Source organism: Luteolibacter sp., assembly GCF_039920825.1.
Lineage (GTDB): Bacteria > Verrucomicrobiota > Verrucomicrobiia > Verrucomicrobiales > Akkermansiaceae > Luteolibacter.
The window spans coordinates 57,672-111,746 of record NZ_JBDSCX010000090.1 but is presented as its reverse complement, the minus strand read 5'-3'; the positions used below and the strand labels follow the sequence as shown (position 1 = coordinate 111,746).

48 protein-coding genes and 1 pseudogene (1 of these 49 cut by a window edge) are annotated in these 54,075 nt (G+C 56.8%); 17 read left to right on the top strand and 32 right to left on the bottom strand.

Translation table 11 applies throughout. The annotated features are described in order from the left end of the window. Positions 1–569 precede the first annotated feature (569 nt). The 3 genes from ABIQ96_RS26765 to ABIQ96_RS26755 all read left to right on the top strand — a co-directional run bounded on the left by ABIQ96_RS26765 (position 570) and on the right by ABIQ96_RS26755 (position 3,619). Positions 570–2,204 carry an AarF/UbiB family protein gene (locus ABIQ96_RS26765; RefSeq protein WP_348217732.1) on the top strand — a complete coding sequence of 545 codons (1,635 nt, stop codon included), beginning with the start codon at positions 570–572 and terminating at the stop codon, positions 2,202–2,204. A gap of 155 nt (positions 2,205–2,359) precedes the next feature. Further along, entirely contained in the window at positions 2,360–2,620 is a 261-nt protein-coding gene (locus ABIQ96_RS26760; protein WP_348217731.1) for a hypothetical protein, read from the top strand. 147 nt (positions 2,621–2,767) lie between these two features. Next, positions 2,768–3,619, top strand: a complete 852-nt coding sequence (locus ABIQ96_RS26755) for a transglutaminase family protein (RefSeq protein ID WP_348217730.1) — start codon at positions 2,768–2,770, stop codon at positions 3,617–3,619. A gap of 40 nt (positions 3,620–3,659) precedes the next feature. On the opposite strand, the gene ABIQ96_RS26750 is transcribed toward ABIQ96_RS26755, so the two are convergent. Together ABIQ96_RS26750 and ABIQ96_RS26745 are read right to left on the bottom strand one after the other, a co-directional pair. Beyond that, positions 3,660–4,430, bottom strand: coding sequence for an alpha/beta hydrolase (locus tag ABIQ96_RS26750; protein WP_348217729.1), 771 nt, complete (start codon positions 4,428–4,430; stop codon positions 3,660–3,662). A 27-nt stretch (positions 4,431–4,457) separates the two neighbouring features. Further along, on the bottom strand, positions 4,458–5,732 hold the full coding sequence (locus ABIQ96_RS26745; RefSeq protein WP_348217728.1) for a phospholipase D-like domain-containing protein: 1,275 nt from the start codon (positions 5,730–5,732) through the stop codon (positions 4,458–4,460). Positions 5,733–5,861: 129 nt separating this feature from the next. Here ABIQ96_RS26745 and ABIQ96_RS26740 point away from each other — a divergent pair, with 129 nt between their 5' ends. Then, positions 5,862–6,524: a hypothetical protein gene (locus ABIQ96_RS26740; RefSeq protein ID WP_348217727.1), complete on the top strand. Its 663-nt coding sequence runs from the start codon at positions 5,862–5,864 to the stop codon at positions 6,522–6,524. Positions 6,525–6,560: 36 nt separating this feature from the next. On the opposite strand, the gene ABIQ96_RS26735 is transcribed toward ABIQ96_RS26740, so the two are convergent. Next, the gene (locus ABIQ96_RS26735) at positions 6,561–7,268 is read right to left on the bottom strand and encodes a glycosyltransferase (protein ID WP_348217726.1); all 708 of its coding nucleotides are present in this window, start codon (positions 7,266–7,268) and stop codon (positions 6,561–6,563) included. A 210-nt stretch (positions 7,269–7,478) separates the two neighbouring features. On the opposite strand from ABIQ96_RS26735, the gene ABIQ96_RS26730 reads away from it, so the two are divergent. Together ABIQ96_RS26730 and ABIQ96_RS26725 are read left to right on the top strand one after the other, a co-directional pair. After that, on the top strand, positions 7,479–7,778 hold the full coding sequence (locus ABIQ96_RS26730) for a hypothetical protein (protein ID WP_348217725.1): 300 nt from the start codon (positions 7,479–7,481) through the stop codon (positions 7,776–7,778). A 48-nt stretch (positions 7,779–7,826) separates the two neighbouring features. Continuing rightward, on the top strand, positions 7,827–8,300 hold the full coding sequence (locus ABIQ96_RS26725; protein ID WP_348217735.1) for a VOC family protein: 474 nt from the start codon (positions 7,827–7,829) through the stop codon (positions 8,298–8,300). Positions 8,301–8,376: 76 nt separating this feature from the next. On the opposite strand, the gene ABIQ96_RS26720 is transcribed toward ABIQ96_RS26725, so the two are convergent. The 4 genes from ABIQ96_RS26720 to ABIQ96_RS26705 all read right to left on the bottom strand — a co-directional run bounded on the left by ABIQ96_RS26720 (position 8,377) and on the right by ABIQ96_RS26705 (position 13,314). Beyond that, positions 8,377–8,568 carry a hypothetical protein gene (locus ABIQ96_RS26720; RefSeq protein WP_348217724.1) on the bottom strand — a complete coding sequence of 64 codons (192 nt, stop codon included), beginning with the start codon at positions 8,566–8,568 and terminating at the stop codon, positions 8,377–8,379. A 91-nt stretch (positions 8,569–8,659) separates the two neighbouring features. Continuing rightward, positions 8,660–10,567 (bottom strand): PAS domain S-box protein, encoded by a 1,908-nt coding sequence (locus tag ABIQ96_RS26715; protein WP_348217723.1) that lies wholly within the window; start codon positions 10,565–10,567, stop codon positions 8,660–8,662. A gap of 91 nt (positions 10,568–10,658) precedes the next feature. After that, a complete protein-coding gene (locus ABIQ96_RS26710) occupies positions 10,659–12,281 on the bottom strand; it encodes an alkaline phosphatase D family protein (protein WP_348217722.1) in 1,623 nt (540 codons plus the stop codon). A gap of 463 nt (positions 12,282–12,744) precedes the next feature. After that, positions 12,745–13,314, bottom strand: coding sequence for a hypothetical protein (locus ABIQ96_RS26705; protein ID WP_348217721.1), 570 nt, complete (start codon positions 13,312–13,314; stop codon positions 12,745–12,747). A 346-nt stretch (positions 13,315–13,660) separates the two neighbouring features. Between ABIQ96_RS26705 and ABIQ96_RS26700 the strand changes: the two genes are divergently transcribed. The 3 genes from ABIQ96_RS26700 to ABIQ96_RS26690 all read left to right on the top strand — a co-directional run bounded on the left by ABIQ96_RS26700 (position 13,661) and on the right by ABIQ96_RS26690 (position 15,231). Continuing rightward, positions 13,661–14,467 carry a hypothetical protein gene (locus tag ABIQ96_RS26700; protein WP_348217720.1) on the top strand — a complete coding sequence of 269 codons (807 nt, stop codon included), beginning with the start codon at positions 13,661–13,663 and terminating at the stop codon, positions 14,465–14,467. Between the two features lie 332 nt (positions 14,468–14,799). Next, positions 14,800–15,000, top strand: coding sequence for a hypothetical protein (locus tag ABIQ96_RS26695; RefSeq protein ID WP_348217719.1), 201 nt, complete (start codon positions 14,800–14,802; stop codon positions 14,998–15,000). Positions 15,001–15,018: 18 nt separating this feature from the next. Beyond that, on the top strand, positions 15,019–15,231 hold the full coding sequence (locus ABIQ96_RS26690; protein WP_348217718.1) for a hypothetical protein: 213 nt from the start codon (positions 15,019–15,021) through the stop codon (positions 15,229–15,231). 177 nt (positions 15,232–15,408) lie between these two features. Here the strand turns inward: ABIQ96_RS26690 and ABIQ96_RS26685 are convergent, their stop codons facing one another. Further along, positions 15,409–15,687: a hypothetical protein gene (locus ABIQ96_RS26685; RefSeq protein ID WP_348217717.1), complete on the bottom strand. Its 279-nt coding sequence runs from the start codon at positions 15,685–15,687 to the stop codon at positions 15,409–15,411. Positions 15,688–15,792: 105 nt separating this feature from the next. Next, positions 15,793–16,179, bottom strand: coding sequence for a hypothetical protein (locus ABIQ96_RS26680; RefSeq protein ID WP_348217716.1), 387 nt, complete (start codon positions 16,177–16,179; stop codon positions 15,793–15,795). A gap of 345 nt (positions 16,180–16,524) precedes the next feature. On the opposite strand from ABIQ96_RS26680, the gene ABIQ96_RS26675 reads away from it, so the two are divergent. Then, a complete protein-coding gene (locus tag ABIQ96_RS26675) occupies positions 16,525–16,917 on the top strand; it encodes a response regulator (protein ID WP_348217715.1) in 393 nt (130 codons plus the stop codon). A gap of 618 nt (positions 16,918–17,535) precedes the next feature. Here the strand turns inward: ABIQ96_RS26675 and ABIQ96_RS26670 are convergent. The 5 genes from ABIQ96_RS26670 to ABIQ96_RS26650 all read right to left on the bottom strand — a co-directional run bounded on the left by ABIQ96_RS26670 (position 17,536) and on the right by ABIQ96_RS26650 (position 22,030). Further along, positions 17,536–19,425 (bottom strand): NPCBM/NEW2 domain-containing protein, encoded by a 1,890-nt coding sequence (locus ABIQ96_RS26670; protein WP_348217714.1) that lies wholly within the window; start codon positions 19,423–19,425, stop codon positions 17,536–17,538. A gap of 131 nt (positions 19,426–19,556) precedes the next feature. Then, on the bottom strand, positions 19,557–20,351 hold the full coding sequence (locus ABIQ96_RS26665; RefSeq protein ID WP_348217713.1) for an NYN domain-containing protein: 795 nt from the start codon (positions 20,349–20,351) through the stop codon (positions 19,557–19,559). A gap of 99 nt (positions 20,352–20,450) precedes the next feature. Next, positions 20,451–21,335: a hypothetical protein gene (locus ABIQ96_RS26660; RefSeq protein WP_348217712.1), complete on the bottom strand. Its 885-nt coding sequence runs from the start codon at positions 21,333–21,335 to the stop codon at positions 20,451–20,453. A gap of 235 nt (positions 21,336–21,570) precedes the next feature. Then, positions 21,571–21,759, bottom strand: coding sequence for a type I restriction enzyme endonuclease domain-containing protein (locus tag ABIQ96_RS26655; RefSeq protein WP_348217734.1), 189 nt, complete (start codon positions 21,757–21,759; stop codon positions 21,571–21,573). A gap of 190 nt (positions 21,760–21,949) precedes the next feature. Next, entirely contained in the window at positions 21,950–22,030 is an 81-nt protein-coding gene (locus ABIQ96_RS26650; RefSeq protein ID WP_348217733.1) for a hypothetical protein, read from the bottom strand. A gap of 60 nt (positions 22,031–22,090) precedes the next feature. On the opposite strand from ABIQ96_RS26650, the gene ABIQ96_RS26645 reads away from it, so the two are divergent. Then, positions 22,091–22,744, top strand: a complete 654-nt coding sequence (locus ABIQ96_RS26645; RefSeq protein ID WP_348217711.1) for a hypothetical protein — start codon at positions 22,091–22,093, stop codon at positions 22,742–22,744. Between the two features lie 54 nt (positions 22,745–22,798). Here the strand turns inward: ABIQ96_RS26645 and ABIQ96_RS26640 are convergent, their stop codons facing one another. From ABIQ96_RS26640 to ABIQ96_RS26620, 5 genes and pseudogenes are all read right to left on the bottom strand, one after another. Further along, positions 22,799–24,562 (bottom strand): ATP-binding protein, encoded by a 1,764-nt coding sequence (locus tag ABIQ96_RS26640; RefSeq protein ID WP_348217710.1) that lies wholly within the window; start codon positions 24,560–24,562, stop codon positions 22,799–22,801. Between the two features lie 35 nt (positions 24,563–24,597). Next, positions 24,598–25,284 carry an HNH endonuclease gene (locus ABIQ96_RS26635; RefSeq protein WP_348217709.1) on the bottom strand — a complete coding sequence of 229 codons (687 nt, stop codon included), beginning with the start codon at positions 25,282–25,284 and terminating at the stop codon, positions 24,598–24,600. Continuing rightward, positions 25,281–26,759, bottom strand: a complete 1,479-nt coding sequence (locus ABIQ96_RS26630) for an AAA family ATPase (RefSeq protein WP_348217708.1) — start codon at positions 26,757–26,759, stop codon at positions 25,281–25,283. Before ABIQ96_RS26630 ends, ABIQ96_RS26635 begins: the two co-directional genes overlap by 4 nt. A gap of 74 nt (positions 26,760–26,833) precedes the next feature. Further along, positions 26,834–27,199, bottom strand: a pseudogene (locus tag ABIQ96_RS26625) (N-6 DNA methylase); the annotation flags it as partial. 460 nt (positions 27,200–27,659) lie between these two features. Further along, the gene (locus ABIQ96_RS26620) at positions 27,660–27,794 is read right to left on the bottom strand and encodes a hypothetical protein (protein WP_348217707.1); all 135 of its coding nucleotides are present in this window, start codon (positions 27,792–27,794) and stop codon (positions 27,660–27,662) included. Between the two features lie 470 nt (positions 27,795–28,264). On the opposite strand from ABIQ96_RS26620, the gene ABIQ96_RS26615 reads away from it, so the two are divergent. The 3 genes from ABIQ96_RS26615 (at position 28,265) to ABIQ96_RS26605 (ending at position 30,466) form a co-directional block, all read left to right on the top strand. Next, entirely contained in the window at positions 28,265–28,897 is a 633-nt protein-coding gene (locus ABIQ96_RS26615) for a hypothetical protein (RefSeq protein WP_348217706.1), read from the top strand. Between the two features lie 329 nt (positions 28,898–29,226). Next, positions 29,227–29,385, top strand: coding sequence for a hypothetical protein (locus ABIQ96_RS26610; RefSeq protein WP_348217705.1), 159 nt, complete (start codon positions 29,227–29,229; stop codon positions 29,383–29,385). A 481-nt stretch (positions 29,386–29,866) separates the two neighbouring features. After that, the gene (locus ABIQ96_RS26605; RefSeq protein WP_348217704.1) at positions 29,867–30,466 is read left to right on the top strand and encodes a hypothetical protein; all 600 of its coding nucleotides are present in this window, start codon (positions 29,867–29,869) and stop codon (positions 30,464–30,466) included. A gap of 1,412 nt (positions 30,467–31,878) precedes the next feature. Here the strand turns inward: ABIQ96_RS26605 and ABIQ96_RS26600 are convergent. Together ABIQ96_RS26600 and ABIQ96_RS26595 are read right to left on the bottom strand one after the other, a co-directional pair. After that, positions 31,879–32,409: a hypothetical protein gene (locus tag ABIQ96_RS26600; protein WP_348217703.1), complete on the bottom strand. Its 531-nt coding sequence runs from the start codon at positions 32,407–32,409 to the stop codon at positions 31,879–31,881. A gap of 35 nt (positions 32,410–32,444) precedes the next feature. Further along, positions 32,445–33,197, bottom strand: coding sequence for a PRC-barrel domain-containing protein (locus ABIQ96_RS26595; protein WP_348217702.1), 753 nt, complete (start codon positions 33,195–33,197; stop codon positions 32,445–32,447). 648 nt (positions 33,198–33,845) lie between these two features. On the opposite strand from ABIQ96_RS26595, the gene ABIQ96_RS26590 reads away from it, so the two are divergent. Beyond that, positions 33,846–34,256, top strand: a complete 411-nt coding sequence (locus ABIQ96_RS26590) for a low affinity iron permease family protein (protein WP_348217701.1) — start codon at positions 33,846–33,848, stop codon at positions 34,254–34,256. Between the two features lie 141 nt (positions 34,257–34,397). Here the strand turns inward: ABIQ96_RS26590 and ABIQ96_RS26585 are convergent, their stop codons facing one another. The 4 genes from ABIQ96_RS26585 to ABIQ96_RS26570 all read right to left on the bottom strand — a co-directional run bounded on the left by ABIQ96_RS26585 (position 34,398) and on the right by ABIQ96_RS26570 (position 37,533). Then, complete coding sequence (locus ABIQ96_RS26585; protein ID WP_348217700.1) at positions 34,398–35,471, bottom strand: pyridoxamine 5'-phosphate oxidase family protein; 1,074 nt, start codon at positions 35,469–35,471, stop codon at positions 34,398–34,400. A 12-nt stretch (positions 35,472–35,483) separates the two neighbouring features. Then, positions 35,484–36,416, bottom strand: a complete 933-nt coding sequence (locus ABIQ96_RS26580) for an FAD-dependent oxidoreductase (RefSeq protein ID WP_348217699.1) — start codon at positions 36,414–36,416, stop codon at positions 35,484–35,486. A 34-nt stretch (positions 36,417–36,450) separates the two neighbouring features. Next, complete coding sequence (locus tag ABIQ96_RS26575) at positions 36,451–36,963, bottom strand: DUF892 family protein (protein WP_348217698.1); 513 nt, start codon at positions 36,961–36,963, stop codon at positions 36,451–36,453. A 66-nt stretch (positions 36,964–37,029) separates the two neighbouring features. Then, positions 37,030–37,533 (bottom strand): ferritin-like domain-containing protein, encoded by a 504-nt coding sequence (locus ABIQ96_RS26570; protein ID WP_348217697.1) that lies wholly within the window; start codon positions 37,531–37,533, stop codon positions 37,030–37,032. Between the two features lie 475 nt (positions 37,534–38,008). On the opposite strand from ABIQ96_RS26570, the gene ABIQ96_RS26565 reads away from it, so the two are divergent. Further along, entirely contained in the window at positions 38,009–38,761 is a 753-nt protein-coding gene (locus ABIQ96_RS26565) for an SDR family NAD(P)-dependent oxidoreductase (RefSeq protein ID WP_348217696.1), read from the top strand. A 41-nt stretch (positions 38,762–38,802) separates the two neighbouring features. Here ABIQ96_RS26565 and ABIQ96_RS26560 read toward each other — a convergent pair whose 3' ends face one another. After that, a complete protein-coding gene (locus ABIQ96_RS26560; RefSeq protein ID WP_348217695.1) occupies positions 38,803–39,462 on the bottom strand; it encodes a histidine kinase dimerization/phospho-acceptor domain-containing protein in 660 nt (219 codons plus the stop codon). A 693-nt stretch (positions 39,463–40,155) separates the two neighbouring features. Here ABIQ96_RS26560 and ABIQ96_RS26555 point away from each other — a divergent pair. Next, positions 40,156–40,326 (top strand): hypothetical protein, encoded by a 171-nt coding sequence (locus ABIQ96_RS26555; protein WP_348217694.1) that lies wholly within the window; start codon positions 40,156–40,158, stop codon positions 40,324–40,326. An 81-nt stretch (positions 40,327–40,407) separates the two neighbouring features. Here ABIQ96_RS26555 and ABIQ96_RS26550 read toward each other — a convergent pair whose 3' ends face one another. The 6 genes from ABIQ96_RS26550 to ABIQ96_RS26525 form a co-directional block, all read right to left on the bottom strand. After that, positions 40,408–40,827: a hypothetical protein gene (locus ABIQ96_RS26550; protein ID WP_348217693.1), complete on the bottom strand. Its 420-nt coding sequence runs from the start codon at positions 40,825–40,827 to the stop codon at positions 40,408–40,410. Between the two features lie 71 nt (positions 40,828–40,898). Beyond that, positions 40,899–41,402, bottom strand: a complete 504-nt coding sequence (locus ABIQ96_RS26545; protein WP_348217692.1) for a hypothetical protein — start codon at positions 41,400–41,402, stop codon at positions 40,899–40,901. Positions 41,403–42,437: 1,035 nt separating this feature from the next. Then, positions 42,438–45,518, bottom strand: coding sequence for a TIM-barrel domain-containing protein (locus ABIQ96_RS26540; protein WP_348217691.1), 3,081 nt, complete (start codon positions 45,516–45,518; stop codon positions 42,438–42,440). A gap of 209 nt (positions 45,519–45,727) precedes the next feature. After that, positions 45,728–50,380 (bottom strand): hypothetical protein, encoded by a 4,653-nt coding sequence (locus ABIQ96_RS26535; RefSeq protein ID WP_348217690.1) that lies wholly within the window; start codon positions 50,378–50,380, stop codon positions 45,728–45,730. A 169-nt stretch (positions 50,381–50,549) separates the two neighbouring features. Beyond that, a complete protein-coding gene (locus ABIQ96_RS26530) occupies positions 50,550–50,864 on the bottom strand; it encodes a hypothetical protein (RefSeq protein WP_348217689.1) in 315 nt (104 codons plus the stop codon). Between the two features lie 55 nt (positions 50,865–50,919). After that, positions 50,920–54,075 carry the 3' portion of a PQQ-dependent sugar dehydrogenase gene (locus ABIQ96_RS26525; protein ID WP_348217688.1) on the bottom strand. It continues 2,286 nt past the right edge of the window, so the window shows 3,156 of its 5,442 coding nt (coding positions 2,287–5,442); the start codon falls outside the window, past its right edge; its stop codon occupies positions 50,920–50,922.

Sequence of the window (54,075 nt, the reverse complement as noted above, 5' to 3'; positions counted from 1 at the left end):
GAGGATTTCCCATTCGGCGTCGGTCAGGCTGCTAGGATAACTTGGCATGGCAAGCTTCTCCAATACATGACCGGATTAGTACAGATTAAAAGTTGGGAATCAGATGTTTTTAAGACAGCCTCTAAGGCATCTTTCCCCGCTGGAATTTGAAATCCACCCTTTGGGCGAACAGCTCAAATCTTATCATTGATTCATGATCTGTGTCCATCCGTGTCATCTGGGGTTAAAATGGATTTTCTCTTCAGATTGAACCACAGATTTCACAGAGAACACGGATGGATTAAGAGGCTGTCTGATAATGGCAATCCGGGTGCGGTGAATAATACTCCTGCCACTTTTTTCCGAGTGAACAGCGGATAGGGGGCATGAACGTCTCGTCCATGCGTAGGGACGAGACGTCCCCACCCCCTATTTTAAGACAGCTCTCAGGTGCATTTTGCAATCGCCGCCTTCACCACACCATGCATTTAGCCCACGACGATGGCGGTGCTGTTAGATTAAATGCAAGGCAGCTTCCGGGTTGTGGCGCTTCGGATGAGGTGGCATGACAGGTGCTCGACTTGTCGTCTGTGAAAATCGCACCTACGCAATTGAAACGCTACAAGGATGTCGCGCTTTTGTTCTACAAATACGGCCGATCGGACTTGTTCAAGGATTCGGGATTCGAAGTTCCGGAAGATGGAAGCGTCGAACAGGGCCAGGCCACCGACTTGGCGAAAGACCTGGAAAGGCTTGGCCCCACGTTTGTCAAAATCGGCCAACTGCTGTCCACCCGCTCCGACCTGCTTCCTCCCGCTTATTTGGACGCTCTTTCCCGCCTGCAGGACAAGGTGGATCCGGTTCCCTATGAGGAGATTCAGAAGGCCGTTGAGGAAGAACTCGGCGTTCGCATTTCCAAAGCCTTCGAGAGTTTCGAAATAAAGCCGCTGGGAGCGGCTTCGCTCGGACAGGTTCACCTCGCCACCCTTCGCGGCGGCAGGATGGTCGCGGTCAAGGTGCAACGCCCCGGCATCCGGCAGCAGATTGTCGAGGACCTTGAGAGCCTCGCGGAAGTCGCCGAGTTTGTGGACTCCCACACCGATTTCGGACGCCGTTATGAAACCGCGCTCATTCTCGAACACTTTCGCACCACCCTCATGCGCGAGTTGGACTACCAGAAGGAAGCGCTCCATCTCGGTGAACTGCGCAAGAACCTGAAGGAATTCCACCGCCTCCGGATTCCCGAGGTCATCGATGACTACTCGACCTCACGGGTCCTAACCATGGAATACCTTGCCGGCACCAAGATCACTTCTCTTTCCGGAGCGGTTCTGGTGGATCTGGATGGAGACGTATTGGCCGAGGAACTCTTCCGCGCCTACCTCAAGCAGATTCTTGTCGATGGATTCTTCCACGCGGATCCCCATCCCGGCAATCTGCTCCTGACCCAGGCAAGGGACATCGCCATCCTCGATCTCGGAATGATCGGCCGCATCCATCAGCGGATGCGCGACCAGCTTGTCCACCTGCTCGCCGGCATCGCGGAGGGCGATGGCGTTCAGACGGCGGAAGCCGCCATGAAAATCGGCGAAGCACGCGATGGGGCAATCGACCGGAACCTCTTCATCAATTCCGTCGAAGACATCGTCGGCTCGGTTAAAACCCGCAGTATCGAAAATATGCAGGTGGGTGCCGTGGTCCTTCTGGTCATGCAAGCCTGCGCGGACGCCGGTATCCGAATCCCTCCGGAGATCAGCCTGCTAGGAAAGACATTGATGAACCTCGATCGCGTCGGCATTACCTTGGCTCCCCGATTTGATCCCAACGCGTCCATCAGGCGTCACCTGAGCGAGTTCGCCACCAAACGGGTCAGGGAATCACTCACTTCGGCCAATCTGTTGGGTGTGCTCACGGAAACAAAGGACTTCCTCGGCCAGCTTCCATCCCGCATGAACCGCATTCTGGAAATGGTGGCGGATAACAAGCTGAGCGTGAAAGTGGATTCCATCGATGAGCACAAGCTCATCCAAGGGCTGCAGAAGGTGGCCAATCGCATCACCACCGGTCTGATCCTCGCGGCTTTCATCATCGGTTCTTCGATGCTTGCCCGTGTGGAAACCTCCTACAGGCTCTTCGGTTATCCGGGGCTGGCCATGGTGTTCTTCCTCTTCGCCGCCATCGGAGCCACTTTGCTGATGATCCAGATCTACTGGAAAGATGAGTGAATGCGTCTTCTCCCGACACATGGTCTTTTGCTGAAACCAAAGGAGATCCATCCGCAATATGGAAATTCGGAAGGATCGCGCAGTGCTATCTGATAAAAACAGGTGGATTTTCTGTTCTTCCGAGAATACCGGTTTCGGTCACTCCAAATACGTCCATGAAATCAAAGAAAAATCTCACTCGTTTCACCTACGAAAGCGCGGCCTTCGAAGGCTGGCGTTTGTGCCTCACACGCACCGGCACCACCTTCACCAAGTATTTCTCCGACAAGAAATTCGGAACACCTAAGAAATCCCTCGCGGCAGCCGAACAAGCATTGGCCGAACTCAAGGCGATCGTGGATTCGGCGAAAAAGGTCGATGGCAAGCTGACCGCAACAACCATCAAAAAAGGGCAAAAGCTTTTAACCTCCGAATAAACCCGCCCTGTCATTGGACGTTTCATTTCCACTCCAAGTGCGGAGTGGAAATCCGCTTGCTCGGGTGAATCACGTCCAGCGTCCCACCATTTGTGGATTGGGCTGAAATGGAACGCGACGTATCGGATTTTGGTGTTATCATGGCGAATGATCTTCCGCGTTAGCTCCAATCTGATTTATACCCTCAACAATCCATCCACTTTTTTCTTCGCAATCAAATGCATTGAAACGGGCGGACAGAAGATAAGGGCCGAGACCTTCTACACCAACCCAGCCTTGGAATCCGAAGACTTCTCCGCCTCCGTCGGGATGAACCGCTTCACGCGCATCGTCACCTCCGCGCCGGGAAATCTTCAGGTTCGTTATCAAGCGGACGTTGAGACCTCGATCAGCGTGGTGGATGTCGCTTCGTTAAAGGCTGACGGCCCCTCCAGCCTCACTCCCGAGGCGGTTCCTTTTCTTTTTCCAAGCCGCTACTGCCAGTCGGATCGACTTCGGCAGCAAGCCATGGATCTCTTCGGCCACTTGAGCGGCTCCTACGCCATCACCGCTGCGATCTGCGACTGGATTTTCGAACGGGTCGCATACAAATCCGGATCGACCAACGAACAATCATCCGCGGTGGACACGCTGGAGCAAAGGCAGGGAGTATGTCGCGATTTCGCTCACCTGGGCATCGCTCTTTGCCGTTCCATGAACATTCCAGCCCGATACATTTCCTGTTATTCCCACCTGCTGAATCCCACGGATTTCCACGCGGTTTTCGAAGTATTCATCGGAGGGTTGTGGTATGTTTTTGATGCCACCCGACTCGCTCCTCTGAATGGTTTGGTGAGAATCGCCACCGGCCGCGATGCGGCGGACGTTTCCGTTTGCACCATCTTCGGTGATCCTGTTCTGGACAGCAGCGAGGCAATCTCCAACTCACTGGACAACCAATTTACTCCGATGACTACCGAGACCCTTGCAGCGGCAAATCAAGCCATTGCCTTGCTGTAAGTAGGAAGCTGGAACGCGCAAACACCGACAGCGAATCCGATCAATCCATCTCCAGAAACTGCAAAATCTCTGCTGCCAATACATCCGGCGAGTTGAAATTCACCGCGTGCGCCGCCTTGGGGAGTATGACGAGCCTGGCAATCGGAATCAGCCGCACTACCCTCTCCACCCAGGGCTGCGGGACAATGGGATCGCGCGCGCCGCGGATCACCAGCACCGGGCAGGCGAGCATAGGCAGCTTCCGTTCCACCGGATCCGCCAACGCATGACGCAACGTTTTCAGAACCCGTCCGAAGCCAGCGCGCAGGTAATCCGTCAGAGCGATCCAATACAGCGGCAGCGGTTCGCGCACGCCATCTGCTAACAAACGCATCACTTGGGTGGAAACCTGCGGTGCTTCGGGGTCGATGGTAGGAGCCACCAACACCGCACGATGCAGCAGCTCCGGATAGCGCACCGCGAAATCCACGATCACCTGAGCCCCTAACGAGTTTCCTATCAACACCGGAGCTTTGATGCCGTGCATCTTCATCCACAACGCCAGGGCCTCCGCCAATTCGGAAATGTCAGGAACGCGACGCGGCTTTTCGCTCTTCCCGCAGCCCGGCAGGTCCGGAACCCATACCGTCCCGACAGCCGCCAGCAACTCCGCCGTCGGCATCATGTAGCGGCCGGACAGTCCGAGCCCCGGAACCAGCACGAAGGTGGGAGTATCCTCGCCCTTGTCCTCCCGCAGCACCACGGCATGCATGGCAAGCCCTTCCACCTCGGTGATGACGGATCGGGCACGCGGTGTTGATGGAGAATTCATCGGAAGAAAACTAACCACGCCCGCTTCTCACACCTGCGACCTCAGCAACGCCGCGGCCGCATCTCCCGCTTTCTCGGCCAGCGGCCGGTGCTTCCATTCCTCCCAAGTGACCTCGCGGGCGTTTTCCTTGTCCTTCAGAAACTCGCCGCACTCCCGCAGCGCGAACTCGCGGTCGAAGACATTCAGGTTCGCCTCATCGTTGAGACGGAACGAACGGTTGTCGAAATTCGCGGATCCCACCGACACCCACAGATCGTCGATAATCATCACCTTGCAGTGATACATCGTCGGTTGGTATTCGAAAACCCGCACGCCGTTCCGCAGCAGCCTGCCCCATCGGTGCCGCGACGAGCGGCGCACCAGTGCCGAATCCAAATGCTGCCCCGGCACCAATACTTCCACGGTCACACCCCGCCGGACCGCGGCGATGAGCGTGTCCGTCACCAGATCGTCCGGCACGAAATAGGCATTGCCCACCCGCAGGCTTTTCTCAGCCGCGGTGATCGAAAGCAGGTACATCAGCCGGGCGCTTTCGCTGCCTTCCATCGGCGAGCTCTTGAACATCTGACAGCGGTGCGGCCCCTGTTCTTCGATGGCGGGGAAATACGCGTCGCCATGCAGCACCGTGGCATGTGTCTTCATCCAGTTGTCCATGAACGCCGCCTGGAACTGCGCCACCACGGGTCCTTCCACCTGATAGTGCGTGTCGCGCCAGTGGTCTTCGGCATCCGCGTTGCCCAACCAGCTATCGCCGATTCCCACGCCGCCCGTGAATCCCATCCGCCCGTCGATCACCAGCAGCTTTCGATGCGTCCGTTGATTCACCCGGCTGAGGTTGTGGAGGTGATAGACCTCCACTTCCACTCCGGCGTCCTTCATCCGTTGCAAGGACTCCCCCTCCACACAGTCGCAGCCCATGCCGTCGATGAGCACATGCACCTTCACCCCTTCGCGGGCCTTTGCCGACAGTGCGTTGGAAAATTGTTCCGCCACCACACCGGACCAGTAGATGTAGGTTTCGAAGGTGATCGTCGTTTTCGCGCTGGCAATCCCGGCCAACATCGCCGGGAAAATTTCCACCCCGTTGTTCAGCGCGATGATGCGGTTTCCATCAAGGATCGGCGGTCCTAGCAACTGGCTCATCGACCTCTCGAACTGCGGATCCGCGATGTTATACTTTCGCGGGATCCGTTTCCGGATCTTTTTCTCCCCCGAGACGAAGTTCTTGATGACCAAGGTGACGAACGAAGCGGCGACGGCAGTGATGCCGAGGGTGATCAGATCCGGACGGGTGTTTTTCATGGAGGGTGACCATTACCTTCCACCGCGAACGAGCGGCGTCCATCGAAGTTTCAAAGACTTGCATGGTTCCCGGTGAAATTTCATCCGGAAACCGGTTGAAGTCGCGCGGTCCCTGAACCATTGAACGGTATGGAAAAATCCGAATCAGGCGGCGAACTCGCTCTCCCGGCCTCGCACCCATTTCTGCGGGCCTTGGAAGATCTCGCCACCACAATTCCGAGTTCCACCGAACCGGTGAGCGACCATCCCGGCGTCCGCGCCCGTGAAATCGTTAGAGTCGCCTCGTTCAAGGCCGGCGCCTTGTCCGCCACGCTCGCCATTCCGCCAGGCCCGGTCGGCATGCTCACCGTCATCCCGGATCTGCTGAAAGTCTGGCAACTCCAGCAGCAGATGGTGGCCGACGTCGCCGCCTGCTTCGGCAAGACCTCCCAACTGAACCGCCAGATGATGGTTTACTGCCTCTTTCGTCACGGCGCGGCCATGCTTCTTCGTGATGTCGTCGCCCGCGTCGGCGAACGGATCATCGTCAAGCAAGCCAGCCTGCGCGTCATTCAACAGACGTTGAGGAGGATCGGCATCAAGGTCACCCAGAAGGCCGTTGGCAAAACGCTGTCACGTTGGCTTCCCGTCGTCGGTCCCCTTCTCATCGGCGGCTACTCGCTGGTGGATACCCGCAATGTCGGAAAGACCGCCATCGACACATTCAGCCGCCACATCGAAATCGAGCCGGGGGCTGACGTGATCGATGTCGTCGCCACCGTTGTTCCTCCACTCCCGAAGCCGGAAACCTAGCAACTTTAGAGTAAGGCCGCTTCACTCTATCACCTATCACCGCGTTTTCTCTCTCGACGGACGATACCACAAGTCCAGGCCTTCGCGGTCACGAAATCCGCCAGGTCCGCGCAGCGCCAGACGCGTGAGCAAGCGCGCGATGCTCCAGAATGAATGCGCGCGGAGATTGCGTCCCGAAGTCACCACCGTTTCGGCGATCACGACAAACCGACCGTGCCGCTTGAGCGCCGACGCGAACAGCGCGTCCTCCGCCGCGAAATGAATCTCACTGAAACCACCCGTCGCCTCGAAAGCACTGCGAGTGCAAAAAAGGCACGAACCGCCCGGCTGACGAAACACCCGGGCACCTAACACGAAAAATGGATAAACCATTCTCCACCATACGGGAAGCCACCCCTCGAAACGCGGCACGCATCCTCCGCCTACCGCTCCCTCACTCAGGGAGCGCAAGGCGGACCTGATCACGCCGGCGGTCACAAGCGTATCCGCGTCGATAAAAAACAATTCATCTCCTCTTGCCCCGCTCGCCCCGGCATTGCGCGTGGCCGCGATATGCCGATGCTCCACGCGGAGAACACAAGCGCCGTGCTCTCGGGCGATCGATGACGTCTCATCCGTTGAGGAATCGTCCACCACGATGATCTCATGCGCCGTGTCCACCGCCTCCATCGCGTTGCGAATCGCAATGATACAGCGACCGACCCAAGCCTCTTCATTGTGTGCTGGAATGACGAACGTAATCATTTGCAGTTCAATAGTGGATGAAAGCCTCGTGAGATCCTGAAAACAACAGTAGCCCCATTTTCGACGGCCGAAAGCAGGCGCTTGAAACTTCCGCAGAGGTAAACCGTGCCCTATGGCAGCTACATAGTTCCCCTACGCGTCATTCCATATTTCCCCCAATTGTCGCCGACCCACCGCTCCTGTATCCTGCGCCGGTTATTCAACTGCGCCATGAACTCCACCCGCTATTTCAAAACCGAGCTCGCCCTATGGATGTTCGCACCGGGAATGCCGGGGAAGATCCGAACCGCCATTTCTCCGGGTTGGACCGAATCGACTTTCGAATCACTTGAGGAATTTCTAGCGGATCCCGCCCCCGTCGAGGAAATCACGGCGGACGAAGAGAGAACCCACGCGTGGAAAGGCGATAACCCGATCCATCTTCGCACTCCCTTGGCGGTTGGGTTGTTTTCATCGTTGATTTCAGCGGTGGCAGCGGTCGAGTCGCAAACGAAACTCTTTGAAACATGAATCTGCTTCCCGGCAACAAACAGTTAGTTCGGCAAAAAGAAAAATATGATCCAAAAAGTCACACCCTTCCTATCCTTCGACGGCCAAGCCGAAGAAGCGGCCCGGTTCTATGTCTCGCTCCTGCCAGACTCGCGGATCGACCGGGTGATGCGGTCACCGATTGACACGCAGGGCGGCAGTGTTGGCACGGTTCTTATGGTTGAGTTCACGCTCGCAGGCACATCCTTCATCGCGCTCAACACGCCTGGATTTGCTTTCACCGAGGCGGTCTCGTTCATGATCGCCTGCGAGGATCAGGTTGAGACGGATCGGCTATGGGCGGCACTGACGGCCGAAGGCGGTTCTGAGATCGCGTGCGGCTGGCTCAAGGATCGCTGGGGCCTCTTCTGGCAGGTGACTCCGGCCCGGCTGTTGGAGCTGATTAAGGACCCTGATGAGGACCGCGCCCGGCGTGCGATGGAGGCAATGTGTACGATGGTCAAGATCGACATCGCCGCATTGGAAAGCGCGGTCAGTCAATAAAACAAGCCGGATGAGGCGGCGGAAACAGCTCCGCGCCCCACCTTGATTGTTAGATCGGTGACTTTCCGCAACCGCTCTACAGGTCGTCTCCTTTTTCCTTGGCCCCTGCTTTGACGCCGGTTCCGTCTGCCTCTTCTTCGAGAGGATTCGTGCGGCCTTCGTCGTGATAGAGATCCTCGTAAACCGGAGTTTCGTCGGGTCCGTCGTTTTTCGCAGAGCGCGGCTTTTCCGCGGCTGCCAAATTGTCGGTTTTGGTTTGATCGTTCATGGCTTTCCTCCTTGTGAATGGAACCTCTAAAAATACCCCGATTCCCCCCACTCCGCAACCACGGGAAATTCCGCCCCATCCGGCGGGGGCCTCACCCTGTTGGCGTCACCAGTTGATTGATCACCGTCCTCAAGTCTTCGGGTGACACCGGCTTGACGAGGTGGAAATCGAAACCCGCGGCCGCGGAGCGACGCCGGTCATCCGGCCCTCCCCAGCCGCTCAGGGCGATGATCACCACATCACGGTCCAACAGGCGGATCTGCCGCGCGGCCTCATACCCGTCCATCACCGGCATTCCCAGATCGAGGCACACCACCTGGGGGTGAAATTCCCGTGCAAGGTTCACCGCCTGCGCTCCATCATAGGCGACGACGGTTTCCATGCCTTCCATTCGGAAAAACAGCGCCAGGATATCCGCCGTGCTCCTGCCATCGTCCGCTACCAGCACCCGCGACAAGCGAAGGAACGTCTGGGTTCTCGGCTCCGCGGAAGATGACACTGAGTCGGCGGCCGGCTCGAAGTGCGCGAACGGCAGTAACAGATGGAACTGGCTGCCACTCCCTTCGCCACCACTGGTCATGGAAACCGTGCCGCCATGCATTTCCGTCAACGTCCTCACCAACGTCAGACCGATCCCAAGGCCGCCGTGTTGCCCCCTGCTCCCCTGCTCGAAAAGTTCGAAGATCCGCGTCTGGGATTCCAACTCCACTCCTTTGCCATCGTCCGACACCGTGATCCGCACTGCGTCATCGGATTCGATGGCCGCTTCCAGCTCGATGTTGCCTCCCGGCGGAGTGAACTTCACCGCATTCGAAAGCAGATTGGAAATCACCTGGGCGATTCGCTGGGGATCCGCGTCCATTTCCACTCTCCCTGACGGAAGCCGGGTGGTAAACCGGTGTCCTGCGGCCTCGATCGCGGGCGCGACCGTCTCCACCGCGCTCTCGATGATATCCGCCAGCGACACCCGTGACTTCTTGAGCGAAATTTTTCCCGTGGAAACGCGCGACACGTCCAGCAGGTCGTCTATCAGATGGCTCATCTGCTTCACCTGCCGGTTCAGCATCGGCACCACCTTTTCGATGACCGCCGGATCCCGGGCCGATTGCGTCAGAAGTTCCACCCCGACCAGAACAGGGGCCAGCGGATTGCGCAGCTCGTGCGCCAGAGTCGCCAGGAACACGCTTCGCAGCCGCTCCGACTCCTGCATCTCCTTGATCTTCCTTCGTTCCGTTAGATCGCGGGTAATCTTCGCAAAGCCCCTCAGTTCCCGGTCAGCGCTGTAAAGAGCGGTGAGCACCACATTGCCCCAGAACAGCGAACCGTCCTTCCGCACCCGCCATCCCTCGGCTTCCGCAAAGCCATCCTTGATGGCCTTTCTCATCAGCGCCGGCGGCTGGGTTGATCTGATATCGGGCGGATAGAAAACGGAGAAATGTTGCCCCACGATTTCCGCCTCCTCGTAGCCTTTGAGCCGTCTCGCTCCCGCATTCCAGCTCATCACGTGCCCTTCGGGGTCGAGCATGAAGATCGCATACTCCTCCACTTTTTCGATCAACAGCCGGAACCTTTCCTCACTCTGCCGCAGCGCCTCCACCGCGAGCATCTTTTCCGTCAGATCACGGGTGATCTTGAGGAATCCCTGCACCTTGCCGTCTCCATCCTTGATGGCGGTGATGGTCACATCCGCCCAGAACCGGGTGCCGTCCTTGCGGTATCTCCAGCCCTCCGTAGTGAAATGTCCTTCCTCCGAGGCGATCTCAAGTTCCTTGTCGGGAAAACCCGTCGCCCGGTCCTCGTCCGAGTAAAACCGCGAGAAATGCGATCCCACGATTTCTTCCGACGTGTATCCTTTGATCTGCTCCGCACCGCGATTCCAGTTCAGGATAATTCCCTCCGGTGACATCGCGAACAGCGCGTAATCCACCACCGACCCCACCAGATCGCCGAAAAGTCCGACGTTCAGGTCTGGTTGGTGGGATTCGGGGGATTCGTGCATCAGCGTATGAAAAACCTATCATCCTTTCGCGTCAACCGGAGTCTGTCCCTCGCCCGGATTTTCGGGAGGACAGCTCCGGCACAACGTCCATTCAAGGAGCCGCCGCTTGCGCCTTCTTCAAATGGTGAGTCCCGGCCGGGTTGATGAAACCGCCTCCCCACCTCTCCGTCGTTTTCGGCTTCAGGATATCATGCAGAAAATAGAAGTCAGCCTGCACCTGCGCGGGTGTTACCGATAACACAATATAGCCGTGCTGGTCCAGATCCGCGAATTTCATATGAGGGTTCGGGTTCACTCCGTCCGAATCCGGAGTATTGATTTTCGACTCCAGGTTCGAGCTGAAGAAATCGCCAACCTCCTCGTCGAAGTTGCCTGCCGACAGGCTTGGAGTGACGAATTCCACCGCCACCGCGCCGGCGCCGGTCTTCGGGTTGTAGGCGGGATTGCCAAACGCCGGATCCGCCACTTCGAAGGCGAAGCTGGAATGGACATCTCCTGTTAGCAGCACGGTGTTGGAGATGTTCTTGTTCGCCATGAACTTCACCAGTTCCCTGCGCTCCTTCGGGTAGCCGTCCCAGCTATCGAGAAACAGGCTCTCCGCTCCGTCGGGATCCACGGGTGCCGCGAAGCCGATGTTGAATTCCGAGAACACCACCTGATTGCCCACCACATTCCACGTCGCCTGCGAGTTTTGCAGCGTTGTCTTCAGATAATTTTTCTGCGGGTAACCCATGATCGTCCGGTCCGGATCACGCAGCCGCGGATCGTTGACGTCGTCAAGCTGCTTGTCGCGGCCCTCCACCCGGGTATCCAGCATGGTCAGATCCATCAGCGGTCCATAGTGCAGGGTGCGATAGATGCTGTCGCCGTTCCCGCGGATCGGCATCCATTCGAAATAGGCCCTCTTCGCCGCCGCCTTTCGCGCCTGCCAGGAACCTTCGGTATCCTTCTGATGATTTTCCGCTCCGCCTTTCCACGCGTTATCGGCAAACTCGTGGTCATCCCAGATCGCGATGAAAGGGTGCACCTTGTGGGCCCGCTGCAGATTCGGGTCGAGGTGATAGGTGCTGTAACGAAGTCGATAGTCATTCAGCGTGACCGTTTCATGAGAAGGAAATACGACTCGCTTCTCGCGGATTTCCGGCGAGCTATAGGTATCGTTGTCCGCATATTCATAGATGTAGTCGCCCAGATGGATCACCGCATCGAGATCGTAGCGCCTGGAGATCGCCCGGTATCCCGAAAAGTATCCCCACTCGTAATCCGCGCAGGACACCACGGCGAACTTCAGTTTGTTTACCGCGACGCTCGGAGCGGTCTTGGTTCTGCCGACCGGAGAGTTCACCCCTAGCGCTTTGAATCCATAGTAGAAGGTGCTGCCGGCGTTTAGGCCGTGGACATCCACTTTCACGGTGAAATCATGGCCTTCTTCCGCGAGAGTCTCCCCTGACATGACGACGCTGTTGAGTGCTTTGTCCGTCGCCACCGTCCACTGCACGCGAATATCCGCGGTGTTGGATGGATTATCCCGGGTGACCCGCGTCCACAGGATCACTCCGTCTGGCAAGGGATCACCCGAGGCCACGCCGTGATAAAATGGTTTCAACTCGGGGTTGTATAAATCTTCGATCTTTTCAGGTTTCGCTCCGAAGAGTGAAGCCGGGGAGAGAGTCATCAGCGATATCAGCAAACAGGGTAGCAACGTGGTTTTCATGGTATTATTTGAGTGTTGAATGGCAGGCCTAACTTGTTGGGGCCAATGGATACGCATCGAACCGCCAAGACCCGAAGATCCTGACGGCTCGACGCGCGGTTGTGTCGGGGGAGAATCACGGCCAATCTCCCAGCATTTCCCGGGCCGTCTTTATTTCAGGACGAATCTCGATGTTTGCAGGAGGTGCGTTAGTTCGTCCCTTCATGGCGCAATGCAAATCGCCGTATTCATGATGCATTTTTCAACTAACAGAAACATCCCTTTGCCTTTACGCCGGTTGGGATTTACCGATCCAAAAAAAAATCGAACACACCTGCTAGCAACTGAGCCGCTTGGATCGGATTTCGGGCTCCTTAAAGATAGAAAATCGGACGGCACGCCATGAGACGCGCCGCCCGATATTAACAAAGTCGTCGTGACGGAGGACGACCGATCCTTAAGCGGACCTTTTCCCCGGGACTTCTCAATGATCCTCGTCGACGTCTACTTCGCCATCGTCCTTGTCGATTTCGATCTTGGTTTTGTGATCGCCTTCCTTTTTCTCGATCTTCACCTCGTCGTCAGTCTCCGTGTATTTGATCGTGGGAATCTGGACCGAGTCGATGATCTTGTAGTGGCCGTCGACGGCGACGACGTTGCTGCCGGCCACGTAATAACGCACGTCGCCGGTAGGTGCTGGCAGGACCTGCACCAGTTCTGGAGGAGCAGCCACCAGATAGGTGCGTTCCTTCTCGGCCACCACCACGCCAGGAGCGATCCGGCTGCTTCTCCAAGCAGGTGGAACGCGCTTCACCTGCACCTTTGACACCCAGCCTGGAGGCAGTCCGTAGGGCTGTGCCTTATAGGCGTCGAAGTAAGTCACCACCTTCGTTTGGACCTCCGGATTGAAGGTGTGGGTGGTGGTCTCAGTACGGGTCACACTGCCATCGGCGTTGTGGGACGTCTGGGTTTCCGTAGTCGTGGTTTCTTCCGCACTGAGTGGCAGCAAGCCGGCCAAAGTGATCAGGGTCCATGCTTTGATTGATTTTTTCATGACATTGGTTTGGGTTGATTGTGAATTCCCGGCCCGCGCCGATTGTTCGAAGCAGGGTGGGAGTCAACCGTATCGCAGGAGCTATACCAACCGCCTCAAATCCCATGGTTTCAAGGTTTTCCGGGATTCGCACCTATCGAAAATAAGTTGGCTGAATGCAATTTGCCGCGCCGATCACCAACGACATTCACAAATTGCAACCAGCCCTCTACCTGCGCGTCTCTCTTAAAATGGTGAAATCCCGCCCTCCCGCCGCTTGGTACACCTCCTGCGAAACTCCTCCTCACTTCGACGTTCAATGTTGGGCGTTCGATGTTCCACTCCGCAACCTTAACTCCTACCACTCATGAAACCCACATCGCTCTCAATCAGACTGGCTCCCGCCAGCACCGCCACCGGACTCCTCCTCGCGATCCTCGCCAGTCCGCTGGCATTCGCCCAGACGGTGGATCGCTCCACCGGCACTGTTCTCGATTCATCCGCCTCCCCTTCCGTCCCGCCGAATCCGAATCCTCCTCCCAGGAAATTGGTCGCCGTTCTCCATACCATCGTTCCGGATTCCAAACCCAGCGGCGATCTCTCCTTCTCCATTTCCGGCGACGCCATCAATGTCAACGGCCGGGTCGAAGGACTCGAACCGGGAAAATCCTATCAGCTCGTGATGCCCCTTCCCGAGGACAATCCCGTTTCCGGCAATCCCGCGGCGGCCGCGGAACCGCCCTCGGAAGCAGGCCCGCCGGACTCCGGCCAACCCCACGCAGGAGCCCCATCCGCACTGCCTCCCGCAGCCGGTACTCCCGATGCGGGAAAACCCGACGGTGAATTGCGGCCCGGCGCTCCCGGCCACGGTGAAGGCACCAGCGTCACCGGCAACCGTCCCTTGAAGAAGCCCGCCGCCGACACCCCGACACCTGGCAGCGACCGGATCCTGCAATCCTTCACCGCCGATACTAACGGGTCCTCCAATGTAAGCGCCACCCTCCGCATCCCTGCCTCCGACGCCGGATTGGATTCCATTCTCGGCCGCACCTTGCTCCTGATGCGCCCCGCCCAAGGAGATCAAACCGAGCCATCACTCATCGCCACCGGAACCGTCACCGCTCCCGACATGAAGAGAACCATCCCCGTCGAAACTCCACCGCCTAACCGTTGATCGGCATCGCGGGCGATGGGTCGGCGTTTTCCATTCTCGATCACGACGGACACGCGTTGCGTCCGATGCACATGTGCGTTGTTCTTTGGCTACTCGCGTCGATGAACATCGCTGTCTGGTGCGGCCCGTGCATTTTTCTTCGATTCATGTTCGGCCTCTTCGCAAATTGCACGGAATTCAATGGACCGTGAACTCCGGCCTGCTTTGCTAAACCACCCTAAGTCACTCATTTTGTGCGCCATACCTTCCATCAAAAGCTCCTGACACGGTCTGGCATTCGAAAAGCTATAGACTGGGGTGACTACCCAGTTAACCCAAATCACCACCAAACCATGAAAACCACCCTTCAACTCCTCGCCATCGCCTCTGTGGCGTCCGTGCTGACCAACTGCACCACCTACGTGGATCCAAACGTGAGCGTCCCCGCCCCTGCGCCGACGACATCCACCACCACGACCACCCGGACGACTGCGGACCCTTATTCGCCTTACTCCAGTTCCGTCACCACCCAGAAAAAGACCACCACTTACTAACCAACCCACAAAAAAATCATGAAAACCTACCTGATTACCGCAGTCCTCGCTTCAATGCTCATCTGTTGCGAACAAAAACACATCACGGTGAATCCACCCGAGCAAAAGGGGGATACGACCATCATCACGCCGCCTGCCGGCACGACCGAGAAGAAGGTCGAGACCGAGAAGACCGTGACACCCGGTGGCACCACGACGGAAAAGAAGGAAACCACGACCGAGAAGAAGTAAATCGTTCTGATAGTTCCTCTCGAATTCTCCAACGCCGGCCGCGCCTCAAAGCGCGGCCGGTCCGCGTTTGGGCCCTTTCATCTGCTCTATTTCAAGCCACTGCGACCGTCGCAAAATATCCCTCCGCCGCCTAACAATTGATCGCCAAAGTTTAATATCCAACTAATCCAGATCCGCTCATCGCCCCGACAACACTTCAAAGATTCCCCGGAAGGTGAAGGCGAGGAAGATCCACCCGATCCCTTGAGCGATCGTCGAAATCGCTAAAGTCGAATCGCCTAACCAAGGCAGCGACTGAAGACTCACCACTGCCACCGCAAACGCTAGAATCACGATCCCGACGCACTTCCGGGTGAAGGGAAATGAGGAACACCGGAGCGCGTCCGGACGATGGTAGCCGATCAAAATCAGTGACACGATCGCGGTGAGGAGCAGGATGAAAAGAAAATGGATCATTGGGCTTTTGACGGACGTGCGGACTCTAACCATCGGCGGGACCATGCGTCCAGAGTGAAACCTCACTCCAAATTCTGATCACCCGCCACTTCCGCTTCGTGATTCTCAAGGTAGAGCCTGTTCACGCAGGCCAGCCGTTGTGATAGGGACACAGGTATACGTAATTGTTAAGAGTTTGCCGCGCTTGATGGTCACCGGCGATGTGCCGGGTGATTTAAATCCAGTCACCAACTTGATTTTCAAAGTGTATTTACCCGGTTCAAGGCCACCGAGCACGCTTCGGCTCAGTCGATATGACGTCGCCGGTAGCAATGTCCATTTGGCCCCAGCATGAACCGCTGCGGCAGGTTTGATGATGACCCTGATCGCGCCAGTATCAAGGGGCCCGTTGAGAGACGTGTAGCCGGAACTGGTGATGCCACCGCCTGTCGCACTGGCAAATGCGGTTGAAATTCCGGAGATCAAACCAACAAGCGTGATTAATTTTCTCATCGCCCTATGATTCAAATCCCAGTTTACACGGTCTGTCAACGGCCATTCAAGCTTCCGATTGCTTCGCCTCGTTGACAATCGCCTTGGTGACCGAATACGAACTGCACATGCCCGCAGGCCAGCATGCTGGGCGGATTTCTTCTCACTTCGATTCCGGGAAAAGCGGATGGGTTGATAGAAAAAGCACCAAGCCGCGCTTCTCAAAGCTTCGCTGTTTAAACTCTTCTCTTCCCGTCCATTTCATCCTTCCATCCGGCGATCCGCCAACTCGTCGTGCGGTTGCGCGCTTTTCGTCGAATTCCCTCGCCAGCTTCTTCAACCCCAGACAAATTCGTTCCCAAAATCATGCGGATCCTATTTGTAGACGATGAAGAAAAGTCGCGGAAATATTTTTCCATGATCTTTGGGAGATCGTGGGAGGTCGTCGTTGCTGGCGATGGCGCGGAGGGACTCGACGTGGTGCTCGGGGAGGAAGGGCGGCAAATCGGGGTGATCGTCACCGACCAAATCATGCCGAACATGACCGGGATCGAGATGCTGGAACGCGTCCGGCACCTCAGGCCGGATATCATCAAAGTTCTCTCCACCGCGTATGCCGATTCCGACCTCGCCGCCGAGGCGGCAGAGTCAGGCGTGACCGACTACTCCGTCGAAAAGCCGTGGAAGATCGATCATGTTCGCGAAACCCTGGAGCAGGCCGTCGCAGCGCATCATCGCCTCATCGGACAGGCGAAGTAACTTCCGGCCCTGTAGGGGCGCGTCTGCGACCGTCGCACTTCACATTCTCGCCCCGGAGGCTCCTTTTTCTATCCAAACCAGCGGCGGTCATAGACCAATGCCTTTAAGGATTCGTTAGGAGACCATCCTTTCTTGATCCCAAAAGGGGATCGCAGATTTTAGCCCCGGGTCGAGGAGCGTCAGCGACGAAAACCCGGGGGTCCTTGTAGGTAGAAGGATTCGACCCCGGCAGCGGGTCGCAGAAGGTGTGACGATCCGTGGTGCCTCCGACGTTTCTGGCACGCCTTTCAGGGTGCGAATTCATGGGTAACCGGCACCCGGGGTGGTCGTCGCTTTCGCTTCTCGACCCCGGGCTACCCTCCGAAATCCCTACCGGGATATGGAATGAAGCCGAAATTCTATCCAGTCCTTAATGGCATTGGGTCATAGACGCCGCTACATTCACCCCTCCTCATCTCTGCTTTGCCTGTGGCCATTCCAGTATGTGGCTTCGCCTGTTTGAAAGTTCGCTGTCGCTCTCTCCGAATTCTTCTCACTCGGCACGTCTCCCTCTTCCCTTCGACGTTCGATGTTCGATGTTCCCAGCGCGTCTCACCGACCGATTCCACTCCACCCGCTTCACCGACTCAATGTAGGATCTCCGATAACCCCCCACGCGCTGCCCATTCCTTCCGGAGCGGTGACCTTGAATTCCAGATTCTTCACCCCCGTGACATCGACGGAGTAATCCCCTTGCGTCTCCTTGTTTTCGTTAGAAATCGTCGGGCCTTGGAAAAGCTCCTTGCCGTCCCCGAGAATGGTTAGCGCGATTTTCCCCGAAGCTCCGTGTTGCACGCCGTAGGTGCCCGTTAGTTTTTTCCACGCGCCGCCGAGATCGAAGACATAGGAGCCCGGGGCGTGCGTGAAGAGCGACCGAGCGGGAACGTTGTCACCGATGCGCGGCAGCGGCGAACCGTCGCCCGGGATCCGGTCGCGCGATGGCGGCAGCGGCCCGTAGCCGGATTTTTCCGAGACGGCGGCGCAATCGGCCAGTGAAACGGAGGACTCTCCCGCCTTGCGTGCGGACGGCGCGGCACCCGGCTGGGTTGGAGTGGAGAAAAGGCGCGCCCATGCGGCAGCACGGGCGGCGAATTCCTCGGAGCCGGCGTGCGTGGCGGCGATCTTTTTGGTCGCGGCCAGCGCCTCCGCGTTTTTACCGCCGCGCGCGAGACTTTCCACCGGAGCAAACGCCCATTCGAGATTCAGCCGGGTCGTATCCGTGTTGCGTCCCTGCGAAGTCGTCGCCGTGTGCAGGATCGTCCGCTCGCCGTTCACGTGCAGCGCGGTGAGCATCACGTCGATCGGGCCGTTGTAATCGCGCGAGATCATGGCGGAAAAACCACCCGTCTTCAGATCCACCAGCGATGAGACGGCATTCGACGGGTAATCGCCTCCGGCTTTCGCGAAATTGAACGTCACCAGCGTCGCGTAAACCGGCACGTTGGCGGATGCGATCCGCCCGGATACCCGGAACCCGTTGCCTTCCGGCGTGGCCACCAGATCGGCGAAGACCGCCGAGCCACTATCAGTCACCCGATAGTCATAGCCGGAGAAAAGCGGCTGCGAAATGAGCCGCAGCGCATCGGTCGGATTCAGAAACGTCCCTTTGCCCGCGCCACGGAATTCCTGGCCGTAGGCATAATTTCCCGATCCCATCAGCGACTTGCCCCACTTCGCCTGCTGCTCCGGAGAATCACCGGTGTGCGGCAGATAGAAACAATGACCCAGTTCGTGCGCGGTGCCGCCCATATAGACGGTCGTGTGATCGCCCAGCGCGCGATCGCGGAAAATCGCCAGCTCTTCGGCATTCTTCGCGAGTTTGAAAGTGTCCTCCTTCGACAGCTTCGAGGCGAGATTCGCGGGATCGAGCCCGGGAAGGTCACAAATCCAACAGACCCCGGATTTCTGCGAGCCGCCGCCGTAGTAAGGCGAAATGCCGTCGGGCATCTGGCAAATGATGAGCACGTGGTTGTTGTCAGGATCGATGCCGGCCTCACGCAGCACCTTGTCTGCGGCGGCCTTGGATTCCTTCCCGGCATTGCCCTCTTTGTCGTAGCCGGACAATGGCCTGTCACCCTTCGCCATGTGCATTTTCAGGATGCCATCCGCATCCGTTTCATAGCCGAAGGTCAGTGGCGGCAGTCCGTTCGCCACCATTTCCCGGGCGTAATAATGGCTCACATCCCGCACCACATGATCCATCCGCAGCCGGTAGTCCGGGTATGGCTCACGATCGGCCGGCGTGAAATAGACGACGTAGAGCTTGCGGGTGTTCTTCACTCCTTTCGCCGCATACAACTTGGTCAAAAGCCCGAACGCCTCCGCCGCCCGGGCCCGTTCGGCGGGTTCGGCCTGCCACACGTTGGCACCGGGTTTCGGCTTCGCCGCCCCGGCATTGATTTCGCCATGAACTGTGGAAACACCAAGAAGCGTCAGCGCGCCAAGCGCAAGGGATCGGTAGGAACTCATCGTTTCACGACCTACGCGAAGACAACCTCCTTCATTTCAATGGCAACTCTCCCTCTTGTAGCATCGCGTCTACCCGTGGCTGGGACATCCTGTCCCAGTCTTAATGCAACGACGTCCACGCATCCGCCAGTTCACTCCCCCTTCTTCCCCGCAATCTTTTTGCCCGCCATCTTGACCAGACGCACCGAGACAATCGTGTGGGTGTCGTGATTCTCCCTCTTCACTTCGAAGAGATCGATCGCGGCGAACAGATCCACCAGTTTATCGAAACCAAACGTCCGGTGATCAAAAGGACCTTCGTTCGTGATCCGGGAACCCACGGGTCCGAGTTTCGCCCAGCCTTCATCATCTGCGGATGCCTGCACCGCGCTTCGCAGCGTGTTCATCAGTTTCGTGTTGCCCTTTAAATTGGAAGTACCAATCGGATCAGCCGGCTTCTTTGTTTCTCGGGCAATGGCTTTCCCCGATTTTTCAGGCGCGGGGGTCTTCATACTCTCCTCCAGATAGAGAAACCGGCTACAACTCGCGATGAACGGTTTCGGCGTTTTCTGCCCGCCGAAGCCGAACACCTGCTTGCCATCCGCCCTCAGCCGTTGGATCAGCGGCGTGAAATCGCAATCGGAGGAAACCAGGCAGAAGGTCGTCACATTCTTCGTGTAGAGGATGTCCATGGCATCGATCAACAGAGCCATGTCCGTGGCATTTTTCCCTTTCACCAGATCGAATGACTGCATCGGTTGGATCGAGTTCTCATGGAGAACCTTCTGCCAGCCCGCCAGAGTCGGCTTGGTCCAGTTCCCGTAGGCCCGGCGGATGTTGACCACTCCGTGACTCGCCAGTTCCGAGATGATGAAGTCGATCTTCGCCGCCGGTGCGTTGTCCGCGTCGATCAGCAGGGCGATACTGTGGGTGGATAGGTGTGTCATGAATTCAGGAAAGGCCGCAGTCTATCCGATCACTCCGCTCAAGACAACCGCCATTCGAATTCCAGGATCGGCGGGTTCAGCCTCTGGCTGCGGCGGCAATCACTGCAATCCCCCAAACAGCATGACCATCACTCCCGTGATCACCGCCGCCACGATCACGAGAATAAACTTGTTGGAAATCCACCCGGGAAGCGGTGGTCCCTGAATGCCTCGTCCGAGCGGCCCCGGATCGGGGCGCCTGGCCGTTCGTTGGGAATGGCTGGAGCAAATCAATGCGAGAACCATTCCGCCGATGAACATTCCGGATAGAGTGAACGCCACGAACGAGCCGAATCCCGAACTCATGAACTCCCTCTCCGACATCCCTGAAATAATTCGTATCAGCCAGCATAGGAAAAGGCCTACCAAACCCACTGCCGTAAATCCTATCCCGATAAGCCACGCCATCTTCCACGCGGGCGATATGTTGGGGAGCAGTTCCTCCGTTTTGAATTCAGGCAGTACCCTCGATGGTTGTGGACCGTCCTCCGCGATGTTCAACACTTCTTTTCCGCCCGCCTTCTTTCCGTAGTTGAACCTCAACTCCAGCGGCTTTGTCGGAGCATAGTCCCGCACATCTCCTTGGATTCTCTGCCAGATGAGTTTCGCATCCGGTCCGAAGAAATACAACCGCACCCCGTCATCCTGGAATTCTCCTCCGTCGAACTCACCAAGCCCCCCGCTGCGGATCCTGGATTCCAGATAGCGGGCAAACTTCTGCATTTCTATTACGTTCGGCTGCACTCCGGTCTCGTCTTTCTTGTCCCATCCTTCCTTCTGTTCGAAGCACACGCAGACGCTCTGAGCTTCCACCGGACGCCGTTTCCCGGAGATCAACCGAAACAGGAACTTCAGCAACCCGAGGACACCCAGCCCGAGGAAAAGCAAGAACGTTGCGAACACGATGATGGCGATCCCGTCGCCGATGGTGGTTGCTGCAATCATGAGTCTCTCTAATCGAAATGTTTCACAAAAAACCGCATCCACTCAAGCAATCATTGAAATCACTCCGGAGTTCGCACCGGAGGAGGAAAACACGTTCGCAGCCCGCGACCGCTTCCCATCAACCATCCACTCCCGACCATCAACTTCTTCCCCCTCCTCCGTCCCCGCATCCGCCTGCTTCAACACCAGCGCAATCGCCTCCTCATACCCGTGACTGGGACATCCTGTCCCAGTCTCAATGCGAAGACGTCCACACATCCGCCAGTTCTTCCGCCTGCTTCAGCACCAGCGCGATCGCGTCTTCATACCCTTCCGGCGGATACTTGTATTTCCTCAAAAGCTGCCAGATCAAAATCCGCATCCTTGCCCGCACGCTGTCACGGAATTGCCAAAAGTGGCTGCGGCGTCTCGCCGCAGAGCGAATGCGTGGTCATCGTACCGCCCATGAATCGCGCTTCCCCTCTGCTAAGGAGCAACGACCTTACTGTCGTTTCTTCAGCGAAGCCAAGGTCTTCAAGAAGGGACAATAAGGTCCCTACTCCCCAGCTTCGCCAGCTCCGCCCACTTGCTCTTGGCCGATTCCTTCGCGGAAATGTCCTCCTCTTCTCTTCCCATCAACTATCAACTCTCGACCCCCTCTCGTAATAGATCGGCACCGTCGCCTTGTCGTTCTTCGCGTCTTCGATGTCGTAAATGGAGACATAGCCACCGAAAACCGCCCGCGTGCTCGCATCCGCTTTTCAATTCGCGTTCCGATGAATCCGATGAACGAAGCTCCCGGCACCGGCACCATAAATACACGAATACACAAATACATTGCCACAATACAGAAAACACGATACAAAACCCGTATGACAACACTTGAGATTCCCGACAGCCTCTTCCAACGTCTTCAAAAGCACGCAATCCCCTTGGTCGACACCCCTCTATCGGTGATTGAACGCTGGGCAGATCATTTTGAAGCTACATTGCCGGCCCCACCGACAAAAACAGAACCAACGAACGGCATAGCCCCCTCAAGCACCAATCGTTTCGATCCTCTGAATCCTCCAGATCTCCTTCATACCCGCGTGGAAGGAAGCTTCGGAGCTAGACACTTCCGCAAGTGGAACGAACTCGTCAGACTGGCCCACGTTGAGGCATTTGCAAAAGCCGGGAGTTTTGAGGCACTCCGCGCCGCTACTCATTCGCAGATTCGCAGGGGCAACCATGACGGAGACAGCGGCTATAGTTATATCCCTGAGATTGATATCTCCGTTCAGGGTGTGGATGCGAAGCATGCTTGGACCTACGCTCTTCGTCTCGCTCAGTATGTCAAAGTGCCTTTGCGAGTGAGCATTCATTGGAGAAATAATGAGAAAGCCGCCTTTCCTGGAGAAACTGGAATCTTGGAGTGGCTGTCGAAATAAGGTTCCTAATCTTCTCACGACGCCCCCTGCACCGACGCCCGCTTGGGCAAAAAATTACGGTTTCTCATTTAACTGCTTGATGAGCCATTCCAACTGGGTTCGCGCGTTTGCGATCACGGCGCGATAAGAAACAAAGCGGGTCTTTTTTCCGGAATAAGCCGATTGAAGTTTCGGATCCACGCTCCCGCCGACTACAAGGATGTCGAGTTCCAATCCGAGCTGTCCTGTCAGGGTGTCGGCGTAGGTTACGGCTTGATGCTCTGCATCGCGTCCAACTGGAATCGAGGGGCGCTTGAACTCGATCAGCAGATGTCGGTTCTCGACATTAGCTGTAAGGAGGAGATCCGGCCGATCGGCAGCGTCTTTCTCTCGATAGGCTTTGGCGGTAAAGTCGCGAATGATAGACTGCAACTGACGGTTGCTGGACATGAGACTGTATTCGTTGCCGAAAATCCAGAGATTGTGCTGAAGAGCCGTGTGCATCTGGGCCTCAGTAGTATTGAAGTCATTAGCCAAGTCGTCGAGACCATCGAGGAAGGCACGGCGGCGTTCAGCTTGGTGGGCGATGAACGCTAGGTCGCTGATGCCGAACTTGTCGAGGGCTTGCGCGAATATGAAAACATCGGCCTTCTCTGCTTCCTCGATCTCTCGGCAAACGGTCCAGTATTCGTCCATTTCGAGAGCATCGAGGACGAGATTGATTAGGACAGTGATCCGCTCTTCCTTCTCGCCCTCCTGATAGCTGCGGGAAATCAGGCGTTCCAACTTCTCCTCGGCGATGGCACGGCGCATTTCCGGGACGGCTTCCAATCTCCGCTTCATCAATTGGGTCCAACGCCCCTTGGCCAAACCGACTTCTTTTCCGTGGATCTCGGTGAGACTGGCCTTCACGTCTTCCTGAATGGCCTCCGTCAATTGTTGCAGTCCTTTGTCGCTTTCGATGACGTCGCCGCCAGAAGCAGTAAGTTCAATGGTTTCGGAGCCGACTTTCACCTCGCCAACCACCCGATTACGGAGACGGTTGCTCAATTGTTCGTCGTGTTCCAATCCCCAGTGATGGGGTTTGCCGACGGATTTCTCGCCCGAACGCAGAATGAGCCCGGCCTTGCGTCCCGGCAGCGGTTTTTCGGTGACGGTCCATGTTGCCTCGGCTTTGGTGCCGTCCGGCATTTCGTATTCCTTGGTGAAAGTAACTCCCTGGACATCGTGCCTGAAGACCTGCTCACCATTGATTTGCACCTGAAATCCGGTCTCACGTCCGTAATCGTAGGCGACCTGTTCGCGGAGCTTGTCAGCCTGGGGAAAGTTCAAGCGCGGATTCAGTTTGCGAATGGTGATTGTGGTTCCGTGAAGAGCTGAATCGCACGGTTCTTCCTGAATCGGCAGTTCCACCTCCTCAATGTCCTTGCCCGCCTCCAGAAGTGATTCTTTGGAAATCAACAAAGTCGTCTGAACTCCGTGAGCGCGGGTCACGATTTCCATCTCGTCACCGACGGTAAGTCCGGAGAATTTGCCGATCCCCCGACGGCCCTTCACCCGGCGATCCAGATTCGGCGTCCGCTCTCCTTTGCGAGTAAACCGCGGACTGGCAATCTTGAGATATTCCTGACGAACCTCCTGATTTTTCATTCCGTGGCCATCGTCCTCGATGACAACCGGATCGTCGGATAGGATGTCAGGGAGAGTGATTTTCACCCTTAACGCTTCAGCATCCCAAGCATTGTCGACCAGTTCGCGAAGGGCTCGTTCACTGGAGGTGTAGCTTTCGCCGAGGAGAGCGGAAAGACGAGGGTCGACGGAGAAGCGGGCGGAGGACATATCGATTCTGAAGCTAGTTTCCTTGTTAAGGCATTCTAAACGTGACCACCGATTCTTGTTTTTAGCGACCAGTCAGCCTCAAAGCAATCCCTTGCGGTTCCAACGAAAGCTTCGACCAACCGGCGGCGCATGTCCGAATCGTCGTGAAAAGCAGCCATCCAGATTCCAAAAAAACCAGATTCCTTCGCAAGATCGACTAGCACTTCCCGAAAGTCGTCGTTGTCGTTTCGACTTAGAGCCTCCCGTTTGAGTTGGGCAAGCTTCCACTTCTCTTCTCGCTCCAAGTAGCGCTTATCGCGATCCGTGGGCTGTTTGTCTGCTGGTTGCCCAGGATGCCGATCCAGCCCAACAAGCTCAATCAAAGCGAGCATCTTGGGTTCAATTTGAGACCCGGTTGTCGATGATGCCCCTACTAGTCCACCCACCTTGTATTCGATAGCCAGCAAGGTGTTGTCCTTGTCCGGCCAAAGGAAATCTTGGTCGTTTGTCGGCTTGTCGCCTTTCGTTGAATTACAATTTACACAGCCAAGCAGAAAGTTCGTCCAATCGGTTTCGCGTGCGGAATCCAAGCTCTTTGGAGATACATGCTCCACAGCTAAAAGCGCTGGGAAACGACGCTCGCAATAGCTGCAATAGCAGCCAAAGCAGTCTTCCAAATCTCCTATGGCTTCCTGATACTTTGCATAGGTATGTGGTGCAGTAATTCGGGTTACCGGTCTCATGATCTTTGTGCCTCCAGCAACTGCACCTTGAGTAACGCATGGACAGCAGGGTCCGAGGTAAATGGTTCGCTCGCTTCCCGGTAATTCAACTCGGCGGTGTTCAGTGCATCTCCCGCCACCGGATGAACTCCCGAGGCCTTGCGTTTCAGAAGCGTGAAGTATTCCTTCGCAGCTTCATTTAGTGTCTCGGCTCTGAGGCTACGTTGCGGTATCGGCACGCCTTGAATACCCTCAACGATGTCTTCGATACTGTTCCCATCCTCAAGGCTAGCGATTGATACTGTTGGATCGATAGAAATTACATTCTTGCGATTGGTCGCTTGGATTACAAACGGCGAATGGGTCGTGGCCACAAACTGGCAGTTTCGGAAAAGATCCTCCAAGGCTGGCACAATCTTGCGCTGCCACTTTGGATGAAGGTGAACATCAATTTCATCGATTAGCACGATGGCTTCCCCCGCGCCGATTCCGTTGTGAGGACTTTGCAGCAAAAGTTGTCTCGCGATGTCGACGAAAAGCGAAAACAGCCTCTGCTCTCCATCGGACAGCTGACTCAAGCCGAGATGTCCAATTTCCCGCCGGATCATGATACGAGGCGTTAGCTTTACTTCCAAAGAGCTAAATCGCAATCTCCTCTCAGCGTCGTCCGGAATCCCCATACGCTTCCAGATCTCTCGGGGATCCGGCAGGTAACTTCCATCACGGCTGCGCTCAGGGGCATCTGGATTGAGAGTTACTTTTGCTTGGTCCGGCCAATAATACGGTTGTATGCGCCCCCTTTGCCAATCCTCTTGGAAGTAGCGCATGGCGGCAGAACGGGCCAATTCTTCCAATTCTGCATCCATAATTGGATCACTTTGTTTGTCTTGAGGCATTACCAAGGAGCAATCGTAGGGCTCGAAGCGCCAATAAAAATCGCGGAAGTTTGGGGTAAAGGTTGAAAGAATCTTACCGACAAAATCCCTCACTGAATAACTATTCCCGAAATGAATGTCGCTCGACGCCTCCCGCCTTTGTTCGGACTCCCTCTCAGCGCGATAAAGATATTCCTCACCACGACGCAGCTCCATATCTTCGGAACCACGGATTTTCTTTACTCGCTTTACCCTCATCGCCGAGCATGTTGCTTCGTTCGATGCATAGATTAAGACCAGAGGGCGGTCGTTTCGAACACGTGAAGTTTGAGCACGCTCCCAAAGCGATTTACGATAATGAAAGACTATGTTTCTTTCGCTAGACAACTGAATCTCTGCCTTTACCTCTGCGTGCCTCGAATCAAGCCGTATGTCGTCGTCCCCAAGTTTTGGACGTTGGTTCGTTTGTTGACCGCCCCCCAGCGCTGAGACCAAGCCACGAAGAATGGTCGTCTTTCCGGCGCCGTTCTCGCCGACAAGCAGATTGAAGCCAGGTTGAAACTCAAAAGTTCGCTGCCCAAACTGGCGAACATTGGTCAAGGTGAGGTTAGATAGGTGCATTGTGAGCTAGAAATGTGAGATTAGGCTGCCGCGGATAAGGAGAGCAGGGCGGTCCTGTCGGTGACATCGGCGGAGATCTGAGTGTTAGTTAAGAGTTGGCCGGGCAGGGCGACCATGCACTCGACGAGATCCGCCTCGATCAAGGCGCGGCGGATGTCGCCCTCGCCGCTGGAATTCGAACTCATGGAGCCATTGGCCAGCAGCAGGGCCATCGAGCCATTCGGCGCGAGGTGGTGGAACGGGATGCTGGCGATGAGGTCGATGAGGCTGCTGAGATTGATCCGAGCCGCCGCGCGTCCCCTGCGGGCTGCCCTAGCGGGCAGTCTAACTCGCTCCGCTCGGTTCGCGGGATCGATCTGGAGCTGGGTGTAGCGGCGGTCGAGCACGCCCTTGAGTTCTCCATTTTCCTTCTCAATGGCCTCCAGCGCGTCGTCGATGAGCTTGTAAGAGCCGGTCGCAGACCGGCGCTCCGGCGTCGGCAGCTTCGTTTGTGGTCCCGCCTTCAGGCGGTCTTCCGGTGCGAAGTGAAGACCGCCTGAAGGCGGGACTACATACGCAGACGGGAGCTCGCGGAGGAAAGTCTGGGAATCGGACGGGGGCATTTTGCATCGCCAGACTAACAATCAAGGGGTTGGCGGGAAGGAGAAAATGCGGGAACCCGGAAGACCGAGGAAGATGCCGGGACGAGACGTCCCGGCCCCCTAGCGGAAGAGCCGGACGAGGGCGCTGAAGGGTAGAAACTGAAAATCTGAGAGCCTGAAATGAGAAAATTAAGACGATTCCGAATTGCGGGGAGCAGCGGAGTCATTCGTCTTGGAACGGATTTGTGCGGCGGTCGGATAATTTTCCATTTGAGTGTGCAAGAGGGACAAAGTCCCGCTGTTCAAAGGCAAATCCTGCTTAATTCGGGTCAAAGCCTCGCTGTTGAGAGGCAAATCCTGCTTGATTCAGGTCAAAGTCTCTCTGCTCGGAGGCAAATCCTGCTTGTTTCAGGTCAAAATCCCGCTGTTCAAAGGCAAATCCTGTTTGATTCACGTCAAAGTCTCTCTGTTCAGAGGCAAATCCTGTTTGATTCAGGTCAAAGTCTCGCTGATTCAGAGCTCCGCCTGGCCCGAAAAAGCGGCGCCCCCCCTGCCTCCCCTGCCGGAATGGAGACGCGGGCGGCGCGGGAAACTCCCCGCCTCGTTTTCTCCAGATGGCGGAAACGCGGGTTTTCAGCCCACCCCACGCGATCGCGTGACGGGGTGAAAAACCGGCCACAAGGGCGGCGGAGCCCCTCCGCGGCATCGGCCACACCAAGCGCTTTTCCTAGCGGTTAGTTCGTTTTCCGGCCGGCGGCGTGACGCAAGGACAATCGAGTGATGGATCTATCAGTCAAAAGCACTGCCGGAAAATGATTGCCGGATGCCGTCCGATCCTGCTAGGCGAATGTCATGTCCGGCAGCCCGCGACGGATTGACCGGACCGTTTGATAGACACACACTAAAAAAGGAAAAAACAATACGATGAACAACAAACTGCCGAAGGTCCTGATGACCTTCAAGAAGAACGACGACAACCTGGAAGTGACCGCCGGAGCGGTGAGCACCCACCTCTATCCACTCGCTCTCTATCCGGATCCGCCGGTGACGAAGGTGAATCTGGATGCGAAGCTGGCGGCCTGGTTGGAGGCGAAGGTGGCCCAGAAACAGGGCGGCCCGCTGGCCACGGCGCGCAAGCGCGACCTGCAGGCGGAACTGGAGGAAATGCTCTATCTGATCGCCCTTTACGTGCAGATGAACTGCGGCGGACTGGTGGCCAACGTGCTGGCCGCGGGCTTCGAGGTGATCAGCGACCGGACCTCGTCCACCCCCCTGCCGACCCCCGATTCGTTCGTGGTGGACAACAGCATGACGGGCCGCATCGTGCTGAAGACCCCGGCGATCAAGGGCGCGCGCTGCTACAAGGCGGAATACGCGCCGGTCGATGCGGAAGGCACGGTGGGCGCGTGGCGGGACGGCGGATTCCACACCCGCGCCCGCGACATTTCGGTGGAGGGACTGGTGTCCGGAATGCTCTACGCACTGCGCATCCTCGCCGTCGGCGGCTCGACCGGCGAGTCCGGCTGGAGCAACGCGGTGAGCGGCCGCTGCATGTGAACGGCGGCACTAACAAAGCGCGGCGGATCTCCCCCGCCGCGCATTTTTTTTGGCGGCGGGAAAGGCTTGGGAAAGGCTTGGGAAAGGCTTGGGATGGCTTGGTAAGGTGTGAGTAAAGTGGGTCACGCCTGGAATCCCGCTAGCAGGGCGGCCGCGGCGCTGTCCCCTTTTGCTCCCCGGACCGTCAATGCAAAACGCATAATAGCGGCGGGAATGCACGACACGTTGCCGCCGTTAGACCGGCGGAGCCTGCAACTGCGTTGGGCACGTCGCCTGCTGGACTACGTTTCCGGACAATTCCGTCCGATCCTAGCAAACCAACCACTCCTATGAAAACAACCCAAACTTCCGCCCTGCTCGCCCTCGCCGCATTCCTTGCCATGCTAACCGCCAGTTGCACGGACGGCACCCAGTCGGACATGCGTAGAAACGGCAATCCCTCCAAACAGCAAAGCCCCGATCATTCTCTGGGACGCGACCACCAGTGAGCAAAGCCAAAGGTGTTGAAAAATCCGCAGGGACTCCCCAGTCTCTGCGGGTTTTTCGTGTATCGGGTGCGGTATGCGGCAACAGAAAGTTTGATCGGGAGGAGGCGATTATCCGGCAATTGTTTTTCGGTTAGCGACGGTCATGGACCGACGCCACATGACCTCGCGTTTTAAAGATTGTCCCGCGCAGGGACGCGGAGTTGGGAGTCCATTGATGATTGCCGATTGTTGATTTTGGATGGTTGATTTAAAGAGTTTTCACATCCCCCCGCGCCTCGGCGGCTCTGCGCGAGACCCTCTTTTTGGAAATCGGGATAGCAGGATCACCTGCTCCATATCGAACTTTCGGGACTGCAATCCGCAATACCGTTAGGGATGTCTGCACGATTTCATGGCAAGATGCAATCGTGACAATTTCTTCTAATGTTAGATCAAAAAACCGCTATCCTAAACGCAATTCCGCGCTCTATTTGGGATTGTTATGAAAACCAACGCAATCGCTTACCCATCCGTCTCATCCAGTGGAACTCCAGGCACCTCCAGACTCGCAGGCTTCGGCCGCGTGCTGCTGGCGACGTCCTGTGTTTCGCTGGTATCATTCGCCGCCGTTCCCCAGGCATTCGCAGGAGCCAATGGCACCTATGAATTCACCCGGGCCTCCGGCTCCGTTCACTTCGGTGACCATACCATCGACCTTCCCGAGTCCGTCGTGAAAAGACTCGCAGGTGTGGTCAACGGCAAAATCACCATTGAGAACAATACGCTGAAGCTGAAGAAAAACGCCACCATCAGCATTGTTGAAACTCTTGGCGACGAACTGGACTTCAGCGTCGATGCAAGTGTCCACGGCCCGAACTCGCTGGTTCTGACCAAAACCGGCAACACCTACAGCGGAGAAACCGCCAATCCGATCGTAGTCTCCTTCGACGGCGACTTCCACGGCGCGAACTTCTCCGGCGAGCTTGTCGCCAACGTGTCCGCCACGGTGGAAGACAGGAAGCTGAAAGTGGTGATCACCTTCTCCGGGGACGCGCGGGGTGAGGATTTCAGCGGCACGCTGAAGGTCATCGCCAAACGCTAAGACATCAACCATCCGGCGTGAATGCCGGATAGAACAAACAACATGGGCTCCGGTGGAAAGTATCCGCCGGGGTCCATTTTCGTTATGGGGTGAGTCTTGGAAGAAATCAACAATCACCAAGCCACAATCATCAATGGATGTGTTCTCGCGCGGAGGCGCAGGGCTTTAAGATCGGAGTCATGCCTATCAAAAAAATCAGTAAGCTCTTCACTCTGCGTCCCAGAGGCTGCCTGAAAATTCCGATCCCGGTGCGGCGGATGACACTCCTGCCACTTTTTTCCGCGTGGACCGCGGATAAGGGGCGTGGATGTCTCGTCCGTGCGTGGGGACGAGACGTCCCCACCCCCTATTTTCCTCGGATAGAAATATCTGTTCTCGCGCAGGGACGCGGAGGCGCAGAGGTTTTTTAGAATCAGAGCCATTCCCATTGAAAAGCAGTGCACTCTTTACTCTGCGTCTCAGCGGCTCTGCGCGAGAACTCTTTTCCGGATAGAGCCTATTGTCCTGGGATGAATGGCACGTAGTAAAGGCCGATTTCGTTGATGGAGCACTAGTGTGTCGCCTCTGTATTCCGGCAGGAATGGCAGTACAAACAAGGAGCGGCAATCTCCGAATCGCCTGCCCATAAGAGGATCATGAAAAGCGATTCTCTCGATACATTTGACTCCGCATGGGCTCTGGCGGATCGGAGTCCGCCACTCCTTGAGGCAGGGATCGCAGCAAAGGACGCTTAACTACGTGCCATCCCCCCTCGGATAGAAATATCGATTCTCGCGCAGGGACGCGGAGGCGCAGAGGTTTTTTAGAATCAGAGCCATGCCCATTAAAAAGCAGTGAACTCTTTACTCCGCTTCTCAGCGGCTCTGCGCGAGAACTCTTTCCCGGATAGAGCCTATTGTCCTAGCATGAATGGCACGTAGTTAAGGCCGATTTCATTGATGGAGCAGGAGTATGCCGCCTCTGTATTCCGACAGGAACGGCAGTAGAAACAAGGAGCGGCGATCTCCGAATCGCCTGTCCATAAGAGGATCATGAAAGCGATTCTCTCGATACATTGACTCCGCATGGGTTCTGGCGGATCGGAGTCCGCCACTCCTTGGGGCAGGGATCGCAGCAAAGGACGCTTAACTACGTGCCATTCGTCCTCGGATAGAAATATCTGTTCTCGCGCAGGGACGCGGAGGCGCAGAGGTTTTTTAAGATGATAGAAAAAACGCGTTGAAAGCAATATCCTCTTCCCTCTGCGCCTCCGCGTCTCTGCGCGAGACATCTTGACCGCGATTCTGGCAGAGCGTGGATTGATGATTGTTGAATTCCGATTGTGGATTGTTGATGGATCCAACTAAAAAAAATGCAGCCCCGCCGGAACGGCGGGGCTGCACGGGGTTGAGGGGGGAGAACAGCAGCAATTATCAGTGATGGGCTTTCACCTCGCCGAGGGAAGTCACGGAAATATCCTCCGCACCGGCGTTCTTGAGGATCTCCTTCGCGCGGTCCACCTGGTCGCCATCCACGGCGTGGACGGAGATGAGGATGTTTCCTTCCGCGATGCGATTTTCATAACGCTTCGCTTCAAGCTCGGGGATGCCCATGCCGATGAGCGCTCCTGTGATACCGCCAACGGCACCACCTGCGGCGGCACCGCTGAGGGCTGCGAGAAGTGGCCCGGCTGCAATCAAGGGTCCCACACCAGGGATGGCCAATGCGCCGATCCCGGCCAAGAGGCCGAGCGTGCCGCCTAACACGCTGCCGGTGGCAGCGCCGGTGACAGCACCTTCCGGTGCCTTGGTGTTTTTCTCGTGGGAGAATTCGTGAGTGGTCCCCTTGTCAGGGAACAGCACCGAGATGTCGTTCGAGGAAAAGCCCGCGCGGGTCAGGCTATCGACGATTTGGTTCGCTTGTCCTTCAGAGACGGCGACTGCGTATACGGATTTGTGGCTCATAATTTTGTTAGTTTGGTTTTGATGGGAGATTCGATTTATTTGGCGGCTTTGACTTCGAGTTGGTCGCTCACCATGGAGGGGTCCGCATGCTTCGAGGCGAGATCGACGACAGCTTGCTTTTCTCCGTGGTTATCCACCACGCCGCGCAGGGTCACCTTGCCATCACGAGTGATGATCTTGGCGTTCTTGGCATTGAAGGAGAGTTGCGTATCCATCAGATCGGCACGGATATCCTTGGTGAGCTTGATGTCGGCCTCGCTGGTTCCCTGATCGACGGGGGTCAATCCCTTGTCGTTCTCGTTGCGGGCCGCGTTGTCGGGCGCGGTGGTATCGACGGCCATGGAGTCGCGGTAGGTGCGGAGTTTATCCGACACCCCCTGTTTGTTCGCGTCCCAGGTGTCTTTCTTGTATTGCGGGGCTTTGGCCAACTGCTCCTTGGTGAGCTTGGTCTTGAAGGCCTTGGTGGGGACGTCATAGCGGAGGGCGGATGTGGGAACGGAACTCAACGTATCCGCCATTCCGAGGAAGCCACCGGTGGAGATGACCACGCCGAGAATTTCACTCGATTTGAAATCCACGATCAGATCCTGAATCTCACCAATGGTATCGTCGTTGGCGGCCTTCACATTGGTCCCGATGATTTCGGAAGCGCGCCAGGAAGCGGACGTGCCTTCCGTGGCCTTCGAGGGCATCACTTCCTTGGGTTCGGCCACGGGCTCTCCGATTGCCAGCGGGGCCAGCAGCGGAAAGAGCATGATCATTAAATTTTTGCTGAGTGTTGTTTTCATAACTTGTAGGTCTTGGTTGGATCGCGATCCGCGACTCCAAGCTCTATCGCAAGATGCATGCCTGATGTGCCAACTCGGCGGAATCCCCGTGATTTCAAGGCTTCGCCCGCTCGCGAACATCTAACTGGCATACTCCCGAAATGCATCCTGCAATTCCGAGCGGAGACTTTCTTGCAAAAAACCATCCGACGCATCCGACGTATCAACAGGGAGTTCCAGAGAACCCGGGATGATGCCCCGGAAGAAGCTAGGGATATTCCCTACTGATAGAATCGAGAAACCAATCGCAGCAATGCAGCTTGCCGTATATCCGGCCGAATTCATGGCGATGGGGGGATTGCAAAAAGACCCGCCGAGGGGAAATGGCACATCTCCTGCGAAGAATCGGTCACTATGAAAACAAATCCTCGTCCGTCCGCCGTCGAAAAACTGTCAGGTCATCTCCCCGGAAAAGCGGGATGGATCCTGCTTTGGTTGATCGGAGTGCCGGTGCCCTTGCTGCTGATCTTCTTTTTGCTCCGCGGCTGTCATTGAAATGAGCTGGGACTTACCGCCCATCCTCACTGGAGTCGCACTCATTTTGCAATGCCCCGGGGGATGAGCGGCCCCTGGTCCCTTCTCCTTTTACCCGATCAATCCTGCTAGCTCATGAAAAATTCAAAGAACTCGTGGTTCGCGAAATTCGCCAAGAAGACCTCCTCCTATGCCGGCAAGCCGGCGACGTTCGCGCTCGCTTTTACGACGATCGTCGTCTGGGCCTTCACCGGGCCGCTGTTTGGCTACAGCGACACTTGGCAACTGGTCATCAATACCGGCACCACCATTGTCACTTTCCTCATGGTGTTTCTGATTCAGAATTCGCAGAACCGTGACTCGGAAGCGCTGCAAATCAAACTGGATGAATTGATCCGAGTGCAGAAAACCGCCAACAATGCGTTGATGGATCTGGAGGATCTGCCGGAAGAGGAGCTTGATCGGGTGCGGGCCGAGTTCGTCAAGCTGGCGGAGGAACACCGCAAGCGATCCGCGCGGCAAACAGCCGAGCTGCCAGAGCCCTAACACCAATAGTGCCTGCCGTTTCAGCTGTGCTCCCGGGAATGGGTTTAGAGAGCCCTGAGAGCCAAAACGGACAGGTGTCTTATTGTCGCTTCACTTCTGCAGCGCGCAAGGGATTTATATATAGAAAATTGCGGGAATTTTCTAGACGGACAATTTGCCTTCGACCGAATCGTCGAGCGTCTTACCGATCATGGCACCGATGGCGATCTTGATGCCGGCGACGGCGTTTCCATGCTTGGTGTCCCAGTAGTATCCCCTGAGCGGCACCACCTTGATCACGGTGATGCGGGGATCATCGATTCCTTCCGTGAACCAGGTTTTCAGAAGCGGATTCCATAGTTCCTTAATCTTCGCTTTGTCGGCGGAAACGGTGGCGGTGCCGTCGAGTTGTAGGAAATCGGAATGGGCGGAACCTTGGAAATAAAGTTTCACTTCCGGGCTGATCGCGAGCTCCTCGTTCTTGTGGCTGTCCGCCGCGCTGAGGAACCACAAGTGGCCCTGCGCATCGGTCTGAAGCACGCTCATCGGTCTGGCCCCGCCTGATTCGCCAGTGGGAACGGTGGTGCAGAAAAAACAGATGCCCGCTTTTTCCACCAACTCCCTGATCTTGGTGATGGCGTCTCCCTGACTGAGGTTTTTCAGGTTATCTTCCGGTTGGTTTTGATTGATCGAGTTCATGCGGGTGGGTTGGTTAGGGGTTGAACCGATGGCCTGCTGGGCTGCGAGCCTGCGCTCGCCACTGGGCAAGGTGTCGCGGGCGGCTTCGATGCGCCACCGTTCCACTCCGTCCCGTTGGCTGATGGCTTCCCGTTCGAGTTCGGAGAAATTCACATCGCTCCATTCCGGAAACCAGCGGGAGATTTCCTTCAGCGCTAGCCAGAGCAGGCGCTTGCCCTGGATGCCGAGTGCGAGCATTTCAAGGCCTTCGAACAGGCCGAGGCTACCGGGCTCGAACCCGTCCCAAGTGAGTTTGAGAAGACCGATGCGGCCGGTGACTTCACCAGCAACATGGATCGGGGTGCTGGTGTCCATGCCGGCGGATGCCAACAATTTCCCGAGAAGAGCCTGGTCATTTTCGACTTTGGTCTTGAGCTGGACAAAATAATCACACGCCTCGGATTCATCCATGGTGTCGACCAAATGCTGGATGAGCTGGATGGCTCCAACGGAACCGGCCAGATGATAGTTGAGATAACGCTGAAGATCTCCGTCCATGGCAAATTGATGTTAGGCGGATTTCACGCCGAGATAGGAGCGCGCAGACTCGGACAGCCAGCGGTCGACTTCTTCGGCGGCCTTGACCCCGTTCGCCGCGGCGATGATCGCCATGTCGGGTGCCTTGAATGGATTCCCGGCGACGAACAATCCTTGGATCCCCGACCCGCCATCCGGCAGCCATCGGTTTCCAGAACCGAGGTGTCTGGCGTCGCAGCCGAGCTTGGCGGCCAAGCGGGAGTGATACATTTCGGAAGATGAATAGAACAATGCCTGACAGGGCATGCAGGTGCCGTCTTCCAAACGAACCGTCTCCAGCTGCGGTGGCGCGCCCAGCAATTCCACGAGCGGGCGGGTCTCTATCATAATGCGGTTTTGGGCGAGAAGCTGCCGCGATTTCATGGAGACCTCCTCTCCATTGGAAAACAAGGTGACGCGGCTGCTCCATATGAGGAGCTTCAGGGCCAGCTCCACATCGCCGTCACTGCCGCCGAGGACGCCGAGCTGTTGGTGCTGGTGATCCCAACCATCTCCGCAAGGGAACTGATGCAGGCTGCTGCCGTGGAAATCCCGCGCGCCTGTGATCTCCGGCAGGACCGGAACCTGACCCGGGGTGACCAGCAGGGTTCTTGTCTCCAGCTTACGTCCATCCATACAGATGACGGTGAATCCGGCGATCGTCCGCTGCACGTCGCCGATGCGGGCAGCCACTTGGGTGACCGTATCGAACTTGGCAACTTGTTCCCGGCCCATCCTGAGGAGTTCGGAGGGATGGCATCCGTCATGGCCGAGAAATCCACCGGTGGAGGGAAAGGACTCGATATCAGATCGGCCGGCGTCGCAGAGCACCGTGTCCCGCAGGCAGCGACCGAGAAGGAGTGCCGCGCTCAGTCCGGCCGCGCCACCGCCCGCGATCACGACATCGTGGATTTTGTAATTGTTCATGGATTCAAGGGAGTTGGTTCAGGGAAGAATTTAGTCAAAGCATGGAAAAGTAGCGGCCACGGCGGATCTGGCCGTTGAGCAAGCGCGCGCCGATGCCATCGAGGCGGATGATGGTTTTTTCCTGCTCGGAGTAGAAAGAAACCAGCAGATCCCACTCGGCCTGATAGCCCATGGTCTTGGCCATGCAGGCGGCGGCAATGTAAGTATTGATTCCTTTGTCTCCGATGCGCTTGCAGTGCCCGGCTAACAGCAAGTCCCGGGTGGCGGGATCCTTCATATTTGCGAGTTCCATACTGGCACCGGAGATCAGCCCGCGGAGTGCTTCGCCGGCGTCGCCACCGATCCGGACCCGGTGGTTGGCGAACACGGCCAGCAGCCGCGCCTTGTGCTCCACCGTGCGGTCCGCATGGCGGGATATCAGCTCACGCAGTTCGCCGTCGGCGGCGATTTTTGAAAACCCGGGAAGGAATTCCGCAAGTTGTTTCTCCATGAGGTAAATGTCACGGAGGTGGTCAAACAGGGGGCTGGGGGATAGAGCGGCATTCATGGAAATTGAAAAGCCGCCCCGCCATGGGTTGCCATGACGGAGCGGGTTGGTTTTGGGGGGATTTTCTTAAGATTGCGAAGTCTCCAGCACGGCGGAGTAGAGGCTTTCCGCGATGGAGGTCAGCTTCTTATCGGCGGCCCCCTCCTCGTTCTCCGTGGTCTGGAGAAGCTTCACCACGTCCTTGAGACCGAGGCGTGCCGCCAATGCCTTGGCAGAGCCATAGCCTGAAATTTCGTAGTGCTCGACCTTCTGAGCGGCGGTGATGAGGGCGAGATCCTTGAGCGAAGGGTCGCCTTTTTCCGCGATGGTTTCGGCACCTTCCTCGACAAGGCCCTTCATGGCCTTGCAGGTTTTCCCGCCTGGAGTGATGCCGAGGAGATCGGCGACTTCTTCGAGCCGCCCGACGTGGCCCTTGGTTTCCTCAAGGTGGCCGGTGAAGGCTGCTGCAAGATTCGCATCCGAAGCGGCCTTGGCCATTTTAGGGAGCGCTTTGACGAGCTGGGTCTCGGCACTGTAGAGATCCTTGATCTCCTCGGCGAGGAGATCTTCTAACGAATTGAGTTTGGACATCGCTTTGTTGGTTTTGAATTGTTGGTTGAGGCGACGAAATTCGCCCCGCCACTTTTCGCAGGATAAATGCCAGAAACGCCGCCGTTCTGAGGGGTTGATATATCAATCTTTTCCGACGATCTCCTCCGCCGGAGAGTGTCCGGGAGAATGCAACTTGCAAAATCGCGCGTGCGATTTGCCATGGATTTTCGGCGCCGGGCCGTCCTAGCCGATACTCATGGTGCCCGGGCGGGACACGCCGAATGACGGTGCTTTCCCCGCGGCCCGGCAACCGGCCAGTCCGTGGCGCAGGCGGACAAGCGCCGCGGCGATTCGCACGGGAAAAACGCACTGGGAAGATGCAAATTCCCTCCACGCCAACTCCCCTCCCCGGCCTCCGGCAAGGAGAAATCCATTGATACTCAAATGGAAGTGCCGGGGAATTCAACAAGGCATCCGAAATGCAAGGATAAGTTGGGACTCACCAAGTCGGATCATGAAATTTGAAACAGCACTCATCACAGGCTGCACTCGCGGAATCGGCCTTTTCCTAGCCCGCGAATTCGCAAAAAACGGACACGATCTGGTTCTGGCGGGGCCGGTGATGAAAGACCTCGAAGTGGTCGCGGCAGAGGTGAGAGATGCCTACGGCACCCGCTCACGTCTCATCGTCAAGGATCTGGAGCTGCCGGAATCCGCCATGGAGGTTTTCGAAACTCTCAATGAAGCCGGAGTGCAGGTGGACATTATTTCCACCAACACAAGTCATGGCTTCCATGGCAAATTCAAGGAAAGCAGCTCCGCTCACGACGAGTCGATGGTGGACTTGAATCTCAGTGCCATCCTTCGTCTCACTCGGATTTTCCTTGAGCCGATGATAAGCCGGGGCAAAGGCCGGATCCTCAACACCGCGTTCATCACAGAATGCGAGCCCGCCCCGTCTCCGGCGATTTACCGTGCTACGCGCGCATTCGTGGTTTCCTGGAGCGAGGCGCTGTCCATGGAGCTGCAAGGAACCGGAGTTACTGTGACCGTGTTGTGTCCTGACGCTACCGATTCTGACCTTTTTCCGAAAGCCAAAACGACCCATCGCATTCGAAGAAACATCATGGCACCGCAGCAACTCGCTAAAGCCGCTTACGACCGCCTGATGAAAGGGGAACTGATCGTGTTTCCCAAAAACCATTCGCCGGATCGTAGAAACGGAGCCCCTGTAAAAGGGGAAACTTTCGTCCCCCCACGCCCGTGACCCCATCGGGAAGCCGAATCTGACAGTTGTCGAAACGACTTCTAATTTCCCGATGACCGGTCATGCAGTTCGGTTACGAAGCGGTCCATTTCCCGGAGTCTGCTTACAACGGCGTCAAGCTGAACGGACAGTTCCTCGGTGTTTCCCGCAGACGCTGATTCCTGCGCCATCTCCGTTAAGAACAGAACTCCCGTGATGGGGTTCCTCAAATCATCGATAACGGTCCGGGTGAATCCGGCCAAGTCGCGGTTGCTTTTCTTGAGCGCCTCGCTGGATTGTTCGATGACGTCCATTTGTTCCTTGAGCTGATTGTTCGCCCGGCGCAGCCCGGGCAGCTCAAGTGCCTTCGGCGCGATCCGGCAGATTCCAATGACCGTGGCCCAGGAAACCAGCGCGGTGATCACTTTCATCAGGCCTGAAATCCGGTAGATGGGGTGGTAAAAAATAAAAGCCTCGATGAAGTGAGTGCTGCCGCAACTGAAAATGAACGCGGCGAACAACCAGAGGATTTTCGGGAATTCCAGCTCGGCCCGCTTGAGCCACCAGAACCTCGCCAACGCGAAGGGAATCGCCAGATACGCCATGCCGATCGCGATGTCGGCACAGATATGGAACCATCCGTGCACCGGGGTCCAATGACCGCAGTTCCAACGTGCCGGGAAGTCAGAGGTATCGAGGAATGACTTGAGAGATTCGAGCATGCAGATCGCCTCGGATCAAAAAGGCAGAGCGGCTCTATACAAGGTCAAAATCCCCTAAATGCGAAGATGTGAATCCATACTGCCGGGCAATTCGGGAATATTCTTATCACCCTCTAAGACATTGCCCAATATAAGGGCGCGGTAGTCTCTTTGGGAGTTATGATTTTGCCGAAAATTGCAAAATGCTGTCCATGACATGGACGTCTCCTCAGCCCGACTTCGGGCCATCATCCCGCAGGTCATTAAAATTTCGAATTCACGCAAGACGAATGTAAAAAAACAGGATGCACGATTCATGGGTCATGCGAATCTACTTGAGGCCGATTCAGGAAAGCCTCGGGATTTTTCAAAAGAGTCTCCATTTGGGAAGAAAGTTCGTCCACCTGTTTGTCCAGAATACCGAGCAGCTTCCCATGCTTTTCCGACCCGCCTGAGATCATGCGCAATACTTCCGCGGTCGTGCGGATGCATGAAAGCGGAGTTCGCATATCATGCACCGACCTTGCGACCACCTGTTGCCAAGGGAATGGTCCGTCATTGTTGTTTTCAGAATTGCCCAAGAGAAATCATGCTCCAACAGAACTGCCGTCATTCAAGTGAAATTCTGCCATCCATGAAATTTTCATCGTGGCTGGAGACTCGACAAATTTCTTGTGATGATGCTGCCGCTCGGCAGAGTGGAGGGATTAATCCATGCCGCACGCCGTTGGAAGTCCCATCGAGGAAAATTACCGCCGGGCGATGCGCACTGACGACGACCGGGAGCGGTCCAAGGCGGCGGGGCTCAACGAACACGTCGCAACGCCCGCCGATCTTGAGCTTTCGCGCTCGTGGTTCCGGAACCTTTCAAGCACCTCACAATAGGACGACAGGCATTCAGGCACCGTTCGGCATGTGAGAGGCAAGCTGCGAAGGAAAACACGAGGCATCCCCGATGGACCGTCTTCAGGCAGTCAACGCCCGTTTTGCCGCTTCCACCCGGGCTTCCATTTCCGCAACATTCCAGCCGCCTGCCTTGGCTTCATTATAGAGCTGTACAACTTCCTCCCAGCACTGCCGCGAAAAGAGAATCGCGCTGAGCCGGTTATAGCCCGCGTGAGCGACAGGGCAGAAATCCCTCCCGTTCATTTGAGCCGCTTGCCGCTCGGAAGCGATCAGCTCGGGCGCAATTCCTATCTGCATGAGACAGAGCTGTTCCAGATCCTCCGAAACGTCTTCCTTGTTATAGTCCTGAATCAGGTCGTTCAGCTCGAAATGATCTTCCAACAAACTCCCTTCGGTTTCATAAAACGGATTCTCCTCGTCGGGAGAAACATTGATCAGGGAGACGCGGGGAACGGGCAGCAGTTCGGCAAGAGGTTTCATGGGAGGATTTAAAAATGGTTGATAATGGAGATACAAGGGAGGGATGTTCGAGATAACAGAACGAAGGAAATTCACTCGTCCAGATCCACAAACTCAAAATTCAAACCGTTGGACTTCGCCATGCTGGCGACAAAACTCTTCAAATCACCCGCCCCTAGTTTATTGAACGGGATGAGGCTGCCATCAGGCAATGGAACGTCGGCATTGTCCGCCGAAGATGTGACCACGGGATTCCCATTCCCCGGATGATAGATGACATGATAGTCCGCCAGGAATCCATTTCCATTCAGCTTGATTCGGAATTCCCGGTTGCCGGTAACCTCTTCGATGACACCGTTCGCTCCGCATTCCTCCGACTGCTCCTTCACCGCTTGGGCCAGCTTGTCCATATGGACGGTCGCGAATGAGACGGCGGTCCCGTCAGGCCTCAGGAACTCTGATTCGTCTCCGCTGATTCTCGTTGAGACAGGATGTTCGTTTTCCGAATAACAGACCACGTGGCTGGCACGGGCGGAGTCGCGGTTGAGCGTGATTTTGAATTTGCGGTTCATCGTGTCGGTAGTTCGAATTTTCATTTGCGGAACTCATGCCAACTCACGAATGCCCTCCAACCACGCGCGGAAGCGGGGCAGCTCGCGCCGGGGGCGGATTGCCGTTGCTGTTTGCAATGACGGCCGCAAATCCGTGAATGCAAAATGCCCACTTATGAATATTCCTTGGAATGACCGGAGATGCTTCCCATGCGATACCGCGTTGCAAACCAGCGACCCGTGGTCAGCCCCCGGGCACTGGCACACGGTGTGATGGGTTAATTTACAACAACCCCCTACCTCCATGATCTCACACACTGCTTTCTCAGAATTTCAATTTCACTTTAATTCCCCTCAAAACGACTCTTCGATAAGAAGGGATGGAAAATCCTCAATTGACCGGAATTCACTCGGTCGGAACCATCGGCCTAACAATCGCCGAGGTGCCCATCTTTCCGAAGTCTCGAAATCGGATAAGAGTCTTACGGGCATCGTTATCATTGCCTCCGGGAAGTCACGCCGTCCCGGAACCGGGCAGCTCGCAAAATGGCGGAGCCGGTCTTCGATTCGTCACATGGCATCGGTCGCCTTGGACTCAGGACTGGGACCCGTGACGGTCGTTGTCGGAGCTGAGGATCAAATGAGTCTCGAAGCTTTACATGGATTGCCCCTGAGCATCGTGTTCAATCCCCCCGGGGAATCCGGCGTCGGAGTATCCATTGCCATCGGAGTAACTTCCATGATGGATCTCGAACCAACCGATATCATCGTGATGCTCTGTGACCAACCGGAGATCAGTGCAGCCCACCTTCAGAAATTGAAAGATGAATCCCGGAGCTGTCTTAACGCGATTGTTGCAACCAGACATCACGGAAATAACAGCGCTCCGGTTCTATTTCCAACGCGCTTTTTACCCCACCTTCGGATGCTCAGGGGAAGCCAGGAACCAAGGTCCCTTTTGCACGGAACCGTGGCACTTTCGTGGGTCTCCTGTCCTGACGAATCGCACGATGCGGCTACTTCCGAGGACACCGGCGGATCCAATCATCTAAATGTCAGAAACGGATCCCGGGAGCTGAATCAATAGACTCCTATTTCAGCCACACCGGCGTTTTCGGAGCCCGGCTTCACGCCGGTGATTTCCAAGGTGAGGGACTTGATCGTCTTTGGCGGAAATTCCAAGGTAAGTGGATGGCTCGCATCGTCAGGGAGCGGACCGACATCGAGCGTAGAGCCGTCGCTGAATAGGATTTTGGCCGCGGTCACTTGATCAACTTTGTTAGGTCTGTCGAAGAGCGCGATCTTCCGCACGGTCTGCGGCAGATCCCAGGAGAGGTCGATGCGGGCACCGTTGGTCTGGCGGTTGGCCGCCCATTCGGCAGAGGGTTTTGCGGGGTAACCATCCACCTTTCCGTCAACGGCTGCAGCAGGGGTATGGCCGGATTCGCTGGAACTGGCGGAGACCTTTGCGAGCGATGCCAGATTGCCCACCATGCTCACACCCGGAGATACGACGGAATATTTGCGCCCGCCTAACTGGAATTCAATCCGCCCGTAGCGGGCGGAGTCGATCCTGACGGGCTCATTCGTTTCGCCCAGTGGCATCACCGAGCGCTTTTCCGCGAACAAACCTGAATTTTTTTCTTCGATCGTCCGTGTGACTGCATCTCCGTCAATGATCCCGCAGGGGGCATGGAAGGCCAGTTTGCTTTCTTCTCCGTGGAAAGTCGGGGAGTCGTGATAGGGCATCAATCCGATTCCCTCCACTCCAAGCAAGGCATCCTTTTCGCCGGGATCGATCATGTTTCCGGCCAGCAGCTTCGGCAGGGACTCATGCTGCAAGGCATCGCCGACGATCGCCCTGACTCTTCTCGCCTTCGCCGCGCTGATAAATGGAGCGGCATCGGCTTCGGGGGCGTTCACCTCGATCGTGATGGCGTCGCCAATCGCCAGTGCCGGAATGGAGATTCGATTGGTTCCGAGCTCCCGGTCGTATTGGATTGCAGCCGCTTTTCCGTTGGCCGTGGCTTGAACGGCTTTCTGCGTGTTAGGTAGTTCGATCTCATAAGCGCGACTGGCCGGCTGATCACGATATTGGCCCTCGGTGGGACCGACATGGATCGTGATGCGATCGCCATGCCGGGTATAACTCAGCGGCGTCAGCGCGCGAGCTCCCTTCTCATAGTCGTTCGATTGTCCGTCGTCTTCGTAAAGTGTGTATTTCCCCGTCTGTCCATCGGTCCCCGGATAGCAGCGCACGCGCAGGGTCTTGAGAGCCGCCGTGCCAGGCCGATCCTGATAGGGCTGCAGGGGAATCGGGACGCCACCGCGGGCAAAGACCGGAAATTCGTTGATGTCCGCCGAGACGATGCGCGTCTGCACCCCGCTGAATTTCTCGCCGGTAAACAGATTGTACCAAGTATTGCCTGGAGGAAACCACACGACCTGCCGTCCGACCCGACCGGGGCCAACCCCGGGCATCGTGATCGGCGCGACGAGAAGATGGTCTCCGAGAAGGAACTCCTGCCCATTGTGATACGCCGGCTCTTGATCAGGATATTCCAGATAGAGCGGACGGTTCAGCGATACGCCGCTTTCAAAGGTCTGCCGTGCGCTGGTGTAAACATAAGGAAGAATCTGCGAACGAAGGTGGAAGGCGATCCGCATCGAATCCTCCGCCCATTTTGGATAGAGCCACGGGCGCCGGTCCATGTCGGGCCTGTTCGTGGAGTGCGAGCGTAAGGCGGCGGTAGTCGCACCAAATTGTACCCACCTCGCATAGGATTCCTCGTTCCGACCGCCGGTGTGCCCACCAATGTCATGAGACCAGTAGTAGCAGCCCACGTTCCCCGCGGTGGACGTGAGCGGGACCTCGAAGCCTAACATCGGCCAGCCGGTATCGGCGTCTCCGGAAAACTGGATCGGGTGACGATGATCCCCCCACCCGCCCCAGCGGCTGAGTGAAATACCGCGCGCGCCATTCGATGTCGTGCTGTTGTAGAGAATCTCATTCATCCAGAAGAGATTCGTTAGATCAGGAATAGATCGGGTGAAGGGATATTGCTGCCAATCGAGCCACCAGAAATCCACCCCGTCGTTCTGCAATGGAGCGAGCACCTTGCCAAGGAAAGCGTCAATATAGGATTCGCTGCCCGCATCGAAAGGAAGCGTTTCCGCGGAGGCAGGACTCTTTCCAAGCGCTTTCATGAAATCCGCATATTGATCCTCATGTGGCGATACTCCGTCTGCAGGATGAAGGTTCAGGGGAACGTGCAGCCCCTCCTTGTGCAACCAGGAAAGAAGGTCCTTCGCGTCTGGAATCAATTCCTTGTTCCATGACCAGCCGGTCCATCCTTCCCGATGCCAGTCCATGTCCATGACCAGCACGTCCAGCGGGAAATCATGTTGACGATACTCGTCCACGATCGAGCGAAAATCGCTGGACTTGAATTTCCAATACCGGGAAAACCAAATCCCAAGCGCATAGCGTCTCGGCATCGGCGCAGCTCCACCGATGGTGATCAGCGAGCGCAGGGCCGACTTGTAATCCTTGCCATAGCCGAAGAGGTACCAATCGGTGCCAGTGCCAGCGGGTCGGGATTTGACCCACGTGGAAGTCAGCAACGGCGAGTGGGAATCATCCAACAAAAACCATCCGTCGCGGGACAGCACTCCTTTTCCAAGATCCTCCGGCCCGACGACCGTATCGAGAGTCGTAATGGTGCCGCCCAGATTGCCCGAGTTCAACATGCCGGGCGACCATGTCACGGACTGATCACCCATGCGGATTTGCGCCGAAAGATTCGATGCACCCAACGCCTGTCCGTCCGGCTGATAGACAAGGCGGAGTTTGCCCGTGTCGATAACGAGAGATTCCCCCGCCCTCTCGACTTTGAAATCATTCGTCCGGGCCGCACGGTTCACCGCAAAGGTGGATTCCGCATCCACGAATTTTCCACTCGGAGAGGATTCGATGCGGATGCATTCTGGCGTAATGACCGTGAATCGAGCGTTTCCAATAGTGATGCGCGACTTTCCCTCACTCGCGGGATCCGATGCTGCTTGCGCCATCCCGCACATGCCGAAAATGGCAATTCCGACTGACGAAATTCCGATCCGCATCCTTGCGTGAACCTGATTTCCAGCGAGGGATGATCTCATCAGAGATGGGATCACGAACCATTTTGATGGAGCTGCGCATGGGTGGAAAACGGATTGTTTGTGAGAGGATAAATCCATTTGAATTGAATAAAAAATCGTGAATTTCGTGCGTTAATGAAGTCTCAACCCGGCTCCAAGGAACAGGCCCGGACGTGAATCCGGGCCTGTGAATTGATAGTGACGCGCGATAGTCCGTTAGATCCCGGGAATCAGGGTTGTTCGATGACCGCACGCATGAAGTTCTTCGGCGTTCCGGAAACCGCACCGGTGGTGAAGGTCCGGTAGAACCAGCCACTGTCCGGTGCCGGCAATCCGGTTTCAATCGCTGTTTTGTCGGCGCCGGTCACTTCAGTAATCCCCGCACCCCATGAAGTAAGTGCAGTGCCACCTTGAGCATGATAGACAATGCCGTCGGTCAGGGCGGAAACTTTTTCGCTCGCTCCGCTGAAGGTCGGATTGCTCGCGCTGGAACCTCTGACGGGAATCGAGAGCACCAGCGAGGGAACCCCGCCGACAGTCGCAACCTTCGAAACGACCTTACCGGAAGCAGCACCCGACATTGGATTGCCGTTCAAGCCGAATTCGGCGAGGTTCGACTGACCGTCCTGGTCCGGATCACCGGTCGGAGTCGCATCCGCCGCTGGATTGATCGCCGTGATGTTCGCCGCCGCCCAAGTGGAATATGGAGAGGACGCCGACTTGATGGCGATTTGATTTCCACCCAGATAGTTGTAATCTACCGAAAAGCCGGATGGCAGTCCGGTGACCGAGGCGAAAGGAGATGGGGCGCTCCCGGTGTAGGACGCAATGATCACAGTCGCCGTCAGTGGTGTCACTTCGGTGATCGCCAAGGTGGAAGCACTCACGTTGAGAGTTCCGTTAGAAACCAGTTTGTCCGACGTAGTGCCACTCACCTCACAAGCATACGTACCCGAGAGGGTCGAGCCCCCCGCGGTCAAGGTGCCTATATTTGCGATCCCGGGCGCCAGAGTCGCCCCAGATGAGACCACCAGTGGTCCGGCGACCGCACCTGTACCACCCAGTGAGCCGGTGGATACCGTAGTTGTTCCGGTGTAGGTGCTGACGCCATTCAGATAGAGAGCGCCGGCTCCGGACTTGGTGAGACCGCCACCACCAGCGCCATCGAGCAGCGCCGTGTTGACCGCGACGTTGTTTCCGTTGCTGTCAATCAACGCACCACCCGACTTTACGTTAACCGTGTCGATGCCATTCATGAACGTGGCATTGGCACCTGCTCCCGCCTTGAGGAGGCCACCGTTGAAGTTGAATGTGCTGGATCCGGAACCGATGGTCTGGTCAAGAACGGCAGTGGCGGTCAAGGTTCCGCCGTCCAAGTTGATGACGCCGCTGCTTGAGGCGACGTCGGAGATCAGCACCCCGGTTGTGGAGTTTGCCACAAAGGCACCCGAACCAGAAATCGTGAGAACTCCCACACCAATCTCGCCCACATGGATGAAGCGAGCCGCGTTTGCCTGGGTAAACGTGCCACCAGACACCGTTAGATTCCCGCTGGACGCCGGATCCCCTCTACCAATGGACACCCAGCCATTTCCAGAAATGGTGCCAGCGGTCTGGATTAAAGTGCCACTGCCATTTCCTCCAACCCGGAATTCATTGTCGCCGGGGATGGAAAGCGCGGCGGTCCCGCTAACCAAAAGTGTTCCTGTTGAACCTGCGGAGCTGCCCACGTAGAAGAAACCAGCTGAGTTATAAATCGAGCCATCCTTCATGTCCACCGTGCCAACGGCGGTCTCAATTCCAATCTGGGTGCTGCCTGAGACATTAATCGTTGACGTTCCGTTCAGCGTGCAAACAGCAGTGCTGCCAGTGCTTCTGCCGATTTCCATCGCTGTGGAGTTCAGTGTGGAATTATTCAGCGTCAGGCTGGAGTTGGCCAGAAAGCCAGCCAAACCATTGGAGTAGCCGAGCGACAAACCACCGCCGCTTTGACTCACTGTTGAGTTGGTAAAGGTCACGTTGGTTGACAAGTTCGTCGTGCCGTTGCCGACACCCAGAGCGATCGGACCTCCGGTCGCAAGAGTGGTGCCGGTTACCGTCAGGCTGGTGTTGCCCGTGGCCACCGGATCACCGACCCATAATTCACCGGCAACCGTGTTGGCACCGGTGCCGCTCAAGGTCAATCCGCCATCACTAACACGCAGGCCTTTGTTGACGGTCCCGAACGTATTCGCAAGGGTTCCCGAAACGGTCAGATTTCCCGTTCCAGCCTTGATCATGTTGCTGGTGCCGGTCGAGACGACCTGCCCGCTAACGGTGATGTCAACCGCGGTGGAAATCGTTGTATTGATAGCGGCGAGAGTGAATCCACGGTTGGTGCTGGTCGCAGCCCCCGTGTAGGTGAGGCTACCGCCGGAGAAAAGCAGGTTGCCCGGACCCGCTGCCGATGCGCCAATCGAACTGACGCTGCCGCCATTGGCGAGGCTGTTGATCGAAGTGATGCCACCTTGCAATTCAGTCACCCCCGTATACCCGTTAGACGTATTCAATGCCAGCGCCTCGGTGCCCTTTTTCACAAGACCGGTGCTTCCGTTGATGTGGCCGATGCCGGAAATACCATACGGAGTGAACCAGTTGTCGAAAGTCAGCGAACCAGGAGTGACCGTCGTATTCAGCACTACCGCACCGAAGGTCGGACCCGTCACCGAGTCATCGAACGTGGTGGCGTTTCCATTGGTATAGAGGAAAGTCGGCGTGCCCGTCCAGTTGGCGGAGGTGGCATCCCAGAACTCGCTTACAGTGGCGTCCCACCGTGGTTGCGAGACGGCGGTGACATTCAGCCAAATCGTGTTGTCGTGTTCCGTGATCGCGGCGGTTACTCCGGTCGGCAGGGTGCCAATTGCCACGGTCCCCGTTTTGGAGGTGTATTGAATGAGAGGAATCTCGCCGGTCGTGATGTTTTCATCCGCAATATTGATCGTCACCGTCCCATTTACGACAACACTGCCGGCACTAACGGGAGCGCTGAATGTATTTCCAGGAAGACTTCCCAAATCGAAATTCGCGGTGGTCGAACCACCTGTTCCGAAGGTAAGCGTGCCTACCGTCCTCTGGTTGACGTCATCCAAGCAGATGACGCGCAAGGCGGCATTATTCGCGATGGTAAAATCGGTGCCTCCTGTGGTCTGGTTGTTGATGCCCAATGTTCCCGCATTGACGATATAATTGCCGGTATGACCGGGGCTATTTCCGGTTAGAGTTAAAATACCGGTGCCGGATTTGATAATGGGACCCGAGCCGCTGAAAGTCTGCGGAGTGGTGAGGACGAAAGCCTGCGAGTCGATGAGAGCGCCTCCAGCTTGAACATCCGCAGTGCCGAGTCCGGAAATGATCGTTCCGGTGTTTGCCGTCGCCTGAAGGGTGCCCCCGTTGAAGTGGACGGTGGAACCGCCGGTGCCGCCGTTGAGACCGGTGGTTTTAAGGGTGCCGCCATTGAGATTCACCGTGCCGATGCCAGTGCCGACTCCGACAACCATCTGGGTGGTGCGGTAATCCGCGGTGCTGGACATGGTGAGAGTGCCGGTGCCTCCTCCTTTGCCAATATTGGTGACACCCGCCGTCACATTGATCAGGCCGCCGGTCATGGTGATCGTTCCATTGGCGGTAGCGTTGTCCCCGCCGACGACAAGGTCGTTCGCGCCGCCTTTGGTGATCGTTCCGCCGCTCATGTTGATGACGCCAACGCCATTGGCATTCCGCCCGACCACGAACCAGCTATTCGTGTTGAGCGTTCCACCGCTGATGGTGTAATTTCCGTTAGAAGTCGACCCGATCCAGAATTCCCCGTTTGAGGTGATCGAAGCTGCATTCGATTGAGTGAGGGCTCCCGTGCCACCGAGCCCGACGGCAAATGCGCTGGCGGCAGTCGTCTCGTTCAGGGTTCCACCCGACATGATGAACGTCCCATTGGAACCGGCTCCCCCGCCGATCCGGAATTCACCCTCTGCATTGAACGTCCCGCTGGTTTGGTTCAGAGTGCCGGTGGAAGCATCTCCGATGATGAACGCGGTGCCAGTCCCAGTCTTGGTCAACGTTCCTCCGTTGACGTTCACGGTGCCATTACCCCCCGTGCGTCCGATAGAGACCCAACTCGCCGTGTTGATCGCACCGCCGCTGAGAGTGACGGTGCCGACACCACCGGTTCCGTTGCCGATCTGGAGTTCGCCGTTGTTGTTCAAAATACCGCCGGAGACGCTGACGGTACCCGTGACGCCGCTGGTATTTCCCACGTTGATGTTGCCGCTGCCGGTTTTGCTGAAAGTGCCGCTGTCGATTTTCAACACGCCGTTGCCGCTCTGGCCGATTCTGGCCGCGCCGTTGTTGACGGTGACGGTTCCCGAGGTGTGCATGTTCAAGGTGCCGGTGCCTGTGATCGTGGCGCCGTCACCGCCCAGCCGGAACTCCCCGCCGGTCATGCTGAGGCTTCCGCTCCCTTGTGCGAAGCCGGTGAGGGCACCTCCCGTGCCGCCGGTGTTCGCCAGATTGTAGGTGCCGGTGCCGCCATTCTGACCGATCTTCACCCATGATCCCGTGGTCACTGTTCCGGCGGTGTGATCCAGCCGACCGGTTCCTGCGCCGGTGCCGACGATCACGTCCCCGGGATTGGACGGCGTGGCTGTGATGGTGGCGATCGAACCGGAGTTGGTGTTAACGATGGCCGCCACACCGTTAGGCACCCCGGCCGGGTTCCAGTTGCTGGCAGTGTTCCAGTCGGTGGTGCCGGTGTTGAGCCAGTCGGCCCCCTGCACGGCCAGAGTGGATACTCCTGAGTAGATGATGACGGCTGTCGTTGCGGCAAAGAGCGGGCGGGATTTCAATTTCATGGGATCGATGGGTTTTTGGCAGATGGTTTTTTCGAGCGCGGAGAGCAGGAAATGCAGTGGATAGTCGCGATGGTGGGTTCGCTATCTCTCGCTCCGTCAGATGGAAATGCGCAGTTGGCTTCCGCAAACCGCCAGAAATTTTCAATTTTTTTACGAGCTCAGTTCTCCGCTAGGCCGCCACCGAGATGTCGAGTTCGACGCGATCGTCCGCCTGCCTGATCCTCCTGCCGATTTTGCGATACGGAGTCAGCCACGCCACCCGGACAGCATAGGATTTGGGAATGCCGGACATCCTCCCAAGCAGATTGCTCAAAACGACGACCTGAGGCTCGTGGAAGGTGTGGATCTTAATGAGTTTCGCCGGTCGTCTTCCCACATAGGCGAGCAGCAGGACCGCGGCTGACAAAGAAGCGTTTGCGAAGAGATCTGCTCCACCATCGGCAAAGGTCATCGCCAGGGATCTGAGCCATCCACGTCGTTTCATCACGTGGTGGTTAGACAGCCGCGTGCCGTCGCATCATTCGATAGGGCTTGCCCGTTCAGCGTTCTTCGATTTTGAAGCGGAAGAACTCGTTCCTCGAACCGATGGGGCCTTCCAAGGTGTGGGCACTTCCCGTGTTGAGAGGGGTGCCGTCATTTCCAGGAACCAGCCAAGGCGTCCAGCCGTGGAGGTCGCTGGAACGGTAAACCTGGATCCGGCGATCACCGAGGCCGGTGAAGTCGTAGGCGACGTTGTTGCCATCGCGACGGAAAACCGGCTGCCAGAGATCCGAGGGGTTGTTCGGATTGGTGTGAGTGAGATACTCTAGCAGATTAGATACCGAGTCACCATCGGCATCAAAGTCCGGTTCGCCCTGAGGTGAGCCGGAGCTGCCGAACTTCGCAAGCCGCCACGCGGCGTAGTTGTTGTAGGGGCTGACTTCACCGGCAATCCATTCGGCGAGAAGTTGAGCACCCTCGTAATCCACCACATTCGTGGCGAGCGGAGGCATGCGCGAGTAGCCATTGGCTGCGGCGAGGCGGTTGTAGATGATGGAGTGGTTGACTTGGCCGGGAGTGATGAGGAAATCGCCGGGCTGCACGGGAGCTTCCACGGGCGCGGTGTTGACCGTTCCCGTCTGCGCAAGCGTGAGAAGGCTGCGACCGTCCCAATACCCACCGCCGGTGCCGCCGGACTGGTGACAGTAGGAGCAGTTGACATCCAGATAGGATCGCACGCGGGCTTCCTTTGAGTAGGCGGTTTCATCAGGACGAAGATGGCGCGGCAGGGCGGCGGGATCTCCACTGAAGCCCTGGAGATAAACTGCTAGAGAAAGTGTGGAGATGAAATTTCCGGTAACTCCACCGATGGATCCGCTGCGGTTGAGCTGGAGTGTATTGAATGAGAGGGCGTGACCGGCTTCCGGAGTATGGCAGGTCATGCAGGACGTGCGGGAGGGAATCTGCCAGTCGACGGTGGAAGGTTGGCCGTCGAGAGTGATACTAACGGGAAAGCTGTCTCCGTTGCTCTCGACAAGCGAGGCATCGGTCTGCGGATTGCCCCAACGGTAGCTGACCCCGTAGGCACCCGTGGCGTTTCGGACGAGGAAGCGGGTTTCCAACCGGACCTTTGGCGAAGCGGGCAGCGGTCGCCTGTCCGTCACCGACTGGCCGTTGATCGTGCGGTTGAAGGTTTCCCATTGGGTCGGATAATCGAAGTGTTTCACGAAGACCATGCCCTGCGGATAGATCCACGGACCCGTGGCCGCGTAGCCAACCTTGCTGGCGCTGTTGTTGATCAAAAACCAGCGGGATTTTTCCGCGAAGTCCGACCAGAAGCGGAGGTTCGGGGTGTAGGCGACTCCGCCAGGATTCGGAGTTAGATCCGTGAGATTCGCGAAGAAGTTGGTCTGTGAAAGTTTTTGCGGGAAAGTGCTATCGATGGTGCCGATCTTCAGGCGCTTGATAGAGCCGGTGCCTTGGTTGGTCCCGGTATTGCCGCGATCAAGCAACAGCACCGAGCTGTGATCGGGGCTCTCCATCAGGGAAACAATCGCGACCTCGCCGCCGATGCGCTCGATGGTGGGCTGCGGAAGCGTGCGTTGGATGGTCCAGATGTTTCCGGAGACGTAGTCGGTGCAAATGTATTTTCCCGTGAGTTCCGGCAGGGCCGTGCCGCGGTAGATGAAGCCACCAACAATGCAATTCCCTTGGAAAGCGCCGCCGCCATGAGGGTAGTCCCAGATCGGTTCAGTTAGGGTTGCCTCGGCCTGTGCAACACCATTGATCAACTGGCCGCCGCGGACGCCGTTTACAGTTCCCTCACGCCAAGCCCATCCGCCATTCTGGCCGCGAGTGTAAACGCCAACTTCTTCGCGGGTATTGAGGCCTACATCACCAACCCATATTTCATCGACGGTGCCGTTTCCATCGAGATCTTCGGGTGAGAATTGCCACGGATTGCGCAGGCCGCAGATGAAAATTTCGGATCGGACGGCGGTGGGGCTAACGGCAATTCCGTTGAAGGATGTCGCTCCGACGAAGGGGTTGTCGGCAGGAACCCGGAAATTGGCCTCACCCGTGGAGCCGCCACCCAAGCGGGGAATATCAGCATCGTCGTTAGGGATGAGATTGGCCGGCTTTTTATCGACATCGAGCCGGGCGATGCAGGACCAGATGTCTTTGTCAATGTGCTGGGAGTTGTCATAAGAGTCAGACTGATTTCCTCCCTCGTCGCCGAAAGCGACATAAAGGTAGCCATCGGCTCCGAAGGTGCATTTCCCAATGTTGTGGAAAGTTCCGGCATTTTCCTGATCGATGAGGATCTGCTCGGACCCGGGGATCACGGTGTAGGGCGCAGTGGTCTGACAGGTAAAACGGGAAAGCCGGGCGGTCGCTGTTGTTGTGTTATAGGTGACGTAGATGTAGCCGTTGCCCGCCCAGTTCGGATGGGCGGTGATGCTCTTCATCGCCAACTCGTTGTTGTCGTGATTCACCTGGCCGGTGATGTCGAGGATCTGGATTTTCTGCGGTGAGGCAGCCGTGATATCGGGGATCAGGAAAACGCGGCCATCACCTTCGGTCACAAAGATTTTCTTGGTGTCCCCGGGAATGCAACAGAAGCCGTGCGGTGAATCGAAGGTGATGCTTGGCAAGGCGTCTTCGACAACGATCGAAGTCGCAGGAGGTGCGGATGGCATGTTTACATAATTGGTATCAAAACGCATCGCGTTGTTGATGACCACATTCACCGTAGCAGTGGAGCTCGCAGTGCCATCGGCACTCATGACGCGATAGGTAAAGGAATCCGACGTGGTGCCAACCGCCGTGTGGTGATAGAGCACACCGCCGTCGCTATCGAGAGTGGCGGTCCCATTCGCTGGCAAGGTAAGGAGCGTGACGGAATAGGAGTTGATCGAGCCGGTGTCGTTGGCGGTGACGAGAACGCGGGCCTGGCCACCGGACGGCAGCTTCATGGTGTCGTTGTTCGCCACGGGCGGGCTTTCCTGCAGGGCCTGCCAGTTGCTGGCGATCCGAACCTTGTCCCACTCCACATCACCGGTGCCGCCGGAGCCGAAGCGGACCGCCGTGGACCAGTTGCTCGCCGTGAACGAATAGGTGGCCACGGGCACGTTCGCACTCTCAAGCTGCGAAAGATTGGGATTCAGATAGAGTGCCGCCGTGTGGGTGTCGTAATCGATTTTCCCGACAAGTTG

Bases quoted from the DNA above. Each gene is read 5' to 3' on its own strand.
- ABIQ96_RS26640 (WP_348217710.1), bottom strand. From the start codon at position 24,562: ATGTCCTCCGCCCGCTTCTCCGTCGACCCTCGTCTTTCCGCTCTCCTC.
- ABIQ96_RS26605 (WP_348217704.1), top strand. From the start codon at position 29,867: ATGAAAACCAACGCAATCGCTTACCCATCCGTCTCATCCAGTGGAACT.
- ABIQ96_RS26675 (WP_348217715.1), top strand. From the start codon at position 16,525: ATGCGGATCCTATTTGTAGACGATGAAGAAAAGTCGCGGAAATATTTT.
- ABIQ96_RS26735 (WP_348217726.1), bottom strand. From the start codon at position 7,268: ATGATTACGTTCGTCATTCCAGCACACAATGAAGAGGCTTGGGTCGGT.
- ABIQ96_RS26750 (WP_348217729.1), bottom strand. From the start codon at position 4,430: ATGAATTCTCCATCAACACCGCGTGCCCGATCCGTCATCACCGAGGTG.
- ABIQ96_RS26740 (WP_348217727.1), top strand. From the start codon at position 5,862: ATGGAAAAATCCGAATCAGGCGGCGAACTCGCTCTCCCGGCCTCGCAC.
- ABIQ96_RS26560 (WP_348217695.1), bottom strand. From the start codon at position 39,462: ATGCTCGAATCTCTCAAGTCATTCCTCGATACCTCTGACTTCCCGGCA.
- ABIQ96_RS26615 (WP_348217706.1), top strand. From the start codon at position 28,265: ATGAACAACAAACTGCCGAAGGTCCTGATGACCTTCAAGAAGAACGAC.
- ABIQ96_RS26645 (WP_348217711.1), top strand. From the start codon at position 22,091: ATGAATCCGATGAACGAAGCTCCCGGCACCGGCACCATAAATACACGA.
- ABIQ96_RS26600 (WP_348217703.1), bottom strand. From the start codon at position 32,409: ATGAGCCACAAATCCGTATACGCAGTCGCCGTCTCTGAAGGACAAGCG.
- ABIQ96_RS26635 (WP_348217709.1), bottom strand. From the start codon at position 25,284: ATGAGACCGGTAACCCGAATTACTGCACCACATACCTATGCAAAGTAT.
- ABIQ96_RS26595 (WP_348217702.1), bottom strand. From the start codon at position 33,197: ATGAAAACAACACTCAGCAAAAATTTAATGATCATGCTCTTTCCGCTG.
- ABIQ96_RS26575 (WP_348217698.1), bottom strand. From the start codon at position 36,963: ATGAATGCCGCTCTATCCCCCAGCCCCCTGTTTGACCACCTCCGTGAC.
- ABIQ96_RS26760 (WP_348217731.1), top strand. From the start codon at position 2,360: ATGAAATCAAAGAAAAATCTCACTCGTTTCACCTACGAAAGCGCGGCC.
- ABIQ96_RS26730 (WP_348217725.1), top strand. From the start codon at position 7,479: ATGAACTCCACCCGCTATTTCAAAACCGAGCTCGCCCTATGGATGTTC.
- ABIQ96_RS26685 (WP_348217717.1), bottom strand. From the start codon at position 15,687: ATGATCCATTTTCTTTTCATCCTGCTCCTCACCGCGATCGTGTCACTG.
- ABIQ96_RS26700 (WP_348217720.1), top strand. From the start codon at position 13,661: ATGAAACCCACATCGCTCTCAATCAGACTGGCTCCCGCCAGCACCGCC.
- ABIQ96_RS26535 (WP_348217690.1), bottom strand. From the start codon at position 50,380: ATGAAATTGAAATCCCGCCCGCTCTTTGCCGCAACGACAGCCGTCATC.
- ABIQ96_RS26695 (WP_348217719.1), top strand. From the start codon at position 14,800: ATGAAAACCACCCTTCAACTCCTCGCCATCGCCTCTGTGGCGTCCGTG.
- ABIQ96_RS26570 (WP_348217697.1), bottom strand. From the start codon at position 37,533: ATGTCCAAACTCAATTCGTTAGAAGATCTCCTCGCCGAGGAGATCAAG.
- ABIQ96_RS26630 (WP_348217708.1), bottom strand. From the start codon at position 26,759: ATGCACCTATCTAACCTCACCTTGACCAATGTTCGCCAGTTTGGGCAG.
- ABIQ96_RS26545 (WP_348217692.1), bottom strand. From the start codon at position 41,402: ATGAAAATTCGAACTACCGACACGATGAACCGCAAATTCAAAATCACG.
- ABIQ96_RS26590 (WP_348217701.1), top strand. From the start codon at position 33,846: ATGAAAAATTCAAAGAACTCGTGGTTCGCGAAATTCGCCAAGAAGACC.
- ABIQ96_RS26690 (WP_348217718.1), top strand. From the start codon at position 15,019: ATGAAAACCTACCTGATTACCGCAGTCCTCGCTTCAATGCTCATCTGT.
- ABIQ96_RS26680 (WP_348217716.1), bottom strand. From the start codon at position 16,179: ATGAGAAAATTAATCACGCTTGTTGGTTTGATCTCCGGAATTTCAACC.
- ABIQ96_RS26665 (WP_348217713.1), bottom strand. From the start codon at position 20,351: ATGACACACCTATCCACCCACAGTATCGCCCTGCTGATCGACGCGGAC.
- ABIQ96_RS26660 (WP_348217712.1), bottom strand. From the start codon at position 21,335: ATGATTGCAGCAACCACCATCGGCGACGGGATCGCCATCATCGTGTTC.
- ABIQ96_RS26715 (WP_348217723.1), bottom strand. From the start codon at position 10,567: ATGCACGAATCCCCCGAATCCCACCAACCAGACCTGAACGTCGGACTT.
- ABIQ96_RS26755 (WP_348217730.1), top strand. From the start codon at position 2,768: ATGATCTTCCGCGTTAGCTCCAATCTGATTTATACCCTCAACAATCCA.
- ABIQ96_RS26530 (WP_348217689.1), bottom strand. From the start codon at position 50,864: ATGAAACGACGTGGATGGCTCAGATCCCTGGCGATGACCTTTGCCGAT.
- ABIQ96_RS26550 (WP_348217693.1), bottom strand. From the start codon at position 40,827: ATGAAACCTCTTGCCGAACTGCTGCCCGTTCCCCGCGTCTCCCTGATC.
- ABIQ96_RS26540 (WP_348217691.1), bottom strand. From the start codon at position 45,518: ATGAGATCATCCCTCGCTGGAAATCAGGTTCACGCAAGGATGCGGATC.
- ABIQ96_RS26555 (WP_348217694.1), top strand. From the start codon at position 40,156: ATGCCGCACGCCGTTGGAAGTCCCATCGAGGAAAATTACCGCCGGGCG.
- ABIQ96_RS26705 (WP_348217721.1), bottom strand. From the start codon at position 13,314: ATGAAAAAATCAATCAAAGCATGGACCCTGATCACTTTGGCCGGCTTG.
- ABIQ96_RS26745 (WP_348217728.1), bottom strand. From the start codon at position 5,732: ATGAAAAACACCCGTCCGGATCTGATCACCCTCGGCATCACTGCCGTC.
- ABIQ96_RS26610 (WP_348217705.1), top strand. From the start codon at position 29,227: ATGAAAACAACCCAAACTTCCGCCCTGCTCGCCCTCGCCGCATTCCTT.
- ABIQ96_RS26565 (WP_348217696.1), top strand. From the start codon at position 38,009: ATGAAATTTGAAACAGCACTCATCACAGGCTGCACTCGCGGAATCGGC.
- ABIQ96_RS26580 (WP_348217699.1), bottom strand. From the start codon at position 36,416: ATGAACAATTACAAAATCCACGATGTCGTGATCGCGGGCGGTGGCGCG.
- ABIQ96_RS26585 (WP_348217700.1), bottom strand. From the start codon at position 35,471: ATGGACGGAGATCTTCAGCGTTATCTCAACTATCATCTGGCCGGTTCC.
- ABIQ96_RS26710 (WP_348217722.1), bottom strand. From the start codon at position 12,281: ATGAAAACCACGTTGCTACCCTGTTTGCTGATATCGCTGATGACTCTC.
- ABIQ96_RS26670 (WP_348217714.1), bottom strand. From the start codon at position 19,425: ATGAGTTCCTACCGATCCCTTGCGCTTGGCGCGCTGACGCTTCTTGGT.
- ABIQ96_RS26720 (WP_348217724.1), bottom strand. From the start codon at position 8,568: ATGAACGATCAAACCAAAACCGACAATTTGGCAGCCGCGGAAAAGCCG.